Origin of the sequence: Marinobacterium alkalitolerans (assembly GCF_017776525.1) — a bacterium.
Taxonomy (GTDB): domain Bacteria; phylum Pseudomonadota; class Gammaproteobacteria; order Pseudomonadales; family Balneatricaceae; genus Marinobacterium; species Marinobacterium alkalitolerans.
Genome location: NZ_JACVEW010000006.1, coordinates 113841 through 165205, shown reverse-complemented (window position 1 = coordinate 165205; position 51365 = coordinate 113841). Strand labels below are relative to the sequence as shown.

At 59.5% G+C, this 51365-nt stretch carries 53 protein-coding genes and 1 other RNA gene (1 of these 54 only partly in view); 41 read left to right on the top strand and 13 right to left on the bottom strand.

The genetic code is table 11. The features are described from left to right. The 3 genes from H9C73_RS05830 to smpB form a co-directional block, all read right to left on the bottom strand. A partial coding sequence (locus H9C73_RS05830; protein ID WP_209286860.1) for a hypothetical protein occupies nt 1-221 on the bottom strand: 221 nt, incomplete at its 3' end. Nucleotides 222-495: 274 nt separating this feature from the next. Beyond that, nucleotides 496-855: a transfer-messenger RNA gene (gene ssrA / locus H9C73_RS05825) on the bottom strand. Nucleotides 856-909: 54 nt separating this feature from the next. Continuing rightward, entirely contained in the window at nt 910-1389 is a 480-nt protein-coding gene (smpB, locus tag H9C73_RS05820) for an SsrA-binding protein SmpB (protein WP_209286859.1), read from the bottom strand. 153 nt (nt 1390-1542) lie between these two features. On the opposite strand from smpB, the gene H9C73_RS05815 reads away from it, so the two are divergent. From H9C73_RS05815 to H9C73_RS05805, 3 genes are read left to right on the top strand one after another with little or no spacing between them, the layout of a single operon-like run. Then, nucleotides 1543-2907, top strand: a complete 1365-nt coding sequence (locus H9C73_RS05815) for a sodium-dependent transporter (protein ID WP_209286858.1) — start codon at nt 1543-1545, stop codon at nt 2905-2907. Nucleotides 2908-2934: 27 nt separating this feature from the next. Further along, nucleotides 2935-3375: a type II toxin-antitoxin system RatA family toxin gene (locus H9C73_RS05810; RefSeq protein WP_209286857.1), complete on the top strand. Its 441-nt coding sequence runs from the start codon at nt 2935-2937 to the stop codon at nt 3373-3375. Nucleotides 3376-3377: 2 nt separating this feature from the next. After that, nucleotides 3378-3695: an RnfH family protein gene (locus tag H9C73_RS05805; RefSeq protein ID WP_209286856.1), complete on the top strand. Its 318-nt coding sequence runs from the start codon at nt 3378-3380 to the stop codon at nt 3693-3695. Nucleotides 3696-3715: 20 nt separating this feature from the next. Here the strand turns inward: H9C73_RS05805 and H9C73_RS05800 are convergent, their stop codons facing one another. Then, the gene (locus H9C73_RS05800; protein ID WP_209286855.1) at nt 3716-4075 is read right to left on the bottom strand and encodes an outer membrane protein assembly factor BamE; all 360 of its coding nucleotides are present in this window, start codon (nt 4073-4075) and stop codon (nt 3716-3718) included. Nucleotides 4076-4163: 88 nt separating this feature from the next. Between H9C73_RS05800 and fur the strand changes: the two genes are divergently transcribed. Then, nucleotides 4164-4595: a ferric iron uptake transcriptional regulator gene (gene fur / locus H9C73_RS05795; protein ID WP_209286854.1), complete on the top strand. Its 432-nt coding sequence runs from the start codon at nt 4164-4166 to the stop codon at nt 4593-4595. Between the two features lie 22 nt (nt 4596-4617). On the opposite strand, the gene recN is transcribed toward fur, so the two are convergent. Then, the gene (recN, locus tag H9C73_RS05790; RefSeq protein ID WP_209286853.1) at nt 4618-6285 is read right to left on the bottom strand and encodes a DNA repair protein RecN; all 1668 of its coding nucleotides are present in this window, start codon (nt 6283-6285) and stop codon (nt 4618-4620) included. Nucleotides 6286-6464: 179 nt separating this feature from the next. Between recN and grpE the strand changes: the two genes are divergently transcribed. The 12 genes from grpE (at nt 6465) to H9C73_RS05730 (ending at nt 19084) form a co-directional block, all read left to right on the top strand. Next, the gene (gene grpE / locus H9C73_RS05785; RefSeq protein ID WP_209286852.1) at nt 6465-7052 is read left to right on the top strand and encodes a nucleotide exchange factor GrpE; all 588 of its coding nucleotides are present in this window, start codon (nt 6465-6467) and stop codon (nt 7050-7052) included. A 59-nt stretch (nt 7053-7111) separates the two neighbouring features. Then, on the top strand, nt 7112-9082 hold the full coding sequence (dnaK, locus tag H9C73_RS05780; protein ID WP_209286851.1) for a molecular chaperone DnaK: 1971 nt from the start codon (nt 7112-7114) through the stop codon (nt 9080-9082). A gap of 103 nt (nt 9083-9185) precedes the next feature. Further along, the gene (gene dnaJ, locus H9C73_RS05775; protein ID WP_209286850.1) at nt 9186-10322 is read left to right on the top strand and encodes a molecular chaperone DnaJ; all 1137 of its coding nucleotides are present in this window, start codon (nt 9186-9188) and stop codon (nt 10320-10322) included. Nucleotides 10323-10371: 49 nt separating this feature from the next. Then, entirely contained in the window at nt 10372-11181 is an 810-nt protein-coding gene (gene dapB / locus H9C73_RS05770; RefSeq protein ID WP_209286849.1) for a 4-hydroxy-tetrahydrodipicolinate reductase, read from the top strand. Between the two features lie 165 nt (nt 11182-11346). Beyond that, nucleotides 11347-11658, top strand: a complete 312-nt coding sequence (locus tag H9C73_RS05765; protein WP_209286848.1) for a Nif3-like dinuclear metal center hexameric protein — start codon at nt 11347-11349, stop codon at nt 11656-11658. 24 nt (nt 11659-11682) lie between these two features. Then, complete coding sequence (locus tag H9C73_RS05760) at nt 11683-13041, top strand: V-type ATP synthase subunit B (protein WP_209286847.1); 1359 nt, start codon at nt 11683-11685, stop codon at nt 13039-13041. Between the two features lie 6 nt (nt 13042-13047). Next, nucleotides 13048-13650 (top strand): V-type ATP synthase subunit D, encoded by a 603-nt coding sequence (locus H9C73_RS05755; RefSeq protein WP_209286846.1) that lies wholly within the window; start codon nt 13048-13050, stop codon nt 13648-13650. Continuing rightward, nucleotides 13647-15443: a V-type ATP synthase subunit I gene (locus H9C73_RS05750; protein ID WP_209286845.1), complete on the top strand. Its 1797-nt coding sequence runs from the start codon at nt 13647-13649 to the stop codon at nt 15441-15443. Before H9C73_RS05755 ends, H9C73_RS05750 begins: the two co-directional genes overlap by 4 nt. Beyond that, nucleotides 15431-15877 carry an ATP synthase subunit C gene (locus tag H9C73_RS05745; RefSeq protein WP_209286844.1) on the top strand — a complete coding sequence of 149 codons (447 nt, stop codon included), beginning with the start codon at nt 15431-15433 and terminating at the stop codon, nt 15875-15877. Before H9C73_RS05750 ends, H9C73_RS05745 begins: the two co-directional genes overlap by 13 nt. A gap of 8 nt (nt 15878-15885) precedes the next feature. Next, nucleotides 15886-16563, top strand: a complete 678-nt coding sequence (locus H9C73_RS05740; RefSeq protein ID WP_209286843.1) for an ATPase — start codon at nt 15886-15888, stop codon at nt 16561-16563. After that, nucleotides 16563-17261, top strand: coding sequence for a hypothetical protein (locus H9C73_RS05735; protein WP_209286842.1), 699 nt, complete (start codon nt 16563-16565; stop codon nt 17259-17261). The genes H9C73_RS05740 and H9C73_RS05735 overlap by 1 nt, the downstream gene beginning before the upstream one ends. A 5-nt stretch (nt 17262-17266) precedes the next feature. After that, a complete protein-coding gene (locus H9C73_RS05730; protein ID WP_236014097.1) occupies nt 17267-19084 on the top strand; it encodes a V-type ATP synthase subunit A in 1818 nt (605 codons plus the stop codon). 6 nt (nt 19085-19090) lie between these two features. Here H9C73_RS05730 and H9C73_RS05725 read toward each other — a convergent pair whose 3' ends face one another. Next, complete coding sequence (locus tag H9C73_RS05725; protein ID WP_209286840.1) at nt 19091-19654, bottom strand: NUDIX hydrolase; 564 nt, start codon at nt 19652-19654, stop codon at nt 19091-19093. Nucleotides 19655-19767: 113 nt separating this feature from the next. Here H9C73_RS05725 and H9C73_RS05720 point away from each other — a divergent pair, with 113 nt between their 5' ends. Beyond that, the gene (locus H9C73_RS05720) at nt 19768-20367 is read left to right on the top strand and encodes a CoA pyrophosphatase (RefSeq protein ID WP_209286839.1); all 600 of its coding nucleotides are present in this window, start codon (nt 19768-19770) and stop codon (nt 20365-20367) included. After that, nucleotides 20360-20554: a DUF1289 domain-containing protein gene (locus H9C73_RS05715; RefSeq protein ID WP_209286838.1), complete on the top strand. Its 195-nt coding sequence runs from the start codon at nt 20360-20362 to the stop codon at nt 20552-20554. Before H9C73_RS05720 ends, H9C73_RS05715 begins: the two co-directional genes overlap by 8 nt. Before the next feature lie 27 nt (nt 20555-20581). Here the strand turns inward: H9C73_RS05715 and H9C73_RS05710 are convergent, their stop codons facing one another. Together H9C73_RS05710 and H9C73_RS05705 are read right to left on the bottom strand one after the other, a co-directional pair. Continuing rightward, on the bottom strand, nt 20582-21856 hold the full coding sequence (locus H9C73_RS05710; protein ID WP_209286837.1) for an HlyC/CorC family transporter: 1275 nt from the start codon (nt 21854-21856) through the stop codon (nt 20582-20584). 76 nt (nt 21857-21932) lie between these two features. Then, on the bottom strand, nt 21933-22727 hold the full coding sequence (locus H9C73_RS05705; protein ID WP_209286836.1) for a cytochrome C assembly family protein: 795 nt from the start codon (nt 22725-22727) through the stop codon (nt 21933-21935). Nucleotides 22728-22879: 152 nt separating this feature from the next. Here H9C73_RS05705 and ffh point away from each other — a divergent pair, with 152 nt between their 5' ends. From ffh to parE, 19 genes are all read left to right on the top strand, one after another. After that, on the top strand, nt 22880-24262 hold the full coding sequence (gene ffh / locus H9C73_RS05700; protein ID WP_209286835.1) for a signal recognition particle protein: 1383 nt from the start codon (nt 22880-22882) through the stop codon (nt 24260-24262). Nucleotides 24263-24441: 179 nt separating this feature from the next. Then, entirely contained in the window at nt 24442-24693 is a 252-nt protein-coding gene (gene rpsP / locus H9C73_RS05695) for a 30S ribosomal protein S16 (RefSeq protein WP_209286834.1), read from the top strand. A 15-nt stretch (nt 24694-24708) separates the two neighbouring features. Continuing rightward, entirely contained in the window at nt 24709-25248 is a 540-nt protein-coding gene (rimM, locus tag H9C73_RS05690; protein WP_209286833.1) for a ribosome maturation factor RimM, read from the top strand. 3 nt (nt 25249-25251) lie between these two features. Further along, nucleotides 25252-26010, top strand: coding sequence for a tRNA (guanosine(37)-N1)-methyltransferase TrmD (gene trmD / locus H9C73_RS05685; RefSeq protein ID WP_209286832.1), 759 nt, complete (start codon nt 25252-25254; stop codon nt 26008-26010). A gap of 9 nt (nt 26011-26019) precedes the next feature. Next, nucleotides 26020-26376: a 50S ribosomal protein L19 gene (gene rplS, locus H9C73_RS05680; protein WP_209286831.1), complete on the top strand. Its 357-nt coding sequence runs from the start codon at nt 26020-26022 to the stop codon at nt 26374-26376. A gap of 128 nt (nt 26377-26504) precedes the next feature. Next, nucleotides 26505-27896 carry a hypothetical protein gene (locus H9C73_RS05675; RefSeq protein WP_209286830.1) on the top strand — a complete coding sequence of 464 codons (1392 nt, stop codon included), beginning with the start codon at nt 26505-26507 and terminating at the stop codon, nt 27894-27896. Beyond that, a complete protein-coding gene (xerD, locus tag H9C73_RS05670; RefSeq protein ID WP_209286829.1) occupies nt 27893-28822 on the top strand; it encodes a site-specific tyrosine recombinase XerD in 930 nt (309 codons plus the stop codon). The genes H9C73_RS05675 and xerD overlap by 4 nt, the downstream gene beginning before the upstream one ends. A gap of 59 nt (nt 28823-28881) precedes the next feature. Further along, nucleotides 28882-29616 (top strand): DsbC family protein, encoded by a 735-nt coding sequence (locus H9C73_RS05665; RefSeq protein ID WP_209286828.1) that lies wholly within the window; start codon nt 28882-28884, stop codon nt 29614-29616. Between the two features lie 130 nt (nt 29617-29746). Then, a complete protein-coding gene (locus H9C73_RS05660; RefSeq protein WP_209286827.1) occupies nt 29747-31048 on the top strand; it encodes a homoserine dehydrogenase in 1302 nt (433 codons plus the stop codon). An 11-nt stretch (nt 31049-31059) separates the two neighbouring features. Further along, entirely contained in the window at nt 31060-32454 is a 1395-nt protein-coding gene (thrC, locus tag H9C73_RS05655; protein WP_209286826.1) for a threonine synthase, read from the top strand. A 102-nt stretch (nt 32455-32556) separates the two neighbouring features. Further along, nucleotides 32557-34293 (top strand): single-stranded-DNA-specific exonuclease RecJ, encoded by a 1737-nt coding sequence (gene recJ / locus H9C73_RS05650; RefSeq protein WP_209286825.1) that lies wholly within the window; start codon nt 32557-32559, stop codon nt 34291-34293. Between the two features lie 106 nt (nt 34294-34399). Beyond that, on the top strand, nt 34400-34579 hold the full coding sequence (locus H9C73_RS05645) for a hypothetical protein (RefSeq protein ID WP_209286824.1): 180 nt from the start codon (nt 34400-34402) through the stop codon (nt 34577-34579). Nucleotides 34580-34738: 159 nt separating this feature from the next. Next, nucleotides 34739-35584, top strand: a complete 846-nt coding sequence (gene nfo, locus H9C73_RS05640) for a deoxyribonuclease IV (protein ID WP_209286823.1) — start codon at nt 34739-34741, stop codon at nt 35582-35584. Nucleotides 35585-35657: 73 nt separating this feature from the next. Further along, on the top strand, nt 35658-36530 hold the full coding sequence (locus H9C73_RS05635; RefSeq protein ID WP_209286822.1) for an EAL domain-containing protein: 873 nt from the start codon (nt 35658-35660) through the stop codon (nt 36528-36530). Between the two features lie 55 nt (nt 36531-36585). Beyond that, a complete protein-coding gene (locus H9C73_RS05630) occupies nt 36586-37218 on the top strand; it encodes an NUDIX domain-containing protein (RefSeq protein WP_209286821.1) in 633 nt (210 codons plus the stop codon). After that, the gene (locus H9C73_RS05625; protein WP_209286820.1) at nt 37208-37651 is read left to right on the top strand and encodes a DUF1249 domain-containing protein; all 444 of its coding nucleotides are present in this window, start codon (nt 37208-37210) and stop codon (nt 37649-37651) included. Before H9C73_RS05630 ends, H9C73_RS05625 begins: the two co-directional genes overlap by 11 nt. After that, nucleotides 37648-38439, top strand: coding sequence for a metallophosphoesterase (locus tag H9C73_RS05620; protein WP_209286819.1), 792 nt, complete (start codon nt 37648-37650; stop codon nt 38437-38439). The genes H9C73_RS05625 and H9C73_RS05620 overlap by 4 nt, the downstream gene beginning before the upstream one ends. Then, nucleotides 38432-39055, top strand: coding sequence for a YqiA/YcfP family alpha/beta fold hydrolase (locus tag H9C73_RS05615; RefSeq protein WP_209286818.1), 624 nt, complete (start codon nt 38432-38434; stop codon nt 39053-39055). The genes H9C73_RS05620 and H9C73_RS05615 overlap by 8 nt, the downstream gene beginning before the upstream one ends. A gap of 13 nt (nt 39056-39068) precedes the next feature. Next, a complete protein-coding gene (parE, locus tag H9C73_RS05610) occupies nt 39069-40964 on the top strand; it encodes a DNA topoisomerase IV subunit B (RefSeq protein WP_209286817.1) in 1896 nt (631 codons plus the stop codon). A 75-nt stretch (nt 40965-41039) separates the two neighbouring features. Here the strand turns inward: parE and H9C73_RS05605 are convergent, their stop codons facing one another. Continuing rightward, nucleotides 41040-43130, bottom strand: a complete 2091-nt coding sequence (locus H9C73_RS05605) for a lipocalin-like domain-containing protein (protein ID WP_209286816.1) — start codon at nt 43128-43130, stop codon at nt 41040-41042. A gap of 132 nt (nt 43131-43262) precedes the next feature. On the opposite strand from H9C73_RS05605, the gene H9C73_RS05600 reads away from it, so the two are divergent. Together H9C73_RS05600 and H9C73_RS05595 are read left to right on the top strand one after the other, a co-directional pair. Beyond that, nucleotides 43263-44885, top strand: a complete 1623-nt coding sequence (locus H9C73_RS05600; RefSeq protein ID WP_209286815.1) for a L,D-transpeptidase family protein — start codon at nt 43263-43265, stop codon at nt 44883-44885. 69 nt (nt 44886-44954) lie between these two features. Beyond that, nucleotides 44955-45545: a DUF882 domain-containing protein gene (locus tag H9C73_RS05595; RefSeq protein WP_209286814.1), complete on the top strand. Its 591-nt coding sequence runs from the start codon at nt 44955-44957 to the stop codon at nt 45543-45545. Here the strand turns inward: H9C73_RS05595 and H9C73_RS05590 are convergent. Then, nucleotides 45542-46351, bottom strand: coding sequence for a TlpA disulfide reductase family protein (locus H9C73_RS05590; RefSeq protein ID WP_209286813.1), 810 nt, complete (start codon nt 46349-46351; stop codon nt 45542-45544). The two genes, H9C73_RS05595 and H9C73_RS05590, sit on opposite strands and share 4 nt — an antisense overlap. A 157-nt stretch (nt 46352-46508) precedes the next feature. Here H9C73_RS05590 and H9C73_RS05585 point away from each other — a divergent pair, with 157 nt between their 5' ends. Continuing rightward, nucleotides 46509-46976, top strand: a complete 468-nt coding sequence (locus H9C73_RS05585) for an LEA type 2 family protein (RefSeq protein ID WP_209286812.1) — start codon at nt 46509-46511, stop codon at nt 46974-46976. On the opposite strand, the gene H9C73_RS05580 is transcribed toward H9C73_RS05585, so the two are convergent. Continuing rightward, entirely contained in the window at nt 46973-47836 is an 864-nt protein-coding gene (locus H9C73_RS05580; RefSeq protein ID WP_209286811.1) for a ChaN family lipoprotein, read from the bottom strand. The two genes, H9C73_RS05585 and H9C73_RS05580, sit on opposite strands and share 4 nt — an antisense overlap. Beyond that, nucleotides 47836-48162, bottom strand: a complete 327-nt coding sequence (locus H9C73_RS05575) for a hypothetical protein (RefSeq protein ID WP_209286810.1) — start codon at nt 48160-48162, stop codon at nt 47836-47838. Before H9C73_RS05575 ends, H9C73_RS05580 begins: the two co-directional genes overlap by 1 nt. Before the next feature lie 224 nt (nt 48163-48386). Here H9C73_RS05575 and parC point away from each other — a divergent pair, with 224 nt between their 5' ends. Then, nucleotides 48387-50633, top strand: a complete 2247-nt coding sequence (gene parC, locus H9C73_RS05570; protein ID WP_209286809.1) for a DNA topoisomerase IV subunit A — start codon at nt 48387-48389, stop codon at nt 50631-50633. An 18-nt stretch (nt 50634-50651) separates the two neighbouring features. On the opposite strand, the gene H9C73_RS05565 is transcribed toward parC, so the two are convergent. Next, nucleotides 50652-51365: the final stretch of a hypothetical protein gene (locus H9C73_RS05565; RefSeq protein ID WP_209286808.1), read on the bottom strand. Its footprint extends 1125 nt past the window's final position; 714 of the gene's 1839 nt are visible here — the last part of the coding sequence; the start codon falls outside the window, past its right edge — the gene reads right to left on this strand; the stop codon is at nt 50652-50654.

The following is a 51365-nucleotide window of genomic DNA, read 5'->3' as shown; positions in this document are numbered from 1 at the left end:
TTAGTCACGCCCTCATGATGTTTTTTATAAAGTGTGGCTATCTCGCGTAAAGTGAGACTCTCCACATCTTTGATATGAGGAGAAAGTATCTTCCGAACCCACGATATCTGATGCTCGTAATCCTTAATTGCAGAATGATAAAAATCGTTACTTTGTACCGGCTCTACAGGGCTGTCCTTGACCAGCTTCTTAATCGTTTCAAGTTCTTCTACCGCTTTCAACGTTCTACCCTCTTGAAGCAACTCTCTACAACGTTGTGCCAATAATACCGCTTGGGCACGCGCTGTCGACTTGCATCGAGTTCGTAGGGATCGCTTAATGACTCTGGGCTTCCCAGATATTAGGTAGGTGTATCTGAAGTGGTAGATGCCCGAAACAGTTCGGACTAGGTAATCGGCATAGGCCATGAAAGTGTACCTCTAAAGTGTACCTTTCTTGGATTCAGTATCCTGTGCCTTCACTAACCCGCTGATAATTAAGCGAATTATTTAAAAGTGGTGGAGGTGGCGGGTTTCGAACCCGCGTCCGCCAATCCTCTGCCTCAAGATCTACATGCTTAGGCTTCTCTATTAGGTTAACCCGTCGCGACCCGAGAGCCAGGGTGCTGTGGGCGAGCCCTTTTAGTTTTAACCGTTCAGCTTAGGGCAAAGCATCCGGGCGATTCTGTCTCGTATGACACCGCAAAATCAGTAAGTTACAGACACCTTACAGTGCGGCGCTGGCAGGCTTATGCTGCCAGTGCGTAGTTATCGTCGTTTGCAACTATAACTAGTGTGATGAGGGATTTACGAGAATCATCACGTTCTCGGCATGCACCTAAGGGTTCGTAATCGGCGTCGAAGCCAAGTCACCCCCAGATTTGAACGCGCTATTGTAACGGTTATGTAGACACCATGAAAGGGCTTGAGTTCAGCGAACCGCCACAGCCAGTTCGCGCTGCTTTTGGCGGTTCCAGTCCTTCTCTTTCTCGGCCGCGCGCTTGTCGTGCAGTTTCTTGCCCTTCACCAGTGCAATCTCGCATTTCACCATGCCCTTTTTCCAGTACAGGGCCAGCGCGACGCAGGTGTAGCCCTTGGCGTCTACGGCAGTGGTGAGTTTGTCGAGCTCGCGGCGGTTAAGTAGCAGCTTGCGATCGCGGCGCGGGTCGGTCACGTAGTGAGTCGAGGCCGAAATCAATGGAGTGATGTGAGCCCCGACAAGCCAGGCCTCGCCATCCTTGAATACCACGTAGGAATCGACCAGTTGGCCACGCCCTTCACGCAGGCTTTTGACTTCCCAGCCTTGCAGGGACACGCCAGCCTCGAAACGGGTTTCGATGGTGTATTCGTGCTTGGCACGTTTGTTAAGGCAGATGGTATTTCCGCCTGGAGCCTTCTTTTTCTTCGCCATGCGCGGATTATATAGACGTGCGCGAGGCAAGGAAAGGTGGGTCTAAGCGGCTGGATTGAGAGATTATTCGGTCAAATGGCCGTTTAAGGTTGTCACCCTTGTCGGAAATATGAACAATTGCTGGTTTCCAAAAAATCATGATTTGAGAGTGCTATGGAGTCTAAACAGTCTATTCACGGCTCGTGGGCAAACCGCTGGATCTTCATCCTGGCGGCAACTGGGTCGGCAGTCGGACTGGGTAACATCTGGAAGTTCCCGTATATCACCGGTGAAAATGGCGGGGGTGCCTTTGTACTGGTTTATCTGGTGTGCATCCTGATGGTGGGTATTCCCATCATGATGGGTGAGATTCTGGTCGGTCGCCGTGCCCGTCAAAGCCCAATCAACGCCGTTATGGAAACGGCGGCTGAAGCGGGGCGCAGCACCCGGTGGGGTGTCATTGGCTGGCTGGGTGTACTGTCTGGTTTTACCATTTTCTCATTTTATTCAGTGGTTGCAGGCTGGGTGCTGCACTACATCGCCGGCATGGGTACAGGACAGCTGGTGGATGTGGGCAGTGAGGAGGCGGGTCAGCGCTTTACTGACCTGCTGGCAAGTGCAGACCAGATGCTGGTATGGCATACGGTGTTTGTGCTGATGGTTGTAGCCGTTGTGGCCGGCGGTGTGAACAAGGGGCTTGAGCGTGCCACCAAGGTGATGATGCCGGCTCTGTTCCTGCTGCTGCTGGTACTGCTGGGCTACTCTGCTACCTCCGGCAGTTTCGCCGAGGGCTGGTCGTTCCTGTTCAGCTTCTCGCCTGAAGCACTGACCTGGGATGCGGTTCTGGTCGCACTGGGGCACTCCTTCTTTACACTGTCGCTGGGTATGGGCGCCATCATGGCGTACGGCTCCTATATGGGCAAAAAGGATTCCATTGGCGCCACGGTGATCACCATCGGTGTGCTGGATACCCTGGTTGCGCTGGTGGCGGGCCTTGCCATCTTCCCGATCGTGTTTGCCAATCAGCTCGATCCGGGGGCGGGCCCTGGCCTGATGTTCATTACGCTGCCGGTGGCCTTTGGCCAGATGCCGGGCGGTCAGGTGTTCGGCTTCCTGTTCTTTACGCTGGTCGGTGTCGCCGCCTGGACGTCTGCCATTTCCCTGCTGGAGCCGGCGGCTGCCTGGGTTGTGGAACGCTTTGGCATGCGCCGCCCCGCGGCAGCGCTGGTACTGGGTATCATCGTGTGGCTGCTGGGCATCGCCTGTCTGCTGTCGTTTAACCACTGGTCCGAGATCAAGATCTTCACGCTGAGCATCTTCGACTTCCTGGACTTCATCACGGCGAACGTGATGCTGCCGCTGGGTGGTTTGCTGATCGCGCTTTATACCGGCTGGGTACTGAACAGCGGTATGACGAAGGACGAGCTGGCACTGGGCTGCAACAAGTCCTACGCTGCCTGGAGGTTCGTGATCCGCTTTATCGCGCCGGTAGCGGTATTGATCATCTTTGTGGTCAATCTGTATGACAAGCTGGCCTGATGACAGGCCAACCCAACAGGGAAAACTATGACGCAGGTTAAACGTAGTGCGCTGGTGATGCATACGGCTGAGCAGATGTTCGATCTGGTCAACGATGTACGCCAGTACCCGCGTTTCTTGCCCTGGTGCTCGGCCACTGAAGTGGTGGCCGAGTCTGACCAGGAGCTTGAGGCCACGCTGTATCTCGCCAAGGGTGGACTGAAATACAGTTTTACCACGCGCAACTGCCTGGAGCGCCCTCGGCAGATGGATATCGCACTGGTGGAAGGGCCGTTTTCCTCGCTGCACGGGGTGTGGGTTTTCACGCCGCTGAGTGATGAGGCAAGCAAGGTCGAACTCACCATGGATTTCGAGTTCAAGGGCAAACTGGCCGGCATGGCCATGTCCAAGGTGTTCAGCTCGGTCGCCACCACACTGGTGGATGCCTTTGTAACGCGTGCGGATGAAGTGTACGGCCAGGGGAGTTAGTGATGATTCAGGTTGAAGTGGCTTATGCCTTGCCGCATGAGCAAAAGATTATTGCCCTGCAGGTAGAGGAAGGCTGCACCGTCAAGGAGGCGGTCATCCGCTCAGGTATCACTGAGTTGTTCAGTGAGATCGATCCGGAAACCATCCCCATGGGTATTTTCGGCAAGGCCGTGAAGGACCCGTCCAGCACGGTACTCAAGGAGGGTGAGCGGGTTGAGCTCTACCGTCCGCTGATTGCGGATCCCAAAGAGGTCAGGGCCAGGCGTGCGGCCAAAATGAAAGCGCAGAAGGAAGCTGAACAGGCAGGAAAGACAGAATAGTTCTATCTTTCCTGTCAGGCTTACTGAGCGGAAGCCTCGGCCTTTTCGGCTTCGGTCGGCGCGCCGGGCATGAAGTCGCCACTCAGACGCACGAGTTTGTCGTCTTCAAAAAACAGGCTGATGCGCTCGCGGAAACGTTCGTCATCACCGTTTTTCAGGGCATAGATGTAATCCCAGCGATTCTTGCTGAAACTGTCATTCACCAGCGGTGTACCCATGATGTACCGTACCTGAGAGGGCGTCATGCCGGGGCGCAGCTGGTTGACCATCTCCTGCGTTACCAGGTTACCCTGGGGGATATCAATCTTGTAAACGCCGGGGAAACCCGAACAGCCGGTAATAAGAATCGTTAGAATTGCGGTGACAAAAACCTTTCGCATCGGACAATGGCTTCCGTTTTTAGGCCTAAACAAAGATAATGGAGTCTAACATTGCAAATCCCGAACAGCATAGTGATTGAGACCTAATATGGCACTGGAAAATCAGGAACTGCGGAAGGCCGGACTCAAGGTGACTCTGCCGCGGGTCAAAATTTATCAGATTCTGGAGCGTGCCGGAGAAGGCGACCACTTCAGTGCTGAAGACATCTACAAGCTATTGATGGAGCAGGGCGAAGATGTGGGCCTTGCCACTGTCTACCGTGTTTTGACACAGTTTGAAGCGGCTGGCCTGGTGTCACGTCATCACTTCGAAGGTGGGCACTCTGTCTTTGAGCTGGCGCGCGATGAGCATCACGACCATGTGGTATGTGTGAAGTGTGGCCGTGTGCGTGAGTTTACCGAACCCAAGGTGTCCGAAATTCTGGACAAGGTTGCGGACGAGCTGGGCTTTACCATCACTGACCGTACCCTCTACCTCTATGGTGTATGCAAGGACGGCTGTGAGGATAAAAACAGCTGATACCCTTTCCTGCTGTCAGCCATTAGGCTGACAGCATCTCCTGCGCATGCGTGAGCGTGGTGCGGGTAATATCGACGCCCCCCAGCATACGCGCCACTTCCTCGACGCGCTGGTGATCGCTCAGGCGGCTGACGCGTGTGTGATTCCCCGAGGCTTTCCCTTTCTTGCTGACAAACAGATGCTGATCACCCTGTGCAGCGACCTGAGGCTGATGGGTGACACACAGAATCTGTACCCGCTGTCCCAGTGCATGGAGCATGCGGCCGACGACCTCGGCCACACCCCCGCCGATACCAACATCCACCTCATCAAAGACCAGTGTCGGTGTGCTGGATGTCTGCGCAGTGATCACCTGAATTGCCAGGCTTATGCGTGAAAGCTCACCGCCGGAGGCGACTTTTGCCAGTGCACGTGCCGGCTGGCCTTCATTGGTGCTGATCAGAAACTCCACATCTTCCAGCCCGTTGGCGTTGTAGCGCTCCTCTTCCAGAGGGGTCAGGCATGCGGTGAAATGGGCGGCGGGCATACCCAGCGCATGAAGCTGCTCGTCCACCTGTACACCCAGCTTTTCCGCTGCCTGCTGACGAGCAAGGCTGAGTTCAGCCGCGGCGCTCAGGTATTCCTGACGTGCGGCCTCGACCGCTTCTTCCAGCTCGGCCAGTGTCGCGTCGTCCTGCGTGAGGGAGGCGAGTTCGGCCTGCAGTCCCTGTTGGAATTCCAGCAGCTCTTCCGGCAGCAGGCGGTGTTTGCGGGCGATATCGTAGATGGCAGTGAGGCGTTCTTCCACTTCCTGCTGGCGCTCGGGGTTTATCTCGATGCCGTCCAGAAAGTGGCGGACTTCGCGGCTGGCTTCCTCAACCTGAATCAGTGCACTGTTGAGCATTTCGTCAACCTGTTTAAGGCGTTCGTCATCGGTGCCGAGCTGTCCCAGCAACTGCAGACAGTGATTCAGCAGCGACAGGCAGTGCTGGTCTTCGCCTTCACTGCTGATCTGCAGGAGCTGATGGCCCGATGAGAGCAGGCTGTCGGCATTCTCAAGCCGCTGCTGCTCCTGCTCCAGCGCTTCCAGTTCACCGGGCTGCAGAGCGAGCTGCTCCAGTTCTTCAACCTGATAGCTCAAGAGCTGTACGCGTGCGTTGCGCTCCTCGGAAATATCGGTGCGTTCACGAAACTCGGAATAGAGCCGGCGCCACTTGTGAAAGCCGCGTCTGACCTGATCGGCCAGTTCGCCCTGACCGCCGAACGCATCCAGCAGTACACGGTGATGGTCTTTTTTCAGCAGTCGCTGGTGTTCGTGCTGGCCGTGAATATCCACCAGAAACTGGCCGAATTCCCGCAGGAGAGCCAGCGGGGCGGGGCGACCGTTGATATAGCTGCGGCTGCGACCTTCGCGCGTAATAACCCGGCGCAACAGGCATTCACGCGGATCACCGTCCAGCTCATGCTCGTTGAGCCAGAGCTGTGCGGACGGCAGGTTGCGGATATCGAAGCTGGCGGTGAGCTCGGCCTTGTCGGCGCCCTTGTAGAGGCTGTCACTGTCTGCCCGATTGCCCAGACACAGCCCGAGAGCATCCAGCATGATGGACTTGCCGGCACCGGTTTCACCGCTGATGACGGTCATTCCTCCGTCCAGTTCCACTTCCAGCGCATCAACAATGGCGAAGTTGCGAATCGTGATCTGCGTGAGCATGACTGCCACCTATGGGTTTCTATACAGTGGTTGTTTATACAGTAGTTACTGTATAAGCCATTTTCCCGGTGGCATCAATCCCTGGCTGAAAAAATTCTCGAGAACGCTTGAACCTGTCAGAAACAGCCCCATATAGATCTGCAACGAGGTGAAACCCCAGATTCAGTTGGAGAGACCTGATGGCGAAAGAGCAGCAGAATACCCAGGAACCCGTTGATTCGGTTCAGGAAACGGCGGAGTCCGTGGTTGAAGCAGATGCGGTTGAAACCGTATCCGCCGATGACAATCAGGCAGATTTGCTGCAGCAGCTTGAAGAGTCACGTGCCGAAGTGGATGCCTTGCAAAAGGAGCTGGCAGAACTTCAGCCGCGTGCTCAGGCCGAAATTCAGAATATTCGTCGCCGTGCTGAACAGGATGTGGAGAAGGCACACAAGTTCGGACTGGAAAAGTTCGCCAACGAGCTGTTGCCGGTTGTCGATAGTCTTGAGCGTGCCATCGAGGCCAGCCAGGGCGATGATGAGAAAACCAAAGCGATCCGGGAAGGGATCGAAATGACGTTGAACATGTTCCTGTCCGGTCTGGAAAAGTTCAACGTTGAGCAGGTTAACCCGGAAGGCGAAACCTTCAACCCGGAACACCATCAGGCCATGTCCATGGTGCCGGCAGAGGGTGTTGAGCCAAACACCGTGGTGACCGTGGTACAGAAAGGCTACCTCCTCAACGGCCGTCTGATGCGTCCGGCGATGGTGATGGTGGCTAAAAGCTGATCGGGGCGTTGAATTTGCGCAACGCGTACCCATATAAGTAGCAAGCCAATTTTCTAGATTTGAGTTCGCCCCATAAGGCGACAGAAACAGCGGAGCAGAACATGGGCAAAATTATCGGTATTGACCTGGGCACCACCAACTCCTGTGTGGCGATCCTGGACGGTGACAAGACCAAGGTAATTGAGAACGCCGAGGGTGATCGCACCACCCCGTCCATCATTGCCTACACCGAAGACGGTGAAACTCTGGTCGGTCAGCCGGCCAAGCGTCAGGCCGTTACCAACCCGGACAACACTCTGTTTGCCATCAAGCGACTGATCGGTCGTCGCTTTGAAGACAATGTTGTCCAGAAAGACATCAAGATGGTGCCGTACAAGATCATCGCGGCTGACAACGGCGATGCCTGGGTCGACGTAAAAGGTCAGAAAATGGCACCGCCGCAGGTATCGGCTGAAGTGCTGAAGAAGATGAAGAAGACCGCCGAGGACTACCTGGGCGAGAAAGTGACCGAAGCGGTGATCACCGTACCGGCCTACTTCAACGACTCTCAGCGTCAGGCCACCAAGGACGCAGGCAAGATCGCCGGTCTGGAAGTGAAGCGTATCATCAACGAGCCGACCGCGGCTGCGCTGGCGTACGGCATGGACAAGTCCAAGGGTGACAAGACCGTTGCCGTATACGACCTGGGTGGTGGTACCTTCGATATCTCCATCATCGAGATTGCGGACGTTGACGGTGAGCACCAGTTCGAAGTACTGGCCACCAACGGTGACACCTTCCTGGGCGGTGAAGACTTCGACCTGGCTGTCATCAACTACCTGGCGGACGAGTTCAAGAAAGAGAGCGGCATCGACCTGCACAACGATCCGCTGGCGCTGCAGCGTCTGAAGGAAGCGGCCGAGAAGGCCAAGGTTGAGCTGTCTTCTGCTCAGCAGACCGACGTGAACCTGCCGTACATCACTGCAGACGCGACCGGTCCGAAGCACCTGAACGTGAAACTGACCCGCTCCAAGCTGGAGTCTCTGGTCGAAGATCTGGTACTGCGCTCTATCGAGCCGTGCCGCACTGCGATTCAGGATGCCGGCGTATCCGCATCTGAAATCGATGAAGTGATTCTGGTGGGTGGTCAGACTCGCATGCCGCTGGTACAGCAGAAAGTGGCTGACTTCTTCGGCAAGGAGCCGCGCAAGGACGTAAACCCGGATGAAGCCGTCGCTATCGGCGCCGCTATCCAGGGGGCTGTCCTGTCCGGTGACGTGAAAGACGTACTGCTGCTGGACGTAACCCCGCTCACGCTGGGCATCGAAACCATGGGTGGCGTAGCGACCCCGCTGATCGAGAAAAACACCACTATCCCGACCAAGAAGTCGCAGGTGTTCTCGACCGCTGAAGACAACCAGACTGCCGTGACCATTCACGTGGTTCAGGGTGAGCGAAAGCAGGCGTCGTCCAACAAGTCTCTGGGACGTTTCGACCTGGCGGACATCCCGCCGGCACCGCGTGGCATGCCGCAGATCGAAGTGACCTTCGATATCGATGCCAACGGTATCCTGAACGTGTCTGCCAAAGACAAGGCAACCGGCAAGGAGCAGTCCATCGTCATCAAGGCCTCTTCCGGTCTGAACGACGATGAAATCGAACAGATGGTTCGCGACGCCGAAGCGCACGCGGAAGAAGACAAGAAGTTCGAGGAACTGACCGCTGCGCGCAACCAGGGTGATGCCATGATCCACACGGCACAGAAAACCCTGAAGGATGCCGGCGACAAGGCGACCGACGAAGAGAAAGAGAAGATCGAAGCCGCCATCAAGGAGCTGGAAGAAGCGCTGAAAGGCTCCGACAAGGAAGCGATCGAAAGCAAGGCCGAAGCGTTGACCGAAGCCCTGTCCGCCGTGGCGCAGAAGATGTATGCCGAAGCGGCGCAGGCTGAAGAAGCCGCTGCCGGTGGTGCTGAAGGCGGTGCCAAGGATGCCGCGGACGACGTGGTAGACGCCGAGTTCGAGGAAGTGAAGGACGACGACAAGAAGTAAGCGTTCGCGCTTGTCGATCCTTGCAGTGTGACGGCGCGGGCTCAGGCCCGCGTTGTCATGTCCGGCTCCTGTGAGCCAAACCCTGACGAGTCAGATTCGGATCATGTCAAAGCAGGACTACTACGAACTTTTGGGGGTGTCTCGCGACGCGTCCGATCGTGATATCAAAAAGGCCTATCGCCGGCTGGCGATGAAGTACCATCCGGACCGTAACCCGGGTGATGAAGAGGCCGAAAACAAATTCAAGGAGATCAGCGAGGCCTACGAGGTACTCTCTGATGCCCAGAAAAAGGCAGCCTATGACCAGTTCGGTCATGCCGGTGTCGACGGTCAGGGGGCTGGCGGCTTTGGTGGCGGCGGCTTCGAAGGCAACTTCTCCGACATCTTCGGTGATGTCTTTGGCGACATCTTCGGCGGTGGCGGTGGTGGCCGACGTCGTTCCGGTGTGCAGCGCGGGGCCGATCTGCGCTACAACCTGGAGCTGACGCTGGAAGAAGCGGTACGCGGCTGCGAAAAAACGCTGGAAATTCCGACCCTGGTCGGCTGTGAGACCTGTGACGGCAGCGGTGCCAAGCCGGGCACCAGCGCCAAGACCTGTTCCACCTGTGGTGGCATGGGACAGGTGCGCATGCAGCAGGGGTTCTTCTCGGTACAGCAGACCTGCCCGACCTGTCGTGGTGAAGGCAAGGTGATCTCTGATCCCTGTGGCGACTGTCATGGTCAGGGCCGGGTCGAGAAAACCAAGACCCTGCAGGTCAAAATCCCGGCCGGTGTGGATACCGGAGACCGTATCCGCCTGTCAGGCGAGGGCGAAGCGGGCACCCATGGTGGACCGGCGGGCGACCTCTATGTGCAGGTTCACGTGCGTGAGCACCCGATCTTCCAGCGTGATGGCAAACACCTCTACTGCGAAGTGCCGATCAGCTTTGTGGATGCGGCACTGGGCGGTGAGCTGGATGTGCCGACACTGGATGGCCGCGTGAAGCTGAAGATTCCGGCCGAAACCCAGACGGGCAAACTGTTCCGCCTGCGTGGCAAGGGCATCACCCCGGTACGCGGTGGCAGTGTCGGGGATCTGATGGTGAAGGTTGCGGTGGAAACGCCAGTCAACCTCAACAGCCGTCAGAAAGAGCTGCTGCGTGAGTTCGCCGAGACCACGGAAGAAGGCAACAGTACGCACAGCCCGAAAAAACACGGCTTCTTTGACTCGGTGAAGAAGTTTTTTGAAGATATGACCTGATGGCAGGCCCTGCGGGGCCTGTTTGTGCAGACGGATACAGGAAAGCAGCATGATCAGAGTAGCGGTGACCGGTGCAGCCGGTCGTATGGGCAAAACCATTATCGAGGCGCTGCAGCAGAATGATGCAGTTTCATTCAGTGCCGCCATCGTGGAGCCTGACAGCTCCCTGATCGGTGCAGATGCGGGTGAACTGGCCGGTGTTGGCAAGCTGGGCGTTGCTCTGGCGGGCAGCCTGGCAGCCGTAGTGGATGATTTTGATCTGCTGATCGACTTCACTGCACCTGAAGTGACCATGCAGAACGTGGCGTTCTGTGCCGAGCACGGTAAAAAAGTGGTGATCGGAACCACTGGCCTGAGTGACGATCAGAAAGCGTCGCTGCAGCAGGCGGCCGAGAAAACCGCGATTGTATTTGCGCCCAACATGAGTGTGGGGGTGAACCTCTGCTTCAAACTGCTGGAAATTGCAGCCAAGGCACTGGGTGACGATAGCGGCTATGATATAGAAGTGATTGAAGCCCATCACCGTCACAAGGTGGATGCTCCATCCGGTACTGCTCTGCGTATGGGGGAAGTAGTGGCCGATGCGCTGGGACGTGACCTGAAGGAGTGTGCCGTCTACGGACGTGAAGGCATTACCGGTGCGCGCCCGCCCAAGCAGATCGGTTTTGAAACCATCCGTGCAGGCGATGTTGTTGGCGACCACACGGTGCTGTTTGCCACCGAAGGTGAGCGTATTGAAATTACGCACAAGGCATCCAGTCGCATGACCTTTGCCAAGGGTGCCGTTCGCGCCGCTGGCTGGCTGGAAAGCAAGACCACCGGGCTGTTCGACATGCAGGACGTACTGGGCCTGCACTGACAAACCCAACCTTGTTGTTGTTCCCTCTGCCCGCCTCCGGGCGGGCTCTTTTATGCCCTGCCGCAACCTTTCTGTCATTCCTCTCTGTCAGTGTGTGAACCTGCTTGCTGTCCCGGCCTGAACACGGCTATGGTAAGCATTCATGCGGTGAAGAATGGAGGCAGAATGTACAAACTGTGTTTCTTCGTACCCGAAACGGATGCCGAACCGGTCAAAACCGCACTGTTTGAAGCCGGCGTGGGGCGTATTGGTGATTATGACCAGTGCTGCTGGCAGACGCTTGGAACCGGTCAGTTCCGCCCGCTGGACGGTGCCAACCCTCATCTGGGACAGCAGGGGCAGCTGGAAACCGTGCCGGAGCTCAAGGTGGAAATGGTGTGCACCGATGAGCTGATCAAAACCGCTGTCGCCACCTTGAAAGAGGCGCACCCTTATGAAGAGGTGGCATACGAGGTGTACAAGCTGGCGGAGTTCTAGCGCTGGCAGCAAAGGGAGGTCGCTGTGACTCAGCTACTGGTTCGTTACTCGCGCATTCTTGAGATAGTGGGCGACATCGTGCGCGTCCACGTACCCACACCGGACGAGGGCGACGTGAGCGCTATCGGCTACGGTGACCTGGCTCTGATCGAAAACATCCTTGATCCGGATCAACCGCCTTACATGGCTCAGGTGATTCAGCTTGAGGGTGACAGCGTATCCCTGCAGGTCTTTTCCGGGACCAAGGGGCTGTCCACCCGGGCGGGTGTGCGCTTTTTGGGCCACCCCATGCAGGTAACCTTTTCGCCCAATATTCTGGGCCGCGCCTTTTCCGGCTCCGGCCGTCCGATTGATGGTGGCCCCGCGCTGAGCGAGGAGGCCCGGATCGACATCGATGGCCCCACCGTTAACCCGGTGCGTCGTATCCTGGCATCACGCATGATCCGCACCAACGTGCCGATGATCGATGTCTTCAACTCTCTGGTGGAAAGCCAGAAAATTCCGATTTTCTCTATCGCCGGTGAGCCCTACAACCGTCTGCTGGCGCAGATCGGTGCCAATGCCGATGCCGATGTGGTGGTGTTTGGCGGTATCGGTCTGATCTTCGATGACTATCACTTCTTCCGCCGTGCCTTTGAAGAGGCGGGTGTCAGTGCTCGCACGGTGACCTTTGCCCATCTGGGGTCGGACCCCGTGGTGGAAGGCTTGCTGGTGCCGGATATGGCGCTGGCGGTTGCCGAGCGTTTTGCCGTTGAAGAAGGCAAGCGGGTACTGGTGTTGCTGACAGATATGACCGCCTACGCGGATGCGCTCAAGGAGGTGGGTATCTCAATGGAGCACGTGCCCTCCAACCGCGGTTATATCGGCGACCTGTACTCTCAGCTTGCACGCCGTTACGAAAAGGCCTGTGACTACAAGGGTGCTGGTTCGGTCACTATCCTTTCGGTTACGACCATGCCCGGTGATGACGTGACCCACCCGGTGCCGGATAACACGGGCTACATCACCGAGGGCCAGTTTTATCTGCATGACGGTGTGCTGGATCCCTTTGGCTCCCTGTCGCGCCTCAAGCAGCACGTGATCGGCAAGGTGACGCGCGAGGACCACGGCCAGATCATGAACACCATGGTGCGGTTCTACGCCGAAGCGCGCGACGCCCAGCAGAAACAGGCGATGTCCTTCGACCTGACCGAGTATGACGAGCGTCTGCTGATCTTTGGTGAGCGCTTCCGGGAACGCTTCATGGACATTAACGTGTCCATGCCGCTGGAAGAGGCGCTGGACCTGTGTTGGCAAACGCTGGCGGAGTGCTTCCAGCCGGAAGAACTGTTGATGAAACAGCAGCTTGTGGATAAGTACTTCCCGCAGCAGGCAGCGAGTTAGTGCGCCATGGCCAAGCTTGCGCTGAATAAAAGCACCCTCAATCACGAGCAGCAGCGGCTGAAGTCTTTCCGCCAGTTCGTGCCGGCGCTCGATCTCAAGCGCAAGCAGATTCTGGCGGCCCGCGTGAAAACACGCCATCAGTTGTCAGACCTGCAACAGCAGATTGACGCGATTGAAGCGGCCGTTGCCGAGCAGTTGCCGATGCTGGCCGGGACACAGCTGGCACTGGGAGAGCTGGTGAGAGTGGATGGGGTCGATCGCCAGGTGGAAAACCTGGTCGGCATCGAGCTGCCGGTGGTGGCCGACATCCGGATTGACCGCGCCCAGTATTCCCGCCTGGCACTGCCTCAGTGGGTGGATGTGATGGTACAGCATTTGGCACGCATGCTTGAGTTGAAAATACGTATTCAGAACGAGCAGGTTCGGCTGGACCGGCTGGAAGCCGGGCTGCAGAAAACCACCCAGCGACTGAACCTGTTTGACAAGGTGTTGATACCCAAGGCGGAGAAAAATATCCGGCGTATCCGGATCGCACTGTCCGATGCGGAGCGGGCCGGTGTGGTGCGTGCCAAAATCGCCAAGAACAAGCGGGCGAGGATGGCCGTATGAGTATTCAGGCACTGAAAAAAGCCTCGCTGATCGGCCTGACGGCAGACAAGCCGCAGGTTCTCGATCGGCTGCAAACGCTGGGGTTGATGCATGTGATTCCGCTGCGAGAGGCGGTGCTGGCTGAACAGGAAAACGTGCTGCCTGAAGGGGTGAGCCCGGACCAGTTGCAGCAGGCGATTCGGTTCTTGCTGGCCTGTCCGCAAAAACGGCGGCAGGTGACGGTGGAGCGCCACTTTGAGCTGCCTGCGGTTGTGGAAGCTGTGCGGCATAACCGCCGCAAGCATCTTCAGCTCAGTGAGCACCGGGACTTTCTGCGCAAGCGTATACGTGATCTGGCGCCCTGGGGCAATTTTCAACTGCCGGGCGAAGAGGGGTTGCTGGGCTATCGGCTCTGGTTCTACCTGGTGCCCAACTACCGCATGCATGAGCTGCGCCACTGTGACCTGCCCTGGGCTCAGGTCCACCGTGATAATCGCCATGCCTATGTGGCCGTCATGTCGAAAGAAGAGCCGCGCAGCAACCAGATGCCGGTGCCACGCACGCATACCGGTTCGGTGCCACTTGAGCAGTTGAAGCGTGAGCTGGAAGATCTGGAAATCGAGATCGAGGCACTGGAAGCCGAACGCGAAGCCCATACGCGCTGGCTCTACCTGTTGCAACGCTCCATGGCGGGCAGTCAGGACAGTGCTGACCGGGAAGCGGTGTCGCGGCAGACCCGCGATGACGAACACATCTTTGCGCTGCAGGGCTGGCTGCCCAGCGCCCGTGTGGGTGAGCTGGAGCAGTTTGCGGATGACGAAGGGCTGGTGCTGCTGCTGGAAGAGGTGGCCGAGCATGAACACCCGCCTACGCTGTTGCAGAACCCGCCTGCGCTGGCCGGTGGCGAGGAGGTGGTGCGTTTCTATCAGATGCCGGGCTACCGGGCGTGGGACCCATCGCGGGTGGTGTTCTTCTCCTTTGCAGCCTTTTTTGCGCTGATTCTGTCCGACGCCGGGTATGCGGCTTTGCTGGGGTTGGTGCTGCTGATCTACTGGTCCAGAATGGGCGGCAGCGAAACCGGACGCCGCCTGCGGGTGCTGGGTGTCACCCTGGCAGGGTTTTCCGCCTTCTGGGGTGTGCTGGTGGGCAGCTATTTCGGTGCTGCGCCACCGCCCCTGCTGGCGCCGCTCAAGATATTGGACATGAACGACTTTGACAGCATGATGCGGGTGTCCGTTGTAATGGGAGCAGGGCACCTGGTACTGGCCAACCTGATTACCGCCTGGCGACGGCGCCACTCGCTGCAGTCACTGGCGCCGCTGGGCTGGACACTGCTGATTCTGGCGGGGGTAAGTGCCTGGCTGCGACAGCAGCTGGGCGTTGAATGGGGCGTGATGGCGTTCGGGTTGCTGCTGGTGCTGCTGTTTTCCAGTGCGCGTCCCATGCAGCGGGCCAATGACTGGGCCTGGCGCTTGCTGGATGGGCTGCTGGCGCTGACAGGTGTCTCCAAGATGTTCGGTGACGTGCTCAGTTACTTGCGCCTGTTTGCGCTGGGTCTGGCCAGTGCCTCTCTCGCCATTACCTTCAACCAGCTGGCCACCGATGTGGCAGCGGCCGTCCCGGGGGTGGGGCTGTTCTTCGAGGTCCTGATTCTGCTGCTGGGGCACCTGCTCAACTTCGTTCTCGCGGTGGTCAGTGGTGTCATCCATGGCCTGCGACTGAACCTGATCGAATTCTATAACTGGAGCCTTGCGGATGAAGGCTACGCTTTTCAACCTTTCACCAAGCGGGAGGTCGACCCTTGGATAACCTGATACTGGCACTGGGATGGGCGGGGCTCTATGGCCCCATGGCACTGGGCGCGATCGGCAGCATCATCGGTTGCGCACTGGCAGGGCAGGCCGCATGCGGGGCGCTGCTGGAAACGGAAACCGGGCACGGGCGTTACGTGGGGATCGCCGCCATGCCGTCGTCGCAGACGATCTACGGCATTGTTGTCATGTTCTCCCTCAACCGGGCCGTGACACTGGACAATGCGCCGGGCCTGTTTGCGGTGGGGATTCTGGCAGGTCTGGCCTTGATGTTCAGCGCCATTCGGCAAGGGCAGTGCTGTGCCAGTGCCATCAATGTCTCCAAAATCAAGCCCGAGATCTTCGGCATGTCCGTGGCGCCGGCCGCGATCGTTGAAGGCTTTGCGGTCTTCGCATTTATTTTTGCGCTGGTAATCAGTGCCGGTATACCGGCCTAGGAGGAGCCATGAGTGATCAGCAACAGGCTGCCTCGGGGGTTGAAAAACTGATTCAACAACTGCGTCAGCAAGGCGTAGAGGATGGGCAGCGCCAAGCGTCAGAACTGGTCGAGGAGGCCGAACGCAGGGCCAACTGGCTGGTCGAGCAGGCCCATCAGGAAGCGGAGCAACTGCGCCGCAAGGCGCGTGAAGACTCCGAGCGGCTGCGCCGTGCCGGTGAAGATGCACTCAAGATGGCGGCACGTGACATGCAGTTGCAGTTGCGTGAGCAGTTGGCGCAGACCTTTGCCAACCGTGTGCGCATGCAGATCAGTGAACAGCTGAACAGCGACGAGTTCATTCGCGAGGTGATTCGGGAAGTGGTGGTGCAGGCCTGTCAGGATGCCACCATCTGTGCGATGCCGAAGGTCGAGCTGCTGCTGCCGGCCGGGGTCGTTGGTCTGGAAGAGCTGCGGCGTAATCCGCACGCCTACCGGGAAGGCAAGCTGAGCCAATATGTACAGGAACAGCTGAACCTGCAGCTGCGTGAGGGCGTGACGCTGGATGTGCACGACGGCAGTGGTGTGCGCATCCGCTGTCAGGGCGAGGATGCTGAAATTGACCTGAGTGACCGGGCGCTGGCCGAGCTGTTGCTGCGTCATCTGCAACCGAGGTTCAGGGCCATCCTGGAGGGAGTGATTCGCTAGTGTCGCTCTACTATACCCTGGTGCCGGCGCTGCCGGCGTTGCCGCCCTCGCTGTCCCAGTTGCGCGAGCTGCCCATATCGGTGCTGCAGCTCGAGCAGCGCCTGAGCATGCTGAGCGATGAAGATCAGGCCGTGCTGGCACGGGCGTTGCGCCTGTTCCAGCGCGAACGCAGCGGTGATGAAGGGTTTTCGGACCGTGACGAAGTGCGTCACTGGCAGCAGGAGCTGGCGGCGATTCCGGACAAGCCTTTGCGCCGCGTACTGGAAGAAAACCTGGAGTGGCGCAGCCTGATGGCGGCCCAGCGCTACCGTCTGGCCGGTCAGGCCGATGGCACCGGATTTGAGGGGTACGGCCCCCGTATCTGGATTATCAAGCGTGACTGGCAGCAAGCCGACTTCGGGCTGGGGCGGCGTTATCCCTGGCTGGTGGAGTCGCTTGCGCAGCTCAAGCAGGGGCAGTGCCTGGCGCTGGAGCAGCAGATTCTGGAGCGCTTGTGGCGCAAACTGAGACTGCTGGAGCAAAGCCACCCGTTTACCCTGATGGCGGTGGCCGCCTATCGGTTGCGCTGGTCGTTGGCAGAGTATCGACTGCGCTGGCAGGGGGATGCGGCGCAGGAGCATTTTTCACAATTGGTTGATCGCGCGCTTGACCGGCTGGGGCCGGATGCGTCGGTCGACGCGGTGACAGAGGCAGGTTGATGAACATGAGCCAGACCCCGAGTGCGCGGGTGATCGGTGTCCGTGACGACATCGTCAGCATCCGCATGCTGAAGGACGACGAGGGTGAGTTTTACCCCATTACCAAAAACGAGGTGGTCTTGATCTGTCCACAGCGTACGGATGGGGCACGGCAGGAAAAGCTGCAGGCGGAAGTGTTGCGGGTACGCCATGGCGAGGCCGATGTTCAGGTGTTTGAAACCACGCGAGGTGTTGCCGTAGGTGACGCCGTGGAGCAGACCGGCCAGATGCTGTCGGTCTCGCTCGGCCCCGGGCTGCTGGGGCAGGTGTATGACGGCCTGCAAAACCCGCTTGAAGTGATCGCCGGACAGCAGGGCTTTTTCCTGCCGCGGGGGCTGGCGGTCGATGGGATTGATCAGCAGCAGAAGTGGTCTTTTCAGCCCTCGGTCAAGGTGGGCGCGCGGGTCAAGGCGGGCGACCTGCTGGGGCGTGTCGCGGAGAGCCGGTTCAGTCACAAGATCATGGTGCCCTTCAACCTGCGAGGGGAAGCAGAAGTGACCTGGGTGCAGGAGGGCAGCTTCACCGTGTCTACACCGGTGGTGCGCCTGCGCCTGAGTAATGGTGACGAGCGTGAGGTCAGCATGCAGCAGCGCTGGCCGGTCCGGGTGCCCGTCAATCGCGACCTTCTGCGCGAGGGGTACAACCAGCGACAGTTCCCGGATCAGCCCATGCTGACCAGTATTCGCCTGATCGATACTTTTTTCCCAGTCGCGCTGGGCGGTACTGCCTGTATTCCGGGGCCCTTTGGTGCCGGCAAAACGGTGCTGCAGGGGCTGATTTCGCGCTATTCCAACGTGGATATCGTGGTGATCGTGGCCTGTGGTGAACGTGCCGGTGAAGTGGTCGAGACGATTACCGAGTTTCCCAACATGCCCGACCCTCGCGGCGGCACCCTGATGGATCGTACCGTCATTATCTGTAACACCTCCTCCATGCCGGTCGCGGCCCGTGAGGCCTCCATCTATACCGGTATCACCATCAGCGAGTATTACCGCCAGATGGGCTACAACGTGTTGCTGATTGCCGATTCCACCTCACGCTGGGCGCAGGCCATGCGAGAAACCTCGGGGCGTTTGGAAGAGATCCCCGGTGAAGAGGCCTTTCCGGCCTATCTGGATTCGGCTGTCCGTGCGCTCTATGAGCGCGCGGGCATGGTGCTGACCAATGAGCACGAGCAGGGCAGTCTGACCCTGATCGGCACGGTGTCTCCGGCCGGGGGGAATTTTGAAGAACCGGTGACCCAGTCGACCCTGAGAACGGTGAAAACCTTCCTCGGCCTGAGTGCCGAAAGGGCCTACAAGCGTGCCTATCCGGCCGTCGACCCGCTGATCTCCTGGTCCCGCTACCTGGATCAGCTTGAAGGCTGGTTTAACGATCGGCTGGCGCCACAGTGGGTGGAACAGGTTAAACGCATGCTGGCGCTGCTGCGGGAAGGGGAGCAGGTTCAGCAGATGATGCAGGTGACCGGCGAAGAGGGGGTGACGCTGGACGATTATCTGGCCTGGCAGAAGTCACAGTGTCTGGATCAGGTCTATCTGCAGCAGGATGCGTTTGATGACGTGGACGCTTCCACCCCGGTTGAGCGGCAGAAAGAGTTGTTCATGCTGCTGGTGGAGTGCCTTGATAACCCGCCGGCGCTGAAGGACAAGGACGCCGTGCGGGCACATTTCGTGAAACTGGCGGGGCTGTTCCGCAACCTGAACTACAGCCGGCATGACAGCCCCGACTACCGCCGTTACCTTTCAGAGATCAAGCAGATGGTGGTGCACGTACAGGCGTCCTGACTGCTGTCAGCTTTCCAGCAACAGTTCCTCATGGCCCGGTGAGAGCGCCAGGTGGCGTAAAGGGAATGAGGGACTGGTTTCGGCCCGGTCGGCGAAAAAGAACCTCAGGGCATTGCGAATGGTCGGGAAGGCCAGTTCATCCCAGGGGATTTCGTCTTCGCTGAACAGGCGGGTTTCCAGTGTTTCCTCGCTGCTGCCAAAGTGTGCTTCCGGCAGATCTGCCAGATAGATCATCTGAACCTGGTTGACGTGCAGAATGGAAGACACGGTGTAGAGCTTGCGCAGCACGACTTCCGCGCGGGCTTCTTCAAGGGTTTCGCGCAGGGCCGCTTCCTCGGTCGACTCGCCGTTTTCCATAAAGCCGGCCGGCAGCGTCCAAAGGCCGTAGCGCGGCTCGATGGCTCGCTTGCACAGCAGCACCTGGTGGCCATGCACCGGCAGGCAGCCGGCAACAATGCGCGGATTCTGGTAGTGAATGCTGCCGCAATGATCACAGACATGACGTTCACGGTTGTCGCCGGCCGGAATCCTGAGGCTGACCTTGTGCCCGCACTGGCTGCAAAAATTCATCGAAGCTCCTTTCATGTTGTGCTGCGGTACCGGCATTGTGACATCTTGCCCGGGGTCGCGACAGATCGGTTACAGGAGTATTATAGGGCTCCCCTTGTCGATTGGATTTGTGCATGCTCGATCAGTTACGCAAGCGCCTTCAACATCACCGCCCCTGGCGCCTCAGAACCCGAGGTCGCGAAGCTGGCGTGCTGGTCGCGCTGACAGATCGGCCGGATCCTGAAGTGATTCTGACCCTGAGGGCCGCAACGCTCTCGACCCACAGTGGTGAGGTCGCCTTTCCGGGCGGCAAGCGTGACCCGGAAGACCGTGACCTGCTGGACACGGCGCTGCGCGAGGCGCACGAAGAGATCGACCTGCGGCCGGACGACGTCAATGTCATCGGCTCACTGGGACAGGTTGTCTCCAAGCACCACCTTCAGGTATCGCCCTGGGTGGGGATTGTGGCGGCGCACCAGCCCCTGCAGGCAAACCCGGACGAAATCGAGCGAATCCTCAGAGTTCCCTTGAGCTTTCTGCTGGATCCGGCGTGTCGGCGCATGGATCGACTCGATTTCGCCGGCAAGGCGCGTTTTGTGCCGGCCTGGGACTGGCAGGGGGATGTAATCTGGGGCCTGACAGCCTACATTCTGGCCGAGCTGCTGAATGTGGGGTTCGATGCCGAGATCCCGATGAAGCCACGACCTGAACATCTGGAGTCAACACGTGACTGACACAACAGCCGACGACAAACCGGTGCCGAGCCCGTGCGTAAGCGTCTGCGCGCTGGGGGAAGGGGATATTTGTATTGCCTGCCACCGCAGCGGCAGTGAAATCAGCCGCTGGGGGCGCATGACCAACGCGGAAAAGCGAGCGGTTTGGGCGCTGATCCGTCGGCGTGAGCAGGGTGAAGCGGTCTAGTCAGGCGTCACCCCGGTGCCGTCAGAGCTAGAGGCTCTCCCGTGCCTTGGCGGTTTTGCTCATGCGCACGGTTTTGACCAGATTGTCACAGATCTGCAGGGTTTCCATGCGGTAGCCGTTGATCTCGAGACAGACGTTGGCATCCGGAATGGATTCGAGCGTTTCCGTAATCAGACCGTTCAGGGTCTTGGGGCCATCCGTAGGGAGCTTCCACTTCAACGCCTTATTGATCTCGCGTATGTAGGCACTGCCGTCAATGAAGAAGCTGCCATCTTCCTGCGGATGAATTTCCTGGTTGATGGTGTCATGGTCGTTAGACAGCTCGCCAACAATCTCTTCCAGAATATCTTCCAGGGTCACGACACCCTCAATATCACCGTACTCGTCCACCACAACACCGATGCGGCGGCTCTGTTTCTGGAAATTGAGCAGCTGGGTCTGCAAGGGTGTGCTTTCGGGGACGAAATAGGCCTCATGCACCACCTGCATGATGGCCGGCTTGGTCACCTTGCCCTGCTGGATCAGCTGCGCCAGATTACGCATGTGCAGGATGCCGACGATGTTGTTGATATCGCCGCGATAGACCGGCAGACGGGTGTGACGGGTCTTGGACAGGAGCTCCAGAATTTCGTCCATCTCCAGATCCAGATCGATCCCCTCTACCTCGTTGCGCGGAATCATGATGTCGTTGACCGTAACCTCGTTCAGCTCCAGTACCCCCAGCAGCATGGACTGGTTACGGTGCGGCAACAGAGAACCGGCCTCGTGCACGATGGTGCGCAGCTCTTCCGTGCTCAGGCTCTCATTGCCGGTGTCATTGATGTTGACGCCAAACAGGCGCAGAAAGCCGTTGGTGATGCCGTTGATGATCCATACCAGCGGATAGGCCACTTTGAGCATCGGCTGCAGCAGGTAGGAGGCCGGGAAAGCGATCTTTTCCGGGTGCAGCGCGGCCATGGTCTTGGGCGAGACCTCTGCAAAAATCAGGATGACAATGGTCAGGCCGGCGGTGGCGATCGCGATACCGGCGTCACCCCAGAGGCGGACGGCGATCACGGTCGCAATTGCGGAGGCCAGGATGTTGACGAAGTTGTTACCGATCAGGATCAGGCCAATCAGGCGGTCCGGGCGTTCCAGCAGGCTGCTGGCCTTGCGCGCAGAGCGGTGTCCGCTCTTCACCAGATGGCGCAACCGATAGCGGTTCAGCGACATCATGCCGGTTTCCGAGCTGGAGAAGAATGCTGAACAGAAAATCAGCATTACGAGAATGACAGTCAGTGTGCCTATCGACGCATCGTCCAAGGGGCAAAACCTTATCTTGATTCGGGGCGTTCATTTTCTGGTCAGGCCCCGCGGGTGTCAAGCCAATCGGCCGGGTCTAGAGGATCAGTTCCAGTACCAGTTTCGAACCGAAGAACCCCAGCATCAACAGTACGAATCCGACCAGGGTCCAGCGCACCGCTGTACGGCCACGCCAGCCCAGGAAGTAGCGGCCGCCCAGAAGTATGGCATAGACCACCCAGGCGATCAGCGAGAGTGCGGTTTTATGTGCCAGGTGCTGGGCAAACAGGTTCTCGACAAAGATGACGCCCGACAGCAGCGAGGCGGTCAGCAGAATAAACCCGGCCCAGAGCGAGTCGAACAGCAGTCGCTCCATGATCTGCAGCGGCGGCAGGGAGGCAACCAGCCCGCGCGTATGGTGATGCTTGAGCGCCGCTTCCTGGCGCCAGAGCAGCACCGCCTGCAGGGTGGCGATGGTAAACAGGCTGTAGGCGAGCAAAGACAGCAGGATATGTGCAATCAGGCCGCCCGCGTAGGGCTTGGCTTGGGCATCTTCAAAGCCACCCAATGCCAGCAGGGCGGTAATGGCCGCCAGCGGGAATACGCCGATAAACAGATTGTCCAGCTTCTGGCGCAGACTGCTGAGGAGGACCAGACCCGTAACGACCCAGGCGATCAGCGACCCGACCGGGAAGAAACCCAGATCGATGCCGTCAGGCTGGTGCAGAACCTGATACACTGCGTAGCCATGTAATACAAAGGCGCCGGCACCGATCAGGCGCAGGCTGCGGCCTCGGCTTTCATCGTGCTCGCGAGTGGACAGGCGACGCCACTGCATGAAGGCAGCAATCAGATAACAGAGTGTGGCGACAACAGTGGTAATGATCAGCATCCCTATCCTCCTCAATGGCGGCTAAGTGTGGCACAAATGCCGTGAGTAGGAAATATGAGGTGCCCCCGCGGCGGGGCGTCCTGTATAATATGTCGCCAAAGCGTTTTAGGGCAGGTGTCGGGCGGCAACTGCTGGCCAGATAGAGGTATTCGATGTTTGATAATCTGACAGAACGGTTAACGCAAACGCTGCGCAGCGTGACCGGTCAGGCAAAACTGACCGAAGACAACATCAAGGGCACCCTGCGTGAGGTGCGGATGGCGTTGCTGGAAGCGGACGTGGCGCTGCCGGTGGTCAAGGAGTTCATCAACAGCGTCAAGGAACGCGCCGTAGGGCAGGAAGTCAGCAAGAGCCTCAGCCCCGGACAGGTGTTCGTCAAGATCGTCAACGAAGAACTGGTTCGGGTCATGGGCGAGGCGAATGCCGAGCTGGACCTGGCCACACAGCCGCCAGCGGTCCTGATGATGGCAGGCCTTCAGGGGGCCGGTAAAACCACCTCCGTTGCCAAGCTGTCCCGTTTCCTCAAAGAGCGCAAGAAGAAAAAGGTACTGGTTGTTTCCGCGGACGTGTATCGCCCGGCGGCGATCCGCCAGCTGGAAACCCTCGCCGGTGAAGTGGGCGTCGAGTTCTTCCCGTCCAGTGCCGACGAAGACCCGGTCGATATTGCCGAACGTGCGATCCATCATGCCCGCATTCAGGCATTTGATGTTCTGATCATCGATACTGCGGGTCGCCTCCATGTCGATAACGACATGATGGACGAAATCAAGCGCCTGCACGGGGCGGTCAACCCGGTTGAAACCCTGTTCGTGGTTGACGCCATGACCGGTCAGGACGCAGCCAATACCGCACGCGCCTTCAACGACGTGCTGCCGCTGACCGGCGTGATTCTGACCAAGACCGATGGTGATGCCCGTGGCGGTGCGGCCCTGTCGGTGCGTCATATCACCGGCAAGCCGATCAAGTTCCTGGGTATCGGGGAAAAGTCCGACGCACTGGAGCCCTTCCATCCCGATCGCGTGGCCTCGCGCATCCTCGGTATGGGCGATGTGCTGTCCCTGATCGAGGAAGCCGAGCACAAGATCGACAAGCAGAAAGCCGAAAAGTTTGCCAAGAAGGTTACCAAGGGCAAGGGCTTTGATCTGGAAGACTTCCGTGAGCAGATCCAGCAGATGCAGAACATGGGCGGTATGATGTCCATGCTGGAAAAACTGCCGGGCATGGGGCAGATGGCCCAGGCTGCTCAGGCCGCGCAGGCGGAGAAGGGCATCCAGCAGATGTGCACCATCATCAATTCCATGACACCGCACGAGCGCCGTCATCCGGACGTGATCAACGGTTCGCGCAAGCGCCGTATCGCCATGGGCTCCGGCACCCAGGTGCAGGATGTGAATCGCTTGTTGAAACAGCACAAGCAGATGGCCAAGATGATGAAGAAATTCGGTTCCAAGTCCGGCATGGCCAAACTGGCGCGTGGCATGAAAGGCATGATGCCGCCGGGCATGGGCGGAGGCGGCGGCTTCCCGCGCATGTAATGCCCTCAAGGGTGTTTAAAAACTGATCTTTTTGCTTTTAAAGGGCGGCTATTTCACGTAAAATTGCCGCCCTATTTAATTTGGCCTTCGTTTATCTGGGCAGTTTGGCTGGGGAAACGAAGAAACACTAATGATGGGCGATCTCAAAACCCATCCAGCGAAATAAAGGGGTCCAGCGCATGGTCACTATTCGTTTGTCTCGCGGTGGCGCTAAAAAGCGTCCTTTCTATCACATCTCAGTAGCTGATTCGCGTAATGCGCGCGACGGCCGCTTTATTGAGCGTGTTGGCTTCTTCAACCCGGTTGCTCGTGGTCAGGAAGAGCGCCTGCGCGTAAACCTGGAACGTGTCGACTACTGGGTTGGCAAGGGTGCTCAGACATCTGAGCGTGTTGCTCAGCTGCTCAAAGAAGCACGCAAGGCAGCAGAGTAAGGTCGGATTCAGACCGTGTCAGTCAGCAGTGATAACGCCGAAGATCTGGTAGTACTGGGTCGTTTCACGTCTCCATACGGTATCAAGGGGTGGATCAAGGTCTATTCCTACACCGATCCGATGGAGAACATACTGAACTACAGCTCATGGCAGGTGGAGTGCGACGGGCGTCTGACGTCAGTCAAACTGGAAGCTGGCAAGCGCCATGGGAAAGGTCTGATCGCCAAATTGGCCGGTGTGAATACTCCAGAGGAGGCACGGCTGTGGAACGGGCGCGAAATCAAGGTGCACTCGTCCGAGCTGCCGGCACTGGAGACCGGTGAGTATTACTGGAGCCAGCTGGAAAACCTGTTGGTTTACACCGAATCCGGCGTATTGCTGGGACGGGTGAGCCACCTGATGGAAACCGGTGCCAATGACGTGCTGGTGGTAAAAGGGACAGCCGAGAGTATCGATCGCCAACAGCGGTTGATTCCCTGGCTGCCGGATCAGGTGGTGAAAGAAGTTGATCTTGACTCAGGGCGCATGCGGGTCGACTGGGACCCTGATTTCTGAGTCATGTGGTTCGGAATTGTCAGCCTTTTTCCGGAGATGTTCGACGCGGTAACCCGCTACGGCGTCACCGGAAGGGCCGTACGCAACGGACTGGTCAGCGTAGAGTGCTGGAACCCCCGCGACTTTACGCATGACCGCCATCGCACCGTGGATGATCGCCCTTATGGCGGTGGCCCCGGCATGTTGATGAAGGTACAGCCGTTGCGGGATGCAATTCACGCGGCCAGAGCCGCCGCCGGTGAAGGCGCCCGGGTGATTTATCTGTCACCTCAGGGGCGACGCCTTGATCAGGCCGGTGTGAGCGAACTGGCAGCCTGCGACAAGCTGATACTCGTGGCTGGGCGTTATGAAGGTATTGACGAACGCCTGCTGCAGAGTGAAGTGGATGAGGAGTGGTCTCTTGGAGACTTCGTCCTCAGCGGAGGTGAATTGCCGGCCATGGTGATGGTGGATGCCGTTTCCCGAATGGTTCCCGGTGTACTGGGGCATCAGGGATCGGCGGTCGAGGACTCCTTCTTTGAAGGTCTGCTCGACTGTCCGCACTATACGCGACCAGAGGAACTGGATGGCCAGTCGGTGCCGCCGGTGTTGCTCAGTGGCAATCATGCGGAGATTCGTCGCTGGCGCCTGAAGCAGCAACTGGGGCGTACCTGGGAGCGCAGGCCGGACCTGCTTGAAAAGATTGAACTGAACTCGGAACAGCAGACGTTGTTAAGCGAATATATCCGCGAGGCCCGGGCGGCCGGCGGAGGCAAAATCTAGGAGCAAGCAATGAGCAACAAGAGCGCTATTATTCAGCAGATTGAAGCTGAACAGATGAGCAAAGAAGTCCCGGCCTTTGCACCGGGCGATACCGTTGTCGTACAGGTACGTGTTGTAGAGGGCAACCGCAGCCGTCTGCAGGCGTTTGAAGGCGTTGTTCTGGGCAAGCGTAACCGCGGCCTGAACTCTGCTTTCACCGTACGCAAGATCTCCCACGGTGTGGGCGTTGAGCGTACTTTCCAGACTTATAGCCCGACTGTTGAGCAGATCTCTGTGAAGCGTCGCGGTGACGTACGTCAGGCCAAGCTGTACTACCTGCGCGAGCGCAGCGGCAAGTCTGCACGTATCAAGGAAAAACTCGGCTAAGCACCGCTCGGTGCTCAAGCAGGAAAGGCAGCCCAAGGGCTGCCTTTTTTATTGACCTGTCCCCTCGCTATTTGAATCGGGTGCTCCTAGAATCATGATTTGAGCGACTGAACGGGATGAGGTGTTGCATGCGCAGGCTTGGAACTCTGCTTGCTGTACTGGTACTGCTGGTAGCAGGGACTTACGGGTTTTACTGGTACAAGGTCAAATCCGGCATGGACGAGCTGGTTGAGAAGGCAGCCCCCTTTGCCGATATCCGCTATCAATCCATCTACGCACACCCCGATGGCACCATTGGCGTTGACCAGTTGGAAGTTCTGCCATCCGGTGAGTATGAACCCTTCACGGCCACATCGGTTCGCGTACGCCCGGACAATCCGCTGTACTGGATAACCGGTGGTGACGAGCCGCCCAAGTCACTGAATATTCAGGTCCGCCAGCTGGAGCAGGGCATGGATACCGGCCTGATGAAGTCGATGCAGGAGCAGTTCGATCTGCAGCGCGAAGCGGACCCCCTGCATGTGAGCCCGTCCGCGCTGGGGTGTGGTGATGTGCGCCAGCTGGATATCAACACCATGAAGAGCATGGGCTACCGCTCACTGGTGACTGATATCGACATGCAGTACAGCGGTGACCAGCAGGCACGCAAGCTCAACTTTTCCATCCTTGCCGATGTCGAGGGGCTGGCCGAACTGCAGTTCGAGATGCGCATGAGCGCGGATCCCGATCAGCTGCGCAACCCCATGCAGGCAACCGGCACCGCGCGTCTCGAAAAATTCGAACTCAACTATACCGACAAGGGTTACAACAAGCGTTTGGCGGCCTACTGTGCGCGCCAAGCGGACAGTAAACCCGGTGAGTACCGCAGTGAACACCAGCGTCTGTATAACGCCTGGCTGGACAATAATGGTATCAACATTCCCGAGAGCTGGCGTCAGGCCTATGCGGACCTGCAGCAGGAGGGCGCACGTTTGACGCTGGCACTGAACCCCATTGGAGGCTTTGGTGCCGGTGAGATGATGATGGCGCAGGACCCGGTATACCTGATCGAAAAGGCGAACCCCAATGTGCTGGTGAATGGCAAGCCTCTGCCGCTGGATAACGTGGACTGGATGGCGCTGTTTACGTCGGTAGCACAGGCCGGCAGTGGCACGGCTGTTGCCCGTACCGATGAGTCCGATACTGCCGAGACAGCCACGGAAACCGAAATGGCTTCGCAGGCCGAGACAGCGGCCGAGAGCGTGGGATCGGACGCACCGGCCAACGCATCGGCAGCCGACTCTCAGGCCGAAGCGGCTGCAGCACCTGCACCCAAGGGGTACAAACAGACAGACAAGGCGCAACTGGGCAACTACCTGGGTGCCCGGGTTCGTATTTTCACCTACTTTGGACGTGACGTGGCCGGTACGCTGGTAGCGGTCGATGACAAGGGTATTCGCGTGTCACAGCGCATGGCCCAGGGTGTGGCGGAATATCCGCTGGAATATGAACGTATTCAGCAGGTTGAGGTTTATCGTTGAGTGTGGATGGTCGCAAGACGCGCCAGCCTCCTTCAGCCGCCGATCAACAATTGGTTGAGCTGTGGCTCAACAGCCTCTGGCTCGAAAAGGGGCTGAGTGACAACTCGCGTGCTTCCTATCAGCGTGACCTCTGGCAATACGCGCTTTGGCTGAATCAGCGTGAACACACGCTGTTGAGTGCCGGGCGAGCCCAGCTGCAGTCGTATCTGCACTGGCGCCTGGAACAGCAACTCAAGAGCAGCTCAACCTCCCGGCTCCTTTCCTGTCTGCGCGGCTTTTATCGCTTTCTCCTGCGTGAGCGCTATCTGGATGAAGATCCCACGCTGAATCTGGATAACCCGCGCCTGGCGCGTCCTCTGCCGAAAACTCTGAGTGAAGCTGAGGTGGAGCGTCTGCTGGCCACTCCGGATGCCCGGGATGTGCTGGGGCTGCGCGATCGTGCCATGCTCGAGTTGCTCTATGCTTCGGGGCTGCGTATCAGTGAACTGGTCTCCTTGCAGCTCGAACAGCTGAATACGCGGCTGGGCGTGATTCGGGTGCTGGGCAAGGGTGACAAGGAACGACTGGTCCCGGTCGGTGATGAAGCCCTTCGCTGGCTGCAGTCTTATTTGAAACAATCGCGACCGGAACTGGTGCGGCACGAGCGTGAAGAGGCACTGTTTCTGAGTCAGCGCGGACAGATGATGACGCGGCAGGCTTTCTGGTATCGTATTCGCCGTTATGCCGTGGAAGCGGGCATCGACAAGCCGCTCTCGCCACATGTGCTGAGGCATGCATTTGCGACCCACCTGGTCAATCATGGTGCGGACCTGCGGGTGGTGCAGATGCTGCTGGGGCACAGTGACCTGTCGACGACACAGATCTACACCCATGTGGCAGATCAGCGGCTGCAAAGCCTGCACCGGGAGCATCATCCCCGGGGCTAGGAACCATTCCGCGCCGCTGCACTCCAACAATCACATTCAATCGACCGAAAGAGGCACGCATGCGATCTCTGACCCTGACGTCGGCCTTGATGCTGGCAATGACCAGCTCGGCCTGGGCGGCTGATACCGCTGAAGACAATATCAAGCAGCAACTGAGCCGCGTGGACAGTCGCTTTGAGGTGAGCTCGATCGAGCCGGCTCCCATGAAGGGGCTCTATGAGGTGACGCTGAACAGTGGTGAGGTGCTGTATGCCGATGCCAAGGGCGAGTATATCCTGGCGGGTCAGCTGTATCAGATTGACGCCGGCAAGGGGCTGGTCAACCTGACTGAAGCCAAACGTGCGCAGGCCCGAGCTGTGGCCATGCAGGCACTGTCGGAAGAAGATATGGTGGTGTACCGCCCGGACGGCGCGGTGCAGGCCACCGTGCATGTCTTCACCGACGTGGATTGCCCCTACTGCCGCAAGCTGCATGAAGAGGTGCCGGCACTCAACGAGATGGGGGTACAGGTCAACTATCTGGCATTCCCGCGCGGTGGCATGGGCTCCCGTGCCTATACCACCATGACCAGTATCTGGTGTGGCGATGCAGAGGAGCGTCGCGAACGGATGGACGAGGCCAAGAGCGGTGGGCGCGTGGATGAAGAACAGTGCGACTCCCCGGTCATGGAACAGTTTGCACTGGGCCAGAAACTGGGCGTGACCGGTACGCCGGCACTGGTACTGGAAGACGGTCGTCTGCTGCCCGGCTATGTGCCGGCTGAGCGCCTGAAGCAGGTGCTTGGACTGAATTGATCGGCTGATCCGGCGATATCCGGGGCGGGCATGCGTAGTGCATGACCCGCCTTTTCGCTATAATGGAGACCATTTTTTGACCGCCTGTCGGCGGTGACACTCTCTGACCGAACATTCTGCGAGGTGTGGCTTGAAACCTGTAAAAGTAGGGATCTGTGGTTTGGGTACCGTCGGTGGCGGTACATTCAATGTCCTGACACGTAATGCTGAAGAAATTTCCCGTCGTGCCGGACGCCATATCGTGATTGAACAGATCGGTATGCGCAGCGAAAACCCGAACTGTGATATCAGCGGCATGCAGACAACTGCGGATGTTTTCGAGGTTGCCACAAATCCTGAAATCGACATCGTGGTGGAGCTGATCGGCGGTTATGAAACCGCGCGCGATCTGGTCATGACCGCGATCGAGAACGGCAAGCATGTTGTCACCGCCAACAAGGCCTTGATCGCCGTACACGGCAACGAAATCTTTGAAGCCGCGCAGGAAAAGAACGTCATGGTGGCGTTTGAAGCCTCCGTAGCCGGTGGCATTCCCATCATCAAGGCGATTCGCGAAGGCCTGGCAGCCAACCAGATCAACTGGCTGGCGGGTATCATCAACGGTACCGGCAACTTCATCATGACCGAAATGCGTGAGAAGGGTCGTGAGTTTGCCGACGTATTGCAGGAAGCTCAGGCGCTGGGCTATGCGGAAGCAGACCCCACCTTCGACGTGGAAGGCATCGACGCAGCGCACAAGCTGACCATCCTGTCGTCACTGGCGTTCGGTATCCCGTTGCAGTTCAGCAAGGCGTATACCGAGGGTATCAGCAAGATTACCCCGCATGATATCCAGTATGCGGAAGAGCTGGGCTATCGCGTCAAGCACCTGGGTATTACCCGTCGCACCGACAAGGGCATCGAGCTGCGTGTACACCCCACCCTCATCCCCAAGGATGTGCTGCTGGCCAATGTGAACGGCGTCATGAACGCAATCCTGGCTGACGGCGACGCCGTTGGTCAGACCATGTATTACGGACCGGGTGCCGGTGCCGAAGCGACCGCGTCTGCCGTTGTGGCCGATATCGTGGATGTGGTGCGCACCCTCACGGCCGACCGTGATAACCGTGTACCGCACCTGGCGTTCCAACCGTCCGCGCTGTCCGATGCGCCGGTGCTGCCGGTCGAGGAAACCACCAGTGCCTACTACCTGCGTCTGCAGGCGGTTGAGCGCCCGGGCGTGCTGGCTCACGTGACGCGCATTCTGGGTGAAAAAGGCATCAACATTGAAGCGATCATCCAGAAACAGACCACCGAAGCACAGGTGCCGGTCATCATGCTGACCCAGCGTGTGGAAGAGCGCATGATGAACGAAGCGATCCGCGAGATCGAAGCGCTGCCGGACATTCTGGGCGAAATCGTCCGCATCCGTGTCGAGCTGCTGGCTGATTGAGGAAAACAGGAATGAACTACATCTCTACTCGCGGCCAGGCGCCGAAACTGAAATTTGCCGACGTGCTGCTGGCCGGTCTGGCCAGTGACGGCGGTCTCTACGTGCCGGAAGAGCTGCCGACCTTTTCACAGGAAGAGATCGCGTCCTGGGCAGGTCTGTCCTATGCCGAGCTGGCGTTCAAGGTGATCAAGCCGTTTGTGGATGACTGCATCAGCGATGCCGACCTCAAGCGCATGGTGGATGAAACCTACGAAGGCTTTAACCACAGCGCGGTGGCGCCGCTGAAAGAGCTGGGCACCAACGAATGGGTGCTGGAACTGTTCCATGGCCCCACACTGGCATTCAAGGACTTTGCCCTGCAGCTGCTGGGTCGTCTGATGGATCATGTGCTGGCCGAGCGGGGCGAGCGTCTGGTGATCATGGGTGCCACTTCCGGTGATACCGGTTCTGCCGCCATCGAAGGCTGCCGTCACTCAGAACATCTGGATATCTTTATTCTGCATCCGTACCAGCGTGTGTCCGAAGTACAGCGCCGCCAGATGACCACCATTCTGGAAGACAATGTGTTCAACATTGCGCTGGAAGGCAACTTTGATGACTGCCAGCAGATGGTCAAGGACAGCTTTGCCGATCAGGGCTTCCTCAGTGGCCTCAAGCTCGGTGCCGTCAACTCGATCAACTGGGCCCGCATCATGGCTCAGATCGTCTACTATTTCTCCGCCTCACTGGCGGTGGGCGGCCCGCACCGTCCGGTCTCCTTCTCCGTGCCTACCGGCAACTTCGGCGACATCTTCGCCGGTTACCTGGCCAAGCAGATGGGTCTGCCGATCGAGCAGCTGGTGGTCGCCACCAACCGCAACGACATCCTGCACCGCGTTATCAGCGGCAACGACATGTCCAAGGGCGATCTGGTGCATACCCTGTCACCGTCGATGGACATCATGGTCAGCTCCAACTTCGAGCGCCTGCTGTTCGACGTATATGGACGTGACGGCGCTGCCATCAACGACCTGATGGCCCGCTTCAAGACCGAATCGGTACAGCTGGATCCGGCTCGCTGGGAGAAAGTGCGCGAACTGTTCGACAGCCATGCCGTGGATGACGACACCACCTGTGAGGTGATCAAGGACGTGCATGCGGAAACCGGCTACCTGCTGGATCCGCATACCGCCATCGGCGTCAAGGCCGCGCGCGAATGCTGGCGCGACAAGTCGGTGCCGATGATCACGCTGGCCACGGCCCACCCGGTCAAGTTCCCGGAGCCCGTCGTGAAGGCTGGTCTGGAATCCCCCCAGCTGCCGGCCCACATGACAGACCTGTTCGAGCGTGAAGAGCGCTACGAAGTGCTGGCCAACGATCTGTCCAGCGTACAGAGCTACATTGCGACCAACGCCCATCGCGGCTGAGGTATCGGCTCCCTGAGCCAGAGTACGGGCCGGCGTTCGCCGGTCCGTACCCCGGGCGCAACGCCCTGAACACATCCCCTGTTGACCCGCCGGACCTGTTGTATGAGCGCTTCCAATCCGATTATCGAGCAGCGGCCACTACTGGTCGACCCTGCACACCCCGGCCTTGCCGACCTCGAACCCGTGCTGGCACGTGTCTATGCGGCTCGTGGCATCGAGGACCTGACCCAGCTTGGACGGCGGCTGCAGGAACTGCTGCCCGACACCCACATGAAAGGGGTCGATGCCGCTGTTACAAGGCTGGTTCGGGCGCTTGAGCAGCGCGAAAAGATCCTGATCGTGGGCGATTTTGACTGTGACGGTGCCACCAGTACGACCGTTGCACTGCTGGGGCTGCGGATGCTGGGCGCCGCTCAGGTCGATTACCTGGTGCCCAACCGGTTCGAGTATGGCTATGGTCTGAGCCCTGAAATCGTGGAGGTTGCGGCGCAGGGACAGCCGGATCTGGTGATCACGGTGGATAACGGCATTTCCAGTATTGAAGGCGTCGCCCGTGCCCGCGAGCTGGGCATTGACGTGATCGTGACCGATCACCACCTCGCCGGGGCAGAACTGCCCGATGCCTGCGCCATCGTCAATCCGAATCAGCCCGGCTGTGACTTCGTGGCCAAGTCGACCTGTGGTGTGGGCGTCATTTTCTATGTACTCATTGCCCTGCGCCGGGCGCTCAATGAGCAGGGCTGGTTCAATGGCCATCCGCCGAATCTGGCGACCCTGCTGGACCTGGTCGCACTGGGCACGGTGGCGGACGTGGTGCCGCTGGAACGCAATAATCGTGCACTGGTCTGGCAGGGACTGCAGCGTATCCGTGCCGGTCAGGCCCACCCGGGGCTGCTGGCACTGATCGAAGTGTCCGGTCGTCGTCGGGATCGCATCGTGGCCAGCGATCTGGGATTCGCCATCGCCCCGCGCCTGAATGCGGCCGGGCGCCTGGAAGACATGTCGATCGGCATCGAATGTCTGCTGGAAGAGAATTATGACCGGGCACTGGAGATGGCACGCTCACTGGATGATCTCAACCGTGAGCGCCGAGGGATTGAGCAGGAGATGCAGCAGCAGGCACTTGAGCTGTTGGGACAGCTCAGTCTGAATGATCGTGAGCTGCCGTTTGGTCTCTGCCTCTATGACGAATACTGGCATCAGGGCGTGATCGGTATTCTCGCCTCACGTATCAAGGAGCGGGTGCACCGTCCCGTGATCGCCTTTGCGCCGGGGGACGAAGGTGAGATCAAGGGATCGGCCCGTTCGATCAACGGTTTTCATATCCGGGATGGCCTCGACGCCGTGGCAGCCAAACATCCGGGGCTGCTGAAAAAATTTGGCGGGCACGCCATGGCAGCGGGACTGACGATCGCGGCGGAAGATCTGTCTGCCTTCAGTACGGCCTTCGATGCGGAAGTGCGGCGGCAGTTGCAGCCGGAAGATCTGACTCAGCGTATCCTGACCGATGGTATTTTGCCGGAGGCGGCGTTCAGCATGGAGCTGGCAGAAGCACTGCGCGATGCGGGCCCCTGGGGACATCAGTTCCCGGAACCCCTGTTTGAAGGCCGCTTCCACCTGCTGCAGCAGCGAATCGTGGGGCAGCGCCACCTCAAGCTGGTCGTGATGCCCGAAGGCGGCACGCTGGCGCTGGATGCAATCGCGTTCAACGTGGATACGCTGGTCTGGCCGGACGAGTCGGTACAACGGGTACGCCTGGTCTATCGGCTCGACGTGAACGAATTCCGCGGCCAGCGCAGCCTGCAACTAATGGTGGACTGGATCGGCGCTGAAGGCTGACGCTCGACCACCGCATAGCGGTGTCGTTTCGTTTCGGGTTAGGCTAGGATACGCGCCTTGTTTTTGACCTCAAACCACAGTGGCCAACGCGCCCGAGGAGTACCCCATGCATGAACTGACGCTGGAAGAGCTGACCGCACTGCTGAACGTGTTTGAGCGTGCCGGCAGCAGTGATGATCAGGTGGAAGCGGACCTGCTGGCCCGCATCAAGACCCAGCATGCCGAGAAGGAAGAGCTGGCGTCGATGGATTTTGATGATTGTCTGGGCGGTGCCTGCAAGCTTTAAGGGGAAATCGGCTGCGCGACACCCGTGCTGTGTTGCACAGAGTGCTCGGAATCCTCATGTATACGGCATACACTCCGGTTCCTGCGCGCTGTGCGCCTTGCCCGGAAGCCGCTCGCACAATTTCCAGTCACTCATGATTGTAAGAGAGTCAGGTTACAGATGTACTTTATCGGTGCCCATGTGAGCGCTGCGGGCGGGGTGGAAAACGCCCCGTTGAATGCGGCCAGAATCGGGGCCAATGCCTTTGCCCTGTTCACCAAGAACCAGCGTCGCTGGGACGCCAAGCCGCTGACCAGCAAAAGCATCAAGGCGTTCAAGGCCAACTGCGAACGGCTGGGCTTCAGTGCTGACCAGATCCTGCCCCATGACAGTTACCTGATCAATCTGGGGCACCCGGAGGCAGAGGCGCTGGACAAGTCGCGCAGGGCGTTTCTGGACGAAATGCAGCGCTGTGAACAGCTTGGCCTGAAACTGCTCAACTTTCACCCCGGCAGCCATCTGCGCAAGGTGGATGAGGCCACCTGCCTGAGCACCATCGCCGAGTCGATCAATCAGGCGCTGGCAGAAACAGACAACGTGGTGGCCGTGATCGAAAATACCGCCGGCCAGGGCTCCAATCTGGGGTTCAGGTTTGAACAATTGGCTCAGATCATTGAGCAGGTGGACGACCAGACACGTGTGGGCGTATGCCTGGATACCTGTCATACCTTTGCGGCAGGCTATGACCTGCGCAGCCACGAAGCCTGCGACGCCACCTTTGCCGAGTTCGAGCGTATTGTCGGTTTCGAGTTTCTGCGAGGCATGCATCTGAACGACTCCAAGGGCGCTCTGGAAAGTCGTATTGACCGGCATCATAGCCTGGGGCAGGGCGAAATCGGCTGGGCACCCTTTGAGTACATCATGCAGGACAGCCGGTTCGAGGGCATTCCGCTGGTGCTGGAAACCATCGAGCCGGAAATCTGGGCGGACGAAATCCAGCAGTTGCGAGCACTGGCGGCTGCCTGAGGGGCTTTCATCGGACTGTCATCGAAATGCCATAGGCTTGCGCCGTTTGAAATGATCAACGGTGGAAACAGGCATGCAGTCAGCCCCTTGCAAAAATGACCCTCAGCAACAGCGCGCGGAACGCGAAGAGCTGGAAAGCATTTTATCTCGGGAGCTGCTCCAGCCGCATTTTCAGCCCATTCTCGATCTTCGTCATGGGCGCTTGATCGGGCATGAAGCGCTGATTCGCGGGCCTCAGGGCAGCTGCCTGCAGATGCCGTCCGATCTGTTTCGGTGCGCGATTGAACAGGGACGTCAGCTGGAACTGGAGCTGTTGTGCCGCAAGTGTTCGTTGCAGGCGTTTGCGCGCTTCTCGCCCGGTCGCAAGCTGTTTCTGAACGTCACCGCCTCCCTGCTCAGTTCGCCCGATCACCAGCATGGCTTTACGGCGGACCTGCTCCGGCAGCTGGGCATCCCTATCGACATGATCGTGATTGAGCTGTCCGAGCAGCATCCGTTTGATCAGCACGGCCTGACGCGCGCGGCGGTAGAGCATTACCGCAACATGGGGTTTCAGATCGCCATTGACGACCTGGGGGCGGGCTATTCCGGCCTCAAGCTCTGGTCCGAACTTCAGCCCGAGTACGTGAAGATCGATCAGCACTTTGTGCGTGCGCTGCATCAGGATCCGGTGAAGCGCGAATTTGTCCACTCCATCAGCCGGATCGGTCGCAACCTTGGGTGTCAGGTGTTGGCCGAGGGGATTGAAGAGATGGCGGAGATGCGCGTGCTGCAAACGCTGGGGGTCGAGCTGGGGCAGGGCTTCCTGCTGGGCCGTCCCGAGGTGCTGCCGCGCCCGCAGCTGAGCCCGGCCCAGATACGCCGCCCCCTGCCGGCCCGATGGCAGCAGTCGATTCAGCGCGGCCTGCATTCACTGCTGCCACCGCGCAGCTGGTTCGGTTTTTAGCACTCCCGGACTAGTGGTATAGTCGCGTTTTCGATAACGCGATCCGAGTAGCCCCATGTCCGAACGCTGGCAGCCCTCTTTTGATGAACGCGACGTGCGCCTGGAGCAGGATGAGCCTCTGTATGACGGCTTTTTCCGGCTACATCGCCTGAGCCTGAGTCACCCGAAATTCGAAGGGGGGCGGGTGCGAATTCAGCGTGAGATTCTGGACCGGGGCGATGCCGTTTGCGTACTGCTGTACGACCCTGCCCGCGATGCCGTTGTGCTGGTGGAGCAGTTCCGTGCAGGAGCGCTGGGTAAAACCGAAAGTCCCTGGCTGCTGGAGCTGGTTGCCGGGATTGTTGAGCCGGGCGAGTCGGCGGAAGCTGTTGCACGGCGTGAGAGCCAGGAAGAGGCTGGCGTCGAACTGGGGCCCGTCTTTCCCATCACCGGCTATCTGCCCAGTCCCGGGGGCTGTGATGAATGGATTGACCTGATGTGCGCGCTGGTCGATGCACAGGCGGCAGGCGGTGTGCACGGCCTTGACAGCGAAGGTGAAGATATCAAGGTACATGTGATTGCGGCACAGGATGCCTTCGCGCTGGTCCGCGAAAACCGGCTCAGGAATGCGGCGGCGATTATCGCGCTGCAGTGGCTGGAACTGAACCATGGACGGCTGCAAGCAATGCGGGTGTCTGATGAAGCGTAAATACGTTCCCGACCTCAAACGCCAGATGGCGCTGGGGGAGTCCAATTACCTGCGGCTGCTGAAGCTGCTGCCGGATCTGGACAGTTGTAACCAGCGTGAATTCCAGGTGGAAGTGGATAACCACCGTGCGCGCGTTTGTCTGGAAGTGGATGAGCGCTTTGCCTACACCACCAGCGTGGTAGTGTCCCAGCAGTACGAAAACCAGTCGGTCTGGCTTGAGTCGCCGCGGCTGGTCGTGCGGCTCTATCACGATGCCCGCGTGGCAGAAGTGATCTGCACACGACAGCGCCGGCAGCTGTCCGGTGTTTATGCCTACCCCAACCGCGAGATGCGCTACCCGGACGAGAAGGCACAGCTCAATGCGTTTCTCGGCGAGTGGCTCAGCCACTGCCTCTCACACGGGCGCCTGCTGGAAGAGGTGTTTGCCGAGTGAGTCAGCGCGTACTGCAACTGACTGACTGCCACCTGCCGGCAGAAGCCGGCACACTCTTTCGCGGGCAGGATGCCGATGCGCGTCTGGCTGCGCTGGTCGATTCACTCCGAAAACAGCCTCCCTTCGATACACTGCTGCTGACCGGTGATCTGGTGCATCATGGCGGCCCGGATGCTTACCGGCGTCTGCTGACGCTGGTGCGTCCGCTGGGGTGCGAGGTGTATTGGCTGCCGGGCAATCATGATGAACCGGCGGCCATGCACGCTGCTGACCCGGACGGTCAACTGGGCGCCAAACGCATCGATCTGGCTCACTGGACACTATTGTTACTGGACAGCACCGCCAACCCGGACGGGCGCGGGCGCGGGGAGCTGGCGTCGGCCGAGCTGGACTGGCTGCAGCAGACCCTGTCCGAGCTGGATGACAGGCCCGTGCTGCTTGCGCTGCACCACAATCCCGCTGCAACCGGCAGCCTTTGGCAGGATGCCATTCGTCTGGGCAACCCGGATGCACTGGCGGCAGCGCTCGCACCCTGCCCACAGGTACGCGCGCTGATCTGTGGCCACCTGCATCAGGCTCAGGCCCAGCAGTTTGCGGGGCGGCCGCTCTGGTGTGCACCCTCGACCGCAGTGCAGTTTGCCGCCGGGTGCGAAACCTTTACGCTGGAAACGCAAACCGCTTTATCCACCCCCGGGTGTCGCTGGTACGAGCTGCACGACGATGGGCGTATCGATGCCCATCTGCTGTATCTGCCCGCCGAGTGTGAGGAGTCTGTTGTTGATGTCTGAGCCGGTATTGATCTACGCCCATGGTTTCAACAGTTCGCCCCAGTCCTGGAAGGCACGGCAACTGGAGGCCTGGATGGACGCACAGGGACTGTCTGAGCAGATTCGTGTGCCGGCGCTGTCCCACTGGCCGCAAGAAGCCGTGGACCAGTTGCAGGCCGAAATTGACCGGGCTGCCGGGCCCGTCACGCTGATTGGCAGCTCACTGGGCGGGTATTACAGTACCTGGCTGGTCGAGCAAAACCCCGGTGTCAGGGCTGTGCTGATCAACCCTGCCGTGTATCCTTACCGGTTACTGGAAAGCTGGCTGGGTGAGAATACCAACCTCTATACCGCGGAACACTACGAGCTGACCGAAGAACACCTGCGTCAGCTCAAGGCGCTGGACTGCCCGACGTTGCAGGATCCTTCGCAGTACCTGCTGCTGGTGCAGACGGCGGATGAAACGCTGGATTACCGTGAAGCTGTCGACAGGTTTGCCGGCAGTGTGCAGTTCGTGCAGCCGGGCGGCAGCCATGGATTTGAACAGTTCGAGGCGTTGATGCCGGCGGTGAAGGCGTTTGCGGAGGGCAGAATTGAGCTGCCTGACCCCATACCGCTGCCGGTGGCCTCTCTCTGAACAGGATAACGCGATGTCAAAGCAATACAACGCCGAAGCGATAGAAGTACTCAGTGGCCTGGATCCGGTCCGTCGCCGGCCGGGCATGTACACCGAGACCGACCGTCCCAATCACCTGGCACAGGAAGTGATCGACAACTCGGTCGACGAGGCCCTGGCCGGTCATGCCAGCGTGATTGAGGTATGTCTGCACGATGACGGCTCGCTCAGCGTGTCGGATGACGGGCGCGGCATGCCGGTGGATATTCATCCGGAGCAGGGGGTCAGCGGGGTTGAGCTGATCCTGACCAAGCTGCATGCCGGGGGCAAGTTCAACAACGACAACTACAACTACTCCGGCGGTTTGCACGGCGTGGGGGTGTCCGTCGTCAATGCCCTGTCCAAGCTGCTCAATGTTGAAATCAAGCGCGATGGACAGGTGTACCGCATCGGGTTCGCCGATGGCGAAAAGGTGTCCGAACTGGAGGTGACCGGCACCTGTGGCAAGCGTAACACCGGTACCAGCCTGCGCTTTTTGCCGGACCCCAAGTACTTCGACAGTGCCAAGTTCAATGTTACCCGGCTGAAGCACAACCTGCGCGCCAAGGCGGTGCTCTGTCCCGGTCTGAAGATGATCTTCACCGACCTGAGCAGTGGCAAGAAGGAGCAGGAAGAATGGTACTACGAGGATGGGCTGGTGGCCTATCTGCGTGGTACTACCCAGGTGTATGAAACACTGCCGGCGGAGCCCTTTACCGGGAGCCTGCAGGGGGATGAAGACGCGGTGGAATGGGCCGTGCAGTGGCTGGCCGACGGCGGTGAAGTCACGGCCGAGAGTTACGTCAATCTGATTCCGACTGCTCAGGGCGGTACCCATGTGAACGGCATGCGCACGGGGCTGCTGGAAGCCATGCGCGAGTTCTGCGAGTTTCGTAACCTGCTGCCGCGTGGTGTCAAGCTGAGCCCGGATGATATCTGGGACCGCTGCTGCTACATCCTGTCCGCCAAGATGCGTGACCCCCAGTTTGCCGGCCAGACCAAGGAGCGTCTGTCGTCGCGTCAGGTCGCGGCCTTCATTTCCGGGGCGGTCAAGGATGCGTTTTCACTCTGGCTCAACCTGCACGTTGAAGAAGGGGAGAAGCTGGCCGAACTGGTGATCGCCAGTGCCCAGCGTCGCATGCGTGCAGGGCGCAAGGTGGTGCGCAAGAAAGTCACTCAGGGGCCGGCCTTGCCCGGCAAGCTCGCGGACTGCTCGGGCGCGGATGCCGGACAGGCCGAGCTGTTTCTGGTGGAGGGTGATTCCGCCGGTGGCTCGGCCAAACAGGCGCGTAACCGTGAGTTCCAGGCGATCATGCCCCTGCGCGGCAAGATCCTGAACTCTTGGGAAGTGGATCCGGCAGAGGTGCTGGCCTCGCAGGAAATTCATGATATTTCGGTGGCTATCGGGGTCGACCCGGGTTCCGACAAGCTGGACGGCCTGCGCTATAACAAAATTTGTATTCTGGCGGATGCGGATTCGGATGGCCTGCACATCGCGACCTTGCTGTGCGCACTCTTCGTACGGCACTTCAAGCCTCTGGTGGCTGCCGGTCATATCTATGTGGCCATGCCGCCGCTGTACCGCATCGACTTTGGCAAAGAGGTCTATTACGCACTGGATGATGGTGAGAAAGATGGCATCATCGAGCGGATTCGGGCCGAGCGCAAGAATGCCAAAATCGGGGTTCAGCGCTTCAAGGGGCTGGGGGAGATGAACCCGCTGCAGCTGCGTGAAACCACCATGTCGCCGGATACGCGCCGGCTGGTGCAGCTGTCACTGGATGCCGGTGACGATACGCTTGAAATCATGGATATGCTGCTGGCGAAAAAACGCTCGGCAGATCGCAAGCGTTGGCTGGAGCAGAAGGGCAATCTGGCCGAAGTGATCTAGGCCATCAGGCGACCCCCTCAACAAGAAACGCCGGGCAGATGCCCGGCGTTTGCGTATATGGCTGTCCGTAACCGGTCAGCCGGCAGGGCGGTAATGGAACAGGCTTTCGCTGTCTTCGTCACTGTAGATACAGCGGAACCCTTCATCCAAGGGAATCAAAATGCACTGGCTGTTCACCGGCGCTTCGGTGGTCCAGTCCTGAGTGCAGTCATCACGGCTGACATTTTCAGTGGCCGTGAGCGTGAACAGGTTGCCGCTTTGGGTCCAGGTGTAATTGGTCCGGTACAGGTCACACTGGCCATCGTTATAGCGGTACTGTCCGGTTCCATCGGCGCGGATCTCCTCCACACCGATCGGCTCGCCGCCCTGACAGTCATAGCTTTGATCCATCAGCGTCCAGCTGCCGACCGGATCAACCTGCGGTACCTGGCTCGGGTCGAGGCTGAATGCCATCCGGGTGTCCATGCCCTGTTCACTGAAGTCCAGGTCATATCGTACCTGGGCACCTTGAGTGCGGAGCATGTTGGCAATCTGTGCCTGTGCCACGCAGCCAGTGCTGGTGCCGCTTTCCAGCTCTACCGCGACCTGGGTAGGCAGATTGCTGATCAGGTCGGCCAGCCGGTTGTAATCGGCGCTCAGGCGAGTGTGACCATTGGCGTCCAGCGCTTCCTGCTCCAGTTCGGCGGCAGCCTTGCCTGCCTGTTCGCCACTGAAGGCGACCAGATGCTTGCCCTGCATGCCTGCCTTCAGGCTCAGCCCCGGTATCAGGTGGGACAGGTCGATGTCGGCAAGGCTGCCATCGGTCGGAATCTGGATCTGGCGTCCCATCGGTGACATGGCGAGCATGCCCAGCAGTGCGTTCGGGTTTTCCGTGGCGATGCTGAGCAGGAAGTCCAGGTTGGTCGGCTGCAGGGTGTTCGGGTCGATCGCCAGATCAAACAGCGAGAAACCGGCGCCGCGCGTGCCCTGGATCATGCCGGTGAACATGCCCAGCATGGCCGGGTTCGCACCGGCCAGCTGACGCTGGGCCTGCTGCAGCTCGGCGCATTCGGTCGGGTAGTCCCTGAAGCGCTGCACCATGGATGTGACCGTGGGAATGAGGTTATCCACATTCAGCCCCATGCCCAGCCCCAGAATCTGGTCGGTACTGCCGCTGTGCGAGGGAATGTGGCCACGCAGGCTGCGCAGATCGCTCACCAGCTCTGCATGGGTCAGCTCCAGTACGGAACGGCTTTGCATCGCCAGTGCGTTGTCGGTGCTCACACCGGTATTGCCGGCAACGAAACGGGGGACCTGTGCAACCAGTGCGCTGATATCCGCGCGGCATGCCGCATCCAGGCGCTCGGTCGGCAGCGGCTTGCCACGGGCCTGCAGCAGCGCTTTCAGGTCCTGTCCAAGGCCAATGCTGTCCGGATCCAGAATTCCCTGTGTCAGGCGCTCCAGATGGATGAAGGCCTGCAGGCTGTCATCAAAGCCGTAGTCTGTCTTCAGCTGCGCCAGCTCGCCGCTGTCGGCCAGAGACCTGTCAGGCGCTTTCAAGGCCAGCCGCTGCAGCTGGTCGTTTTCCTGATCGAGGAAGTGGAAAGCGGTCAGAGTAGCGATTCCCTCGTGCACGGTGACCGCCAATTCAAGTGACTGGTCCCCCGGCTGTGTCAGACGCCAGAGCTTGACGCTGGTACCTTCAAGCGTAAGGGTGCGCGGCTTCAGGCCACTCTCGGTGGATGCCTGATCAAATACGCGCCAGAACTGCTGCTCATCCTGAATGCCGAAACGCAGTACCGGCATGAGGCCGTCCATGTAGATGGCCTGTGGCTTGAGCGGGTCCAGTCCAAAGTGCGCAACGGTGCTGCCGTAGGTGGTAGCATTGCCCAGGAACTCACGCAGCAGCACAGTGGCAAAGCGTGCCTGAGGAGTTTCGTCACGGCCCAGGTTATCCATTTCAGCCAGCAACTGCTGGATCTGGAGCTGGGACTGGCCCATCAGGGGCATATCACGCAACTGAGCGACCTGTTCGGCGCTGGCCTTGCCGCCGATATACATGACCGTGTCCGCCGGCACAAAGTGTGCCATCGAGGTCTCCGATGTCGAGCCCAGCCATCCCTGTTGCCAGGCCAGCCCTGCGCCTGCGGCGGCTGCCAGGACACCCGCACCTATCCATTTTTTCATGCTTAACTCCATTAATCGGGTTGATATCGGAACGACCCGGGCACTGCCTGCCATTCCTGTGCTGTTGGCGAGGATAGCACTATCCGCAGACAGGCTATAGTGAGGATATGAAACCTGGATGTGGAGGCCGAGATGAAAACTGACAGGGCTGTCATGGGCGTGCTGCTTTGCTGCGGCCTGCTGCTGGGCCCGGCACAGGCGTACGCCATGCCGGAAGCCGCCCGCGCAAGTGATGCGGCCGTAACCGCGAACCAGACGCCGGAGGTCAGCGACTTCTACTCTGCCACGGGAGCCGAGCGGGTCTGGTTTGACGCTCAGGGTGAGCCGCGCCTGGTGCCACAACAGGAGCTGGAGGCCTGGGTGCTGCTGTCTTACGAGCATGGATTAAGGCCGCAGGACTATGGCGCACAGTCGTTTCTGGACGGGCTGGACAGCAGGCTTTCACTGTCCGAGCGGGAGCAGTGGTTTACTGAGCAGTTTCTGGCACTGGCACGGGATCTGGCCGGCAGTGACCGGGTTGCTCAGGCCGACAGCCAGTGGCATTTCGAGGTGCCGGTACTGGACACCACCGCACTGTCGGCACGTCTGCGTCGAGGAGAGTCGGTGGCAGAGATACTCCAGTCATTGTTGCCGCAGTCGCCGGAGTACTGGCGGCTGGTGGAGCTTTATCGTCAGGAGTTGAAGTTGCCTCCGGACAGCATTCCTCCGCCCATACTGCCACAACGCCTGCTGCGACCGGGTGATCAGCATGACGCCATCCCCATTCTGGTGCATTGGCTGATACAGCAGTCCAGGCTTGATGCGGATCAGGTGGACAGGACATCCCGGCGTTACTCGGAACCGGTCGTTGAAGCGGTGCGGCACATTCAGCGTCAAAACGGGTTACAGGCGGACGGGATCATTGGGCCGGATACCCGGCAGGCCATTCTGCAGGGGCGAGAACAGCGCCTGCGCCAGATAAGGGCCAACCTGTTTCGCTGGCGGGCACTGCCGCGCCAGTTGGGCAGCCGTTATCTGCTGGTCAGAACAGCGGCATTCAACCTGGACCTGATCAAGGACGGTGAGCTGGAGCGGCGTCACGCCGTGATCGCCGGGCGTCCCTCACGTCCGACGCCATCCTTTGCCGCCAGTGTTCGACGCCTGACGTTCAATCCCTATTGGACCGTTCCGTTCCGCATTGCCGTTGAAGATCTGCTGCCCAAACAGCAGGAGGATTCGGCTTACCTGAGCAGTCACCAGATCGATGTGCTGGAGCGGAGTGACGAGGCGCGCTGGGAAGCGCGTGCGATCGACAGTATCGACTGGTCTGCTTTGTCTCGCGGCAACTTCAACCTGTTGCTGCGCCAGCGACCGGGGCCGTTGAACAGCCTGGGGCGGGTGCGGATGGATATGCCCAATCCTTACAGCATCTTCCTGCATGACACGCCACAGAAAAGGCTGTTTGACGAAATGCCAAGGGCCTACAGCTCGGGGTGTGTGCGGGTGCAGGATATCGATGTGCTGGTGAGCACGCTTATGGATCAGGCGCAGGTCGAGAAAGCGCTGGCGCAGTCCGATACACGACCTATTGCCCTGCAGGCCCCCGTCCCGGTCTATCTGGTGTACCTCACGGCCTGGGTGGATGAGCAGGGCGTCGCCTATCTGCACCCCGATCTGTACGGACGTGATCGCAAGCTGGACAGTGTATTGGGGCCAATCGGGATGCCGCCACCGGAGTACGGAGTCGAGTTGGCACGTAAAGTGATTAAAAAGTAGTCATTCTGTAACGCTTTGGTTAAAATTCACACAGTCTTATATATGACCAGCTGTTAACCGAGGTGACTGATGCTGTTGACCCCGCGCCGCTTTGAAGTCGACCCTGATGCTCATCCCGAGTGTCGCCACCGCCGCCGAATTCTGGGAGGTGTTGCAGCCACGGCCGCCGTGCTGCAGATGCCGGTCGCACATGCCAACATCCGGCCGCTGCATGGACGCACGCTCCGGTTCGACCATCTGCACACCGGCGAGCAACTGGATACCACCTACTGGTCGGAAGGACGCTATCTGAAAACCAGCCTGGCCGATATCAACTATCTGCTGCGCGACTTTCGGACCGAAGAAGTTCATCCGATCGACCCGAAGCTGCTGGACCTGCTGCACTACTTGCAGCTGGAAACCGGTAACGATAACCCCTTCCAGATCATCTCGGGTTACCGTTCACCCAAAACCAATGCCCAGCTGAGAGCGTCGAGCAGTGGTGTTGCCAAGAAAAGCCTGCACATGCAGGGCAAGGCACTGGATATCCGTTTGCCGGGAACGCCCCTCAAGACCCTGCACCGAATCGCCTGTAACGCCAAGGTGGGCGGCGTTGGACTCTATACCGGCTCCAACTTTATCCACATCGACACCGGGCGCGTGCGCTACTGGGGCAGCTAATCCGCCCGAATGCGTGCCAGCTTGTCGGCCAGGCTGGCGCGTGACAGCTCACCCAGATGAGAGTCGCGCAGCTGCCCGTCCGCATCGATAAACAGCGTGGTGGGCAGTGCACGTGAACCGTAATGCTGGCCAATGGCGTTCTGCTGATCCAGCAACACGTTATCCAGCTCAACGCCCAGCTCCATCAGAAAGGCTTCAACACTGACACTGTCCTCTCCCAGATTGGCAAACAGGAAATGGATCTCCGGGTGTTCGGACTGGGCCTGTGCCAGCACCGGCATTTCCCGTACGCAGGGAGGGCACCAGGTGGCCCAGATATTCAGCACGATCGGTTTACCCTCATAGGCTTGCAGATTGACCGGATTGCCCTCCAGTGAGGTGAGTGTGATGTCGGGCAGGCTTTCCTGCGCCGCCTGTATCTGTGCCAGGGGGATGGCAGTGGCGCCCCAGGTGATACCGCCACTGAGCAAGGCGACCCCCAGCGAGCGGCGCATGGCAGGCCGGCGCCATAGATACCAGAGTCCGGCCAGCGCTGCACCGACCAGCCCCGACACCCACCAGAAACCACCATCGCGAATGTCGATGATGCCCAATGGGTCGCGGCGGTACTCTTCGTAAAACCGGAGCACAAAGCCAAGGCGGGCAGCCAGCAGGCCAACCAGCAGAATGGTGAACAGGGCGGCTTCAGGGTTGTGGCCTGAACGGCGGCTGCTGAGCCAGCCGGCAAAGAGGGCGATCAGGAGTGCAACCAGTATCAACAGGTGGTCCAATGAGATCGCGAAGGGGCCGAGTGCCAACGATTGCATGATGTGCTCCTTGAAAGCGGGTCTTGTACAGACGCATACGGCCCGTCTGGCGGGCCGGTTCGCGTCAGTGTCTGACTGCAACAGGGAGCGGGGGTTCAGCTAAACTTCATGGCACCCTGTGTACCTATACATAGCATATCAATTTCAGGAGCGTCGCATGCGTTGGACTCGTGCCGGAGTGTGGATTGTACTGTTGGGCCTGTTGCTGGGAGGTTGTGCCAGTCTTCAACCGGGGCGGGAGGCGCCCGTCATGGATGTGGTCGGAGTGCGGCTGGATCCGAACAGCCAGGGTGCGGTGCCGCGCTTTCTGATTCGGCTGAGGATATTGAACCCCAACCGTCAGGCGCTGGTGCTGGAAGGGGTACGTTATCACCTCTATCTGCAGGAGCAGCGAGTGCTCAGCGGTGTGACGCGAGACCTGCCGCGTATCCCGGGCTATGCCGAGGAAACCGTTGAGGTCGGGGCATCACCTGCCCTGTTCGGCAGCGTTCGCTTGCTGCAGGAGATGGCCACGACACCGGGCTTGAAAGCACTGGATTATCGTGTGGAGGTCAAACTGGACAGCGGCGGGCTCAGCTGGCCGGTTGAAGTTGAGCAGACCGGCCGCCTGAGCCTGTCGCCCTAGTTGCTGGCGGGCTTCGCCTTCAGTTCGGCACAATAGTCGCGGGCCGGCAGCGCCGAGGTGAACAGCAGGTAGTCGGCTACGGGGTGAGTGCCAAGCCCTTCAGGTCGATAGTCCTGCGGTGATGTCTTGTCCGGCTCGACAGCGATCATCAACACACTGACCGCCGGTCGCCTGAGCCAGCGCGGAATGCCCAGATCCAGGCGGGCATGAATGCTGCCGGTGATCATCACGCCTGTCTGGTCCGGGGCCGAGTACTCACGCAGCCGCGTGGCCATGGCCTGATCGCGTGCGAGCTGCACCTGGCGCATGCCGTCCAGCGAGGACGCTGGCAGTTGTCCACAGTGACTGTCATACAGCAGGTCTCGCATGAAATCGCTGTGGCCCGGTTCCAGCTCGCCCTCAGGTGCGCCGGCCGTGTAGGCCTGACGCTGCTGATCCCGCGACAGGTCGGTGGCGACCAGAGCAGGTGCATGGTCCAGCGCCGCCTTGACCACAGGCTCGTATAACGCCCAGTCCCAGCCCGGCTGCCAGTTGAGGGCTTCCGGGGTGACGTTCTGGCCCCGGCCCCGTGCATCATCAAGCAACGGCTGCTGTGATTGCTGCAGCATCTCCATCGCTACGGGGCCCAGCTGGTCGCGTATGGCCAGTCGTTCGATCCAGTCGGCCTGAATGGCGTGATGTTCGGGGTGATCGTGCTGTTCGCCCAGCAGTAGCCAGCCACCGGGCGGGAGCCGTTCAAACAGGGTATCAATGCTGACAAAGCGCTCGGCGCGCAGATCCCACAGGCGCCCTTCAAGCGATGCGGCAGCGGCCGGCAGCGCGACCAGCAGGCTCAGCAACATCAGCAGGGGGCGGATCATCAACTGCTCCGGCCGCTTTTAACGTCCAGATAGTCTCGCGCCACCACGCCTTCAAGGGCGTTCATGGCATCCACCAGCTCCTGAAAGGTCTCACGGCGGCGCCTGAGTTCGGCGATAGAGGCCTCGGATGCCTTGCCGTCCGCATGTCGCTCGGGCAGTGCCAGCAGCGTCTTGATGTAGTCGGCACGTGCATGTGCCACCATCGACAGGACCGGCTTGAGGTCCACCAGTGCCAGTTCAGGCAACTGGGAGTTGATCAGCTCACGGTTGATGTCGCGGCGGTATTTTTCAAGCTCCAGCAACAGCCGGTTGTTATCGGTCGACATGGCGTCACTCCTTCGCATCAGCACTAGCCTGAATCTAGCACACTGGACGGTTATGAGAAGCGTTTCAAGCAGTTATAGATCGATTAGCCCGCTTTGGATCAAGGGTTGCAGCGCCACAGACAGGCCGGCGGGTGCGATCTGAAAGCAGAGCTGGCATACTGCCGCCCAGATCACAATTGTTTGCCACGCCCTGTGTGCGGGCACACCTGTGCAGGAATCAGTTGATGAGTGTAGACACCACTTTTGACGGCGATACCGAAAAACTGTCGCTGAGAGACTTTACCGAAAAAGCGTACCTTGATTATTCGATGTACGTGATACTGGACCGTGCGCTGCCCCACCTGGGCGACGGCATGAAGCCGGTTCAGCGCCGTATCGTGTATGCCATGTCCGAGCTGGGCCTGAAGGCCACGGCCAAGTACAAGAAGTCCGCGCGTACCGTGGGTGATGTACTGGGCAAGTTCCATCCGCACGGTGACTCGGCCTGTTACGAAGCCATGGTGCTCATGGCCCAGTCCTTCAGCTATCGCTACCCGCTGATCGACGGTCAGGGCAACTGGGGCTCGCCCGATGACCCCAAATCCTTCGCGGCCATGCGTTATACCGAATCGCGTCTGGCCCCCTACGCTGAAGTTCTGCTGCAGGAGCTCGGGCAAGGGACCGTCAACTGGGTGCCCAACTTTGACGGCACTATGGATGAGCCCGAGGTGCTGCCGGCACGTCTGCCCAACGTACTGCTCAATGGCGGTACCGGTATCGCCGTGGGCATGGCAACGGATATCCCGCCGCACAACCTGCGCGAAGTGGCCAGCGCCTGCTGCCACCTGCTGGATCACCCGCAGGCCACGCTGGAGGATCTCTGTGACCTGGTGCCGGGGCCGGATATGCCCACCGAAGCCGAGATCATTACGCCGGCGGAAGAGCTGCGAGAGCTCTATAGCAAGGGGCGGGGCAGCTTCCGCATGCGTGCGCTCTGGAGCCGTGAAGATGGCGAAATAGTCATTACCGCACTGCCGGCACAGGTCTCCGGGGCGCGTGTACTGGAGCAGATTGCGGCCCAGATGCAGCAGAAGAAACTGCCGATGGTAGTTGACCTGCGTGACGAGTCCGACCATGAAAACCCGACACGTCTGGTGATAGTACCCAAGCGGGGCAAGGATCTGGATGCGCTGATGGCGCACCTGTTCGCCACCACCGATCTGGAGCGCAGTTACCGCGTCAACCTGAACATGATCGGGATTGACGGCCGTCCTCAGGTGAAGGACCTGCGCCAGATTCTGGTGGAGTGGCTGAGCTGGCGTACCGGTGTGGTGCGTCGCCGCCTGGAGTACCGGCTGCAGAAGGTGCGCGACCGTCTGCACATCCTCGAAGGTTTGATGACGGCGTACCTCAACATCGATGAAGTGATTGCGATCATCCGCGAAGAGGACAAGCCGCGCGAAGAGCTGATGCGTCGCTTTGAGCTCACGGAGGTTCAGGCCGATGCGATTCTGGACCTCAAGCTGCGCCATCTGGCGCGCCTTGAGGAGATCAAGATTCGGGGTGAACAGGATGAACTGAACGAGGAGCGTCAGCGGCTGGAAAAAACGCTCGATTCCGATGAGCTGATGCGCAAGCTGATTCGCGAAGAGATCGAATCCACTGCCGAGCAGTTCGGTGACGAGCGTCGTTCGCCGCTGCAGGAACGTGCCGAAGCGCAGGCGTTCAGTGAAAAGGATCTGCTCAGTGCCGATCCGGTGACGGTTGTGCTGTCCAAACAGGGCTGGATCCGTGCGGCCAAGGGCCATGATATCGATGCGGTTGGGCTGAATTACAAGTCAGGGGATGCGTTCAAGCTGGCCAGCCCGGGGCGCATGAACCAGCCCTGTATTCTGCTCGACTCCACCGGGCGCAGCTACACGCTGGATACCCACAAGTTGCCTTCCGCCCGTGGTCAGGGTGAGCCGGTCACCGGTCACGTCAGCCTGCCCAAGGGGGCGATGGTGGATGGTCTGGTGTGCGGCCGGGAAACCGACCGTGTCTTGCTGGCGTCGGATGCGGGGTATGGTTTCGTCACCCGAATCGATCAGCTCACCAGTAAAACCAAGAACGGCAAGGCTGCACTGACGCTGCCCAAGGGCGCCAAGGTGCTGCCGCCGGTGCTGTTGCCACAGGAGTCGGCGCTGCTGGCAGCGGTCAGCAGTGAAGGGCGTCTGCTGGTGTTCCCGGTCGAGGAGCTGCCGGAACTGGCGCGCGGCAAGGGTAACAAGGTGATCAACATTCCGACGGCCAAAGCGGCCACTCGAGAGGAATTGATGACGCATGTGATGCTGATGGGGCCGGAGGATACGCTGGTGGTCAATGCCGGACGCCAGCACCTGAAGCTCAAGGGCAGTGAGCTGGAGCGCTACCGCGGTGAGCGCGGCCGCCGGGGAAGCAAGCTGCCGCGCGGCTATCAGCGGGTCGACAGCCTCGAAGTGATCAACGACTGACCCTCAATGCCGGCGCCCTCAGGCGCCGGCATTGCCTTTGCTGCGTTCTGCCAGCTTGCTCAGCAGGTGGCGAGCCTGCTTCTCCAGCAGGTTCTGGTAGGACTCGTTAACCGCCAGCAGCAGTACCTTGTCTTCATCTTCTCGGCGGATATCCGCCTGACTCAGCAGTGACTCTTTCAGCTGCGGTGCCTCGGTCAGGGCCGTATGGCTGATCAGGGCGTTGCTCTGCGTGGTCCGGCTCAGGAAATGAGCCTCTTCCTGCATGCGCTCGACCTTGTCCAGTGCGCCGCGCACCAGAGCCATGTGCAGGTTCATGACCGGCTGGAAGGCACGGATCTGCTGCTGGTTGTAGTGCTGGTAGAGGTAGGTGAACAGCATGGCGCAACAGATCGCATTGACGCCGTGGCTGTCCTTGTCATCGGCGCTGGTAAACAGGATACGCAGGTTGCCATCCTTGAGTGTTTCCAGATTGCCACTGTAGATCCGCGCTACGGAGTTGGCGAGGGTGCGGTAGTTCTTCAACAGAACGGCACGCTCATCTTCGTCCAGGTTGTCCGAATGGGCGCTGCGGGTATCGATCAGGAACAGGTAGCCGGCCTCCTCTGGCGTCAGCATCAATTCCAGCTCCTGCTCAAAGGTGTACAGGCCCAGCTGCTCCTCGTCACTCAGCCGCAGCGGGTTATCCCGTTCACTGCTGTCCTCTTCAGGGTCGCTCAGCAGAGTTGCGAGGCT

Bases quoted from the DNA above. Each gene is read 5' to 3' on its own strand.
- H9C73_RS05665 (WP_209286828.1), top strand. From the start codon at position 28,882: ATGCGATCTCTGACCCTGACGTCGGCCTTGATGCTGGCAATGACCAGC.
- H9C73_RS05600 (WP_209286815.1), top strand. From the start codon at position 43,263: ATGAAAACTGACAGGGCTGTCATGGGCGTGCTGCTTTGCTGCGGCCTG.
- dapB (WP_209286849.1), top strand. From the start codon at position 10,372: ATGATCAGAGTAGCGGTGACCGGTGCAGCCGGTCGTATGGGCAAAACC.
- recJ (WP_209286825.1), top strand. From the start codon at position 32,557: ATGAGCGCTTCCAATCCGATTATCGAGCAGCGGCCACTACTGGTCGAC.
- ffh (WP_209286835.1), top strand. From the start codon at position 22,880: ATGTTTGATAATCTGACAGAACGGTTAACGCAAACGCTGCGCAGCGTG.
- parE (WP_209286817.1), top strand. From the start codon at position 39,069: ATGTCAAAGCAATACAACGCCGAAGCGATAGAAGTACTCAGTGGCCTG.
- H9C73_RS05580 (WP_209286811.1), bottom strand. From the start codon at position 47,836: ATGATCCGCCCCCTGCTGATGTTGCTGAGCCTGCTGGTCGCGCTGCCG.
- H9C73_RS05590 (WP_209286813.1), bottom strand. From the start codon at position 46,351: ATGCAATCGTTGGCACTCGGCCCCTTCGCGATCTCATTGGACCACCTG.
- nfo (WP_209286823.1), top strand. From the start codon at position 34,739: ATGTACTTTATCGGTGCCCATGTGAGCGCTGCGGGCGGGGTGGAAAAC.
- H9C73_RS05810 (WP_209286857.1), top strand. From the start codon at position 2,935: ATGACGCAGGTTAAACGTAGTGCGCTGGTGATGCATACGGCTGAGCAG.
- H9C73_RS05630 (WP_209286821.1), top strand. From the start codon at position 36,586: ATGTCCGAACGCTGGCAGCCCTCTTTTGATGAACGCGACGTGCGCCTG.
- H9C73_RS05805 (WP_209286856.1), top strand. From the start codon at position 3,378: ATGATTCAGGTTGAAGTGGCTTATGCCTTGCCGCATGAGCAAAAGATT.
- H9C73_RS05705 (WP_209286836.1), bottom strand. From the start codon at position 22,727: ATGCTGATCATTACCACTGTTGTCGCCACACTCTGTTATCTGATTGCT.
- H9C73_RS05635 (WP_209286822.1), top strand. From the start codon at position 35,658: ATGCAGTCAGCCCCTTGCAAAAATGACCCTCAGCAACAGCGCGCGGAA.
- H9C73_RS05800 (WP_209286855.1), bottom strand. From the start codon at position 4,075: ATGCGAAAGGTTTTTGTCACCGCAATTCTAACGATTCTTATTACCGGC.
- H9C73_RS05765 (WP_209286848.1), top strand. From the start codon at position 11,347: ATGTACAAACTGTGTTTCTTCGTACCCGAAACGGATGCCGAACCGGTC.
- trmD (WP_209286832.1), top strand. From the start codon at position 25,252: ATGTGGTTCGGAATTGTCAGCCTTTTTCCGGAGATGTTCGACGCGGTA.
- H9C73_RS05755 (WP_209286846.1), top strand. From the start codon at position 13,048: ATGGCCAAGCTTGCGCTGAATAAAAGCACCCTCAATCACGAGCAGCAG.
- thrC (WP_209286826.1), top strand. From the start codon at position 31,060: ATGAACTACATCTCTACTCGCGGCCAGGCGCCGAAACTGAAATTTGCC.
- H9C73_RS05615 (WP_209286818.1), top strand. From the start codon at position 38,432: ATGTCTGAGCCGGTATTGATCTACGCCCATGGTTTCAACAGTTCGCCC.
- grpE (WP_209286852.1), top strand. From the start codon at position 6,465: ATGGCGAAAGAGCAGCAGAATACCCAGGAACCCGTTGATTCGGTTCAG.
- parC (WP_209286809.1), top strand. From the start codon at position 48,387: ATGAGTGTAGACACCACTTTTGACGGCGATACCGAAAAACTGTCGCTG.
- H9C73_RS05585 (WP_209286812.1), top strand. From the start codon at position 46,509: ATGCGTTGGACTCGTGCCGGAGTGTGGATTGTACTGTTGGGCCTGTTG.
- H9C73_RS05645 (WP_209286824.1), top strand. From the start codon at position 34,400: ATGCATGAACTGACGCTGGAAGAGCTGACCGCACTGCTGAACGTGTTT.
- H9C73_RS05725 (WP_209286840.1), bottom strand. From the start codon at position 19,654: ATGAATTTTTGCAGCCAGTGCGGGCACAAGGTCAGCCTCAGGATTCCG.
- recN (WP_209286853.1), bottom strand. From the start codon at position 6,285: ATGCTCACGCAGATCACGATTCGCAACTTCGCCATTGTTGATGCGCTG.
- rpsP (WP_209286834.1), top strand. From the start codon at position 24,442: ATGGTCACTATTCGTTTGTCTCGCGGTGGCGCTAAAAAGCGTCCTTTC.
- H9C73_RS05605 (WP_209286816.1), bottom strand. From the start codon at position 43,130: ATGAAAAAATGGATAGGTGCGGGTGTCCTGGCAGCCGCCGCAGGCGCA.
- H9C73_RS05595 (WP_209286814.1), top strand. From the start codon at position 44,955: ATGCTGTTGACCCCGCGCCGCTTTGAAGTCGACCCTGATGCTCATCCC.
- H9C73_RS05575 (WP_209286810.1), bottom strand. From the start codon at position 48,162: ATGTCGACCGATAACAACCGGCTGTTGCTGGAGCTTGAAAAATACCGC.
- rplS (WP_209286831.1), top strand. From the start codon at position 26,020: ATGAGCAACAAGAGCGCTATTATTCAGCAGATTGAAGCTGAACAGATG.
- H9C73_RS05740 (WP_209286843.1), top strand. From the start codon at position 15,886: ATGAGTGATCAGCAACAGGCTGCCTCGGGGGTTGAAAAACTGATTCAA.
- H9C73_RS05750 (WP_209286845.1), top strand. From the start codon at position 13,647: ATGAGTATTCAGGCACTGAAAAAAGCCTCGCTGATCGGCCTGACGGCA.
- H9C73_RS05675 (WP_209286830.1), top strand. From the start codon at position 26,505: ATGCGCAGGCTTGGAACTCTGCTTGCTGTACTGGTACTGCTGGTAGCA.
- H9C73_RS05815 (WP_209286858.1), top strand. From the start codon at position 1,543: ATGGAGTCTAAACAGTCTATTCACGGCTCGTGGGCAAACCGCTGGATC.
- H9C73_RS05720 (WP_209286839.1), top strand. From the start codon at position 19,768: ATGCTCGATCAGTTACGCAAGCGCCTTCAACATCACCGCCCCTGGCGC.
- H9C73_RS05730 (WP_236014097.1), top strand. From the start codon at position 17,267: ATGAGCCAGACCCCGAGTGCGCGGGTGATCGGTGTCCGTGACGACATC.
- fur (WP_209286854.1), top strand. From the start codon at position 4,164: ATGGCACTGGAAAATCAGGAACTGCGGAAGGCCGGACTCAAGGTGACT.
- smpB (WP_209286859.1), bottom strand. From the start codon at position 1,389: ATGGCGAAGAAAAAGAAGGCTCCAGGCGGAAATACCATCTGCCTTAAC.
- dnaJ (WP_209286850.1), top strand. From the start codon at position 9,186: ATGTCAAAGCAGGACTACTACGAACTTTTGGGGGTGTCTCGCGACGCG.
- H9C73_RS05625 (WP_209286820.1), top strand. From the start codon at position 37,208: ATGAAGCGTAAATACGTTCCCGACCTCAAACGCCAGATGGCGCTGGGG.